This window comes from Phreatobacter sp., assembly GCF_030691135.1.
Lineage (GTDB): Bacteria > Pseudomonadota > Alphaproteobacteria > Rhizobiales > Phreatobacteraceae > Phreatobacter.
In genome coordinates this window covers 1-50,567 of sequence record NZ_JAUYFA010000062.1, presented here as the reverse complement: position 1 = coordinate 50,567, position 50,567 = coordinate 1, and the positions used below count along the sequence as shown (strand labels likewise).

The window sequence follows — 50,567 nt, the reverse complement described above, 5'->3', positions numbered from 1 at the left end:
GCACCAGCGCCAGAATTCCGTCGACGACTTTCTGCCCGATGGGGAGCTGGCGGATGTCGTACTGCGCGGCGATCACGTCGGCGGCACTGAACAAGATTGCCGGTTTTTCTTCGCGCGTGCCGGTTGTCGCCAGCATCATTCTGCGCTCGTCATCGCCTGAAGGATAGCCGATGTCGATTTGCAGCATGAAACGGTCGAGCTGCGCTTCTGGCAGCGGATAGGTGCCTTCCTGCTCCAGCGGGTTCTGGGTGGCGAGGACGTGGAAAGGCCGCGGCAGGTCGTAGGTCTCGCCGGCCACCGTGACGTGATGCTCCTGCATGGACTGGAGCAGGGCCGACTGGGTGCGCGGCGAGGCACGGTTGATCTCGTCGGCCATCAGAAGCTGGGCGAAGACCGGCCCTTTCACGAACCGGAAGGCGCGCTTTCCGCCCGCCGCTTCCTCGAGCACCTCGGAGCCGAGAATGTCGGAGGGCATGAGGTCGGGGGTGAACTGGATGCGTCGGGCGTCGAGGCCGAGGACGGTGCCCATGGTCTCCACGAGCTTGGTCTTGGCGAGGCCCGGAAGGCCGACCAGCAGCGCATGGCCGCCCGAAAGGACCGTGATCAGGGCACGGTCGATGACGGATTGCTGGCCGAAGATGACGGTCGAGATATGGCTACGCGCCGTGCGGATCTGGGCGGCGGTCGTCTCCGCGGCACGAACGATGGCGTCTTCCATGCGTTCAGCGGTCTCGGCGGTCATGGGCACTTCCTTCGAGGCTGCGTTTCATCGCAGTGCATCATGGCCCAAGCGTTGCGGCGGGGATAGTCGAGACTTACGTTCGTCACAGGCTTCGAGCGAGAGTCAGGCCTTTTTGAGAAGTGTTTCACTCAATCGTGAGGTGCCGAGGGTGACCCCAGTGATGCCCCCGCCCGGTGGGCTCGACGCCATCGCCGCGCAGGTTCGAGGCGGCGGCGGCGGCGCGCCGGTGCATCTGTGGAACCCTCCCTATTGCGGTGACCTCGACATCCGGATCGGGGCGGACGGCACCTGGTATTACCTGAAGTCTCCGATCGGCCGCATGCCGCTGGTCAAGCTGTTTTCCTCGGTTTTGAAGCGTGAAGACGGGCGTTTCTTCCTCGTCACACCGGTCGAGAAGATCGGGATCATCGTCGACGACGCGCCCTTCGCGGCGGTCGAGATGCGGGTGGAGGGGGATGGCGCGGACCGGCGCATCGCCTTCCGCACCCAGGTCGACGACTGGATCGAGGTGGGCGAAGCCCATCCGCTGCGCTTCGAGAAGGAGGACGGGACTGAAGGCGTCAAGCCCTATGTCCATGTCCGTGGCGACCTGTGGGCGCGGGTCTCGCGCGCCCTCTTTCACGATCTCGCGAGCCTCGGCGAAGTCGCCTCCCGGGACGGGCGGAACTGGTTCGGAATTTCCATTGCGGGAACCTTTTATCCCATGGTGGATGCGGCCGAGATCGAGGGCCTGACGTGATTCCCCTGTCGTCCGACGCATTCAGCATGGTCGTCACCAGCCGCCTGTCGCTGACCGTGCCCTCGGTCCGCCAGGACCTGTTCGGCCGCCTCGGCAACGGGCCCGATCTCGGCGACCACACGGTCAACGAGGGGCTGCCGGCGAAGCCTGCGGCGGTGCTGATCCCGGTGATCGCCAGGCCCGTTCCCACCATCCTCCTGACCCAGCGCTCCAGCGACATGCCGGACCATTCCGGCCAGATCGCCTTTCCCGGCGGCAAGATCGAGCCGGGCGACGCGACGCCGCTGGACGCGGCCCTGCGCGAGGCCGAGGAGGAGGTGGGGCTGTCGCGGGCCCATGTGCGCCCGCTCGGCTATCTCCTGCCGTTCCTGTCGCGGACGGGGTACCTGATCACGCCGGTGGTCGGGCTCGTCTCGCCGCCTTTCGCGCTGACCTTGAACCCGCGCGAGGTGGCCGACGCCTTCGAGGTGCCGCTCGCCTTCCTGATGGACCCGCGTAACCACCACAGGAAGTCGCGCGACTTCAACGGTCAGACGCGGCATTTTTATGCCATGCCCTTCGAGGACCGCTACATCTGGGGAATTACCGCCGGGATCCTGCGCAATTTGTGGGAGCGCCTGAGCGAGGATGCGGAAGCCGGGGGCGAGACATGAGGATCGTGGTCAATCTGGCGCTCTTCGTCCTGCCCTTCGTGCTCTATTTCATCTGGCTGCACGTCAAGGAGAAGAGCCCCTTCCTGAAGGAGCACTGGGACCGACAGCCGGTGATCTGGCTCGGCCTGTTCGGGATCATGCTCGGGAGCGGCTATTTCCTCTATCACCTCGCCTATCAGGTGCGGGACCCCAACGTGATCTATCGCCCTGCCCGGGTGGAGAACGGCGTCTACCATCCCGCCCGCATGGAGCGGCGGACCGACACGGCGCCGCGATGAGCACCCTGCCGCCCCCACCGGGCTGGCTCGCCGCGGGAGACGTGCCGCGGCTCATCCGGGCCATCGGTGTCGAGGGCGACGCAGTGCGCGTCGTCGGCGGCGCGGTGAGGAACTGGCTGATCGGCCTGCCGCCGGGCGATATCGACCTCGCCACCACGGCCGAGCCGGGCGCCGTCTCGGCGCGGGCGGTCGGGGCGGGTTTCAAGGTGGTGCCGACCGGGATCGCCCACGGCACCGTCACCGTCGTGGTGGACGGAACCGGCTATGAGGTGACGACGCTGCGCCAGGACATCGCCACGGACGGGCGCAGGGCCATCGTGCGTTTCGGCCGCGACTGGGAGGCTGACGCGGCGCGGCGCGACTTCACCATCAACGCCATGAGCCTGTCGGCGGATGGTGACCTCTTCGACTATTTCGGCGGCCGAAGCGATCTCGCCGGCGGCAAGGTGAGGTTCATCGGTGATGCGCTCCAACGCGTGCGCGAGGATAGGCTGCGCATCCTCCGGCTGTTCCGCTTCCACGCCACCTATGCCCGCGGCGAGGTCGACCGGGCGGCCCTCTCCGCCTGCATCGCCGAGCGGGAGGGGCTCGCCGACCTTTCGCGCGAGCGCCTGCGCGCGGAGATCATGAAGCTCGTCGTCGCCCCGCGCGCGGGCGCGACGCTGCAGGCGATGGCCGATTGCGGTCTCCTCGGCCAGGTGCTCGGCGGCGTGCCGCTGGCCGCCGGCGTCGACCGCCTGGCCACCGTCGAGGCGGAGCTGTCGATCGACGCCGATCCCGTGCAACGCCTGGCTTCGCTCGCGGTGCTGATCCGCGAGGACGCGCTGCGGCTGCGCGAGCGTCTCGCCCTGTCCAATGCCGAATTCCGCCGCCTGGACGGCATCGGCCATGGCTGGCGCCGCGATCCCGCGACCGGCCTCACCGCTGCCAAGGAGCTTCTCTATGCGGTCGGCCCGCGCGGTTTTCGCGACCGGGTGCTTATCGGTTTTGCCCGCTCCGCGGCCGATCCCGCCGATCCCGCCTGGCGCGATCTCCTCTCCCTGCCGGAGCGCTGGACGGCGCCTCACTTTCCGGTTTCGGGCGAGGAACTCCAGCGCCGCGGCCTCGCCGCCGGCCCCGATCTCGGCACCGTCCTCAGTGCCATCCGCACGCGCTGGATGGCGGCCGATTTTCCCGTCGCAAAGGACCAGGTCGGTGCGCTCGTGGAAGAGGCTCTCGCCGAATGCGGGCACCTGGGCGCGGGATCCCGCCGAGGCCATGAAAGCGAGTGCTAGCAACCATCTCGCGCCAATTAATTGATAAGCAAGTTTTTTTTGATTGATTTCATCGGCAAGCCGCTCCGATCGGAGCAGGCCCCCGGTGGTCTTTTGTCGATATGGCGTTGGTACAGGACAAGTCATCGAGCGATACGATGCGCGAACTGCCCGTCGAAATTTATGTTTCGATGGTCGACTCGCTCTACGAGGACGTTCGCTCGCTGCTGCTCGGCGTGGTCGCCGCCCTGGCCGGCACCATCTACACGGCACATCTGACCGGTCATCCGCTGCTGATCGCATTTCCCTTTGCGATCGTGCTGATCGGCTTCGTGCGGACCCTGCGGATGGTCGCCTATCGGCGCGTGCGGACCTCTGTCGTGACCTACGAGCAGGCGCTCCGCTGGGAGCGAGAATACACGATCGGCGCCAATATGCTGGTCTTCACCATCGGTTTGTGGTGCTTCGCGACCTTCAACCTGACCCAGTCCATGGCGGCCCACCTGTTCTGCGTGTCGGTGGCGCTGTCCTACATGGTCGGGGTCACCGGTCGGAATTTCGCCAACGGTCCCTTCGTCGACAACCAGATCGCCCTGCTCTGCGCGCCGCTGGTGGTCGGCATGATGATGACCGGCGTGTGGGACTACATGGTGCTCGCCTGTTTCGCGATCCCCTTCTTCGGCAGCGTGCGCAGCATCGCACGCCGGCTCCGCGAGATCCTCCTCAACGCCATCATCGCCAAGCGCGATGTGTCGCTGCTCGCCGATCGCTTCGACACCGCCCTCACCAACATGCCGCATGGCCTCGCCATGTTCGACGCCGAAGGCCGTCTGGTGGTGGTGAACCGGCGCTGGGCACAAATTCTGCCACTCGACCCCGACAGCCTCGCGCAGGGCGCCCGCGCCGAGGCGATCATCGCCGCCTATGTCGATCTCGGCATCCTCGGCGAGCGTGACGCCGGCCGGGTGCTCGACGCGGTGGCACGGCGCGTCCACGGGCTGACGCGCGAGCAGTTCGAACTCCAGGCCAACGGCTGCAACGTCGACCTCACTTTCCAGCCGATGGAAACGGGCGGCCTCGTCGTCGCCATCGAGGACATCACCGAAAAGCGACGCACCGAGGCGCGGATCGCCCATATGGCGCGCCACGACGCGCTCACCGGCCTTCCGAACCGGTCGCTGTTCCAGGAACGGCTGGAAACGGCTCTCGCCATGACCACCGACGAGGACATGCTCGCGGTGCTTTTCGTCGATCTTGATCATTTCCAGCAGGTCAACGACACGCTCGGCCACACGGCCGGCGATGCGCTCCTTGTGGAAGTCGCCGACCGGCTGCGCTTCGCGGTGGGCGAGAACGACGTGGTGGCCCGTTTCGGTGCCGACGAGTTCGTCATCCTCCAGAACGGCGCGCGCAGCGTCAACGACGTCACGACGCTGGCCGCGCGGATCATCGAGACCATCGCCGATATCTCGCAGATCGACGACAAGCCGATCGCCAGTGGCGCGTCGGTCGGTATCGCCCTGGCGCCGCGCGACGGGCGCGAGCCGGATCAGTTGCTGAAGAGTGCCGACATGGCGCTCAGCCGCGCCAAGGCCGGTGGCCGCGGCATCCTGCATTTCTACGAAGAGGAAATGGATCGTCAGGCCCAGGCGCGCCGGGCCATCGAAATGGATCTGCGCAAGGCGATCCAGAACGAGGATCTGGCGGTCTATTTCCAGCCCATGCTCGATCTCAAGTCGCTGACTATCTCGACCTGCGAGGCGCTCGCCCGCTGGCCACATCGCGTCCGCGGCATGATTTCCCCGGCGGAGTTCATCCCGATCGCCGAGGAAACCGGGCTTGTCATCGAACTCGGCCGTCAGGTGCTGCGCAAGGCCTGCCGGGCCTGCGTTGCCTGGCCCGACCGGATCCGCGTCTCGGTCAACCTGTCCTCCGTGCAGTTCGAACGCGACGACGTTGTCGCTCTGGTCGCCGAGACCCTGAGGACGACCGGGCTCGACCCCGACCGCCTCGAACTCGAGATCACCGAGACCCTGCTCCTGCAGGACTCGGAGGGCGTTCTCTCCGTCCTGACGCAGTTGCGCGCGATGGGTGTCAGGCTGGCACTCGACGATTTCGGCACCGGCTATTCCAGCCTGAGCTATCTGCACAAGTTCCCGCTGGACAAGGTCAAGATCGATCGCTCCTTCGTCCGCAACATCACGAGTGACAAGAAGGCCGCCAAGCTGCTGCGCGGTGTGACGCGTCTCGGTTCGGAACTCGGCCTGTCGGTGGTCGTCGAAGGGGTGGAAACGCTGGAGCAGCTGAAGCTGATCGACGCGCCTGGTGTCGTCAGTGAGGTCCAGGGCTTCGTCCTCAGCCCCGCCATCCCCGATGACCAACTGCGGGCCCTGATGGGCCGATCCGGCAAGGATCTTCTGGCGCGCGCCGCCTGACATCCGGAAGCAATACTGACGTTACGTCACCAGTATTCACACGAAAGACTTCCAGCGGGTTGAAGGCCACCCCTCTGCGTCTGCCGGTAGCAGAAGGGCTTTGCGCTGCACTTCTGACCGGATCGACCGCGCCAGCGTGTGACCTCGGGAAAAATTGCGTTTCAGGATCGCGAAATCTCCGCGGAATCGCGAAATTCTTGCTGGGTGATGCCGGCTTCGATCCTGTGAAGGCGAATTTCGATCGCGGAACGCCACCGTGCTGTTGCCGCGGCCATGCCGCGATGCGGCAGAGTAAAGACACGGCGCCGAGGGCGGTATCATCATAACGATCATTGTATTTAATTGCGTTTCTCCGAACGCATTAACGATGATTTAACCAAACGCTTCCCACCGGTTAAAAAAGCATTAACATCGTCCTCACGTTAGCAGCGGGTGTGAACGCTTCTCGTGGGGCATGGCAGATGACGACGGTGAATGCCGAAGGCTCGTTTTCACGGAACGTCGCCGATCTCATCGGCCGGATCGCCTACCGGCGGATCCAGTCGGACGAGGACCGTCGTGCCATCTTTCGCTTGAGATACGAGTGCTACCTGCGCGAGGGGGCGATCGCGCCGAACGAGACGTGCCTTTTCGAGGATGATTTCGACAGCGCCCCCAACGGCTCGATATTTGGGCTCTATATCGACGGCGTCCTGGCGAGTTCCATCCGTGTGCACGTTGCTACCGCGGAGGTGCCCTTCGCCCCCGCCCTGGCCGTTTTCGGTGACATCCTCGGCGCCCGCATCGCTGCGGGCGAGACCATCGTCGACCCGACCCGCTTCGTCGTGGACCATGAGCTCTCCCGGCTCTACCCGGGACTGCCCTATGCGACCGTGCGCATGGGCATGCTTGCCTCCGAACATGCCGAGGCAGACTATGCCCTCGCGACAGTCAGGACCGAGCACAGGGCCTTCTACCGCCGCCTGCTGTTCATGGAACCGGTGGGCGAGCCGCGCCTCTATCCGAACCTGAAAAACCCGATCAACCTGATGGGCGTGTCCTTCCCGCTGATGCGGCAAAGGGTCTACACTCGCTATCCGTTCATGGCGTCGACGCGTGAAGAACAGGATCGGCTGTTCGGCTCACGTCGCTTCCGCGCCCCCCGGCGCGACCATGGCGCGGCGCCGGTGACGGGAGAAGCTGCCGCTGCCTGAACCGTCGGGAGGCCAGGGCGATGAGATCCGGCAGCCGCAGGCCCTTTGATGCATTTCGCCGCGCGCCGGGATCGGGAAACCGGGCCTCGGACGGCTGGAAACGCGAGTCATTCGTGCTGCCGCGGGACGCGGCCCGCATCAAGGCGCGGGAAATTCTGGATCGCTTTCCCCGCGCCGCCTATCTGACAGAGGTCGAGTTCTGGCGCGAACTCGATGACGGCCGCATCGAGTTCACGATGCGCCGCCTTCCGACTTCGGACTGAGGCCGAATCAGGCCGCTGCTTCTTCTTCTTCCTCGTCCTTTTCGGCTTCGTCTTCCTCGTCTTCCTCTTCTTCCTCGTCCTCAGGGTCGATGGCCTGGAGCGCGACGAGAGGAATGGCTTCGCGGAAGAGATCGCCCTCTTCGCCGAGCCAGATGCAGGAAGCCTCATCGTTGTCGATCGCGGTGATCGTCAGCGCCTGGCCGCCGGATTTGAGGATAACGATGTCGCCGGGTGAAAAAGTCATGGTTGCCTCCGTTGGGTGCAAGGCGACCGTAGCTGCACTCCGTGACGGCGCTATCACACGGGGGTGGGCGGGGCGCCTCGGCTCCCGGCCGTCCGACCCCCGCCGTCCGGTTCAGGCGCGCCGCCTGGAGAGGCTCCCCATCAAGGCCCGGATCCCCTCGGTCCAGGGCGGGCAATCGGTGGTCAGACGGACGCGGTTGGTCAGGCTGCCGAGGCTGTCGCTGGCGATTGTGACGATATCGCCGAGCTTGTGGGTGAAGCCCTTGCCCGCCTCGCCACGGTCCTTGATCGGCGCGAAAAGCGTTCCGCAATAAAGCACGAGGCCGTCGGGATATTGGTGGTGCGGGCCGATGGCCTGGGCCGCCAGGTCCTCGACGTCACGGGAGATCGCCGCCATGTCGCTGCGGCCGTCGAGGACGAAGCCGTCGTCGCCGGTCACGGTGAGCGCGACCTTCATGGTCCTGACGTCTTGTATGCCAAAGGTCCGATCGAACAGGCGCACGAAGGGGCCGAGGGCCGCCGAGGCATTGTTGTCCTTGGCCTTGCCGAGGAGCAGCGCCGAGCGTCCTTCCACGTCGCGCAGGTTGACGTCGTTGCCGAGGGTGGCGCCGACGATGCGGCCGGCGGACGAGATGACCAGCACCACTTCCGGCTCGGGATTGTTCCAGGTGGAGATCGGATGGATGCCGACATCGGCGCCCGTCCCGACCGAGGCGAGCACCGGTGCCTTGGTGAAGATCTCGGCGTCCGGGCCGATGCCGACCTCGAGATATTGCGACCAGAGGCCGCGCTGCTGCAGGTGCGCCTTGAGGGCCGCGGCCTCCGGCGAGCCGGGCCTGAGGCCCTTGAGCTCACCGCCGATGATGGCGCCAATCTCGTCGCGGATGGCGGCGGCGCGCTCCGGCACGCCCTTGGCCTGTTCCTCGATGACGCGTTCCACCATGGAGATGGCGAAGGTGACGCCGGCCGCCTTCACTGCCTGCAGGTCGATGGGGGAGAGCAGGAAGGGCGACGCAGAGTCGCGGCCCCCGGGCACGGTGTTGGCGAGGATGGCGTCGAGATCGCCGATCCGCTCGCCGGTGACGCCCGCGATGGCCTCGGCGGGATCGGCCGTGTCGAAGAGGTCGGCCGTGGTCGGGAAGCTGCTCGTGACGTCGAAGACGCCGCCGGCACGCATCGCGACCACCGAGGGGCCATAGCCCGGCCTGAAGATGCGGCCGACGAGCGTGCCCGCCGTGCCGTCGGCGGGAAGGGTGGTGGCGGCGGAGAGGACGAGGGCGCTCATATGCAGCGTCCGCCGTCGACTTCCAGCACCACGCCGGTGAGGAAATTGCCTGGGTCAGCCGCGAGGAACAAGGCGGCATCGGCGATGTCCTTCGGCGTCGACAGGCGCCCCATGGGGATCGATGCGATAAACTTCTTCCGCATCTCCGGCGTGTCCTCGCCCATGAAGGTGCCCAGCAGCGGCGTGTCGCCCGCCACCGGGGCCAGCGCGCAGACGCGGATCTTGTCGGGGGCGAGTTCCACCGCCATCGATTTGGTGAGGAGGTTCACCGCGCCCTTCGAGGCGTTGTACCAGGCGAGGCCCGGGCGGGGCCGGATGCCGGCGGTGGAGCCGACATTGATGATGGCGCCGCCGCCCTTCTCGCGCATGGCCGGCACGACGGCATGGGCGAAGTGGAAGATCGACTTCACGTTGACGTCGAAGACACGGTCAAAGGTCTCCTCGTCGACCTCGAGCATCGGCCGGTTGCGGTGCGAGGTGCCGGCATTGTTGACGAGCACGTCGATCTGGCCGAAGCGTTCGAGCGTCTTCGCCACGGCGCGCTGGACGTCCTTCGCCTTGGAGACGTCGCACTTCATGCCGAAGGCCTTGCGGCCATAGGGCTTGGCGGCCGCCTTGGCGCCCTCCTCATTGAGATCGAGGACGACGACCCGCGCGCCCTCCCTGGCGAAAGTCTCGACGATGCCGAGACCGAAGCCCTGGGCGCCTCCGGTGACGATGGCGACCTTGTCCTTGAGACGCATGCGTTTCTCCTTAAGGCGATGCTTGTTGATTGGCCGGACTGCTCAACCGTGGTTGATGACGACGGTCTTGGAAGCCGAGAACTCATAGAGAGCCTCGAAGCCCTTCTCGCGGCCGTGGCCGGATTTCTTGACGCCGCCGAAGGGCAGTTCGATTCCGCCGCCGGCGCCATAGCCGTTGACGAAGACCTGGCCGCAGCGCATGGCGCGGGCAACCCGCATGGAGCGCTTCGCATCGCGGCTCCAGACGCCGGCGACGAGGCCGAAATCGGTGCCGTTGGCGAGGCGGACGGCATCCTCCTCGTCGTCGAAAGGAATGGCCGAGAGGACGGGCCCGAAGACCTCGTCGCAGGCGAGGCGGTTCGACCGCGGCACCGGGCCGAACAGGGTGGGCGCGACGTAGTAGCCGTTCGGCGGCAGGTTAGGCGCGAACTGGCCCTCGGCGAGAACCGGAATGCCGTCGGCGCGGGCGCGGGCGAGGAAATCCTCGACGCGCTGCTTCTGGCCGGGGGTGATCATCGGGCCGCAGTCGAGGTCCATGTCCCAGGCCCCGACGCGCACCGTGCTGAACCGCTCGGCGACGCGCGCCACCAGTTCGTCATAGGCGGCGCGCTCGACCAGCATGCGCGAGCCGGCCGAGCAGGTCTGGCCGGCATTCTGGATGATGGCGTTGACGAGGCTCGGCACGGCCGCGTCGAAATCGGCGTCCTTGAACACCACCTGGGGCGACTTGCCGCCGAGCTCGAGCGTGCAGCCGATATGGTTCTTCGCCGCCGCCGCCTGGATCAGCGTGCCGACCTCCGGCGAGCCGGTGAAGGAGATGAAATCGATGCCGCGGTGGGAGGAGAGGGCCGCGCCGGCCTCCTCGCCGAGGCCGGTGACGAGGTTGAGGACGCCCGGCGGGAAGCCGACCTCGAGGGCGAGCTCGCTGATGCGGATCAGCGAGAGGCAGGCATCCTCGGCCGGCTTCACCACGCAGGTATTGCCGCAGGCGAGCGAGGCTGCCACCGACCGGCCGAAGATCTGCGCGGGGTAGTTCCACGGCACGATATGGCCGGTGACGCCGTGCGGATCGCGGACCACGGCCACCGTGTAGCCGTTGAGGAAGGGAATGGTCTCGCCATGCACCTTGTCGGCGGCGGTGCCGTAGAACTCGAAGTAGCGCGCAGCCGCTGTGATGTCGGCCTTGCCCTGTCGGGCGGGCTTGCCGGTGTCGACGCTCTCGAGGAACGAGAGTTCGTCGTGGTGGGCGAGGATGGCCTCGCCGAGCTTGCAGAGCAGCCGGCCGCGCTCTGTGGCGGTCATGCGGCCCCAGGGGCCCTCCTCGAAGGCCTTGCGGGCCGCTGCGACGGCACGGTCGACGTCCGCGGCGCCGCTGCGCGGCATATGGGTCAGGACCGCGCCGTCCGACGGGCCGATCACGTCCAGGGTGGCCCCGCCGAGCGCCGCGACCGACCGGCCGTCGACGATGTTGAGGAAGCTCGGCGGCATGGCGCGGGCGGCGGGGCTGGTCTGGGTGGTCATGCTCTTCCTTGTCGGGCGGTGATCGGCCTCGGGCCGCTGCAAATCGGGCAGGCACGCTAGCCCTCAGCCCTTTTTTCCGAAAGAGGGGCGCCGCATGGGAGCCCTTCCGCGCCGCACCGCGGGCTCCGGTCAGAAGCGCGCGGCGATCTGGGCGAGGCCGAGGACGCCGCCGATGCCTACACCGATGCCGAGCAGGAACAGCACGAAGGCGCCCAGCCCCGAGAATCGTACGCCCTGCCGGGTTGTCGGCGCCGGCGCAGCGGCGGGCGGCGGTGACGCTTCCGTTGTCGCGGCGGCCGTGACGGCCACCTTCTGTGCGGCCACCGGCGTCGCGATGCCCTGCGATGCCACGGCAAAGACCGGAGGGAGGTCGGCCGGGGGCAGGGCAGGGACGGGGTCCACCGAGGCCGGCGGCAGGGCCAGCAGCCGCTCGCGCTCGATGAGCCGGCGGGCGATATAGGCGGTGACGCGATCGGCTACCGCCGCCACATCGGCGCTCTCGATCATCACGCGGCGGCCCTCGCGCGTGTCCTGCAGGAAGCGGTAGCTGCGCTTGTCACGGGCGATCTCGACGAAGGCGATCATGTCGATCCACAGACGCGGCGTCATGCCGGGCGTGACGGCGACATCGAACAGGTCGATGCCGCGGGGCACGTCCGCCAGCACCGGCTTCAGCCGGTCGTGCAGGATGTCGAGCCGGGCGATGTCGGCTTCACGCAGCGCGACGACGACGCCGGTCCGTTCGGCCTCGTCGATGCGGATGGCGCGGATCGCTTCCGTCAGGGCGGCGGCAGGCTTTGGGTCCATCGGAACCTCGCGGATGAGATGCCGGGCGGTGCCGGCATAGTTAACTGCATTTAAGCACGCCCGCCCTGCCGGCCCAAATCGGCGGCGTGAGAACGCCGCGGCCAGGGGGCGGCTCCGTGACGCCGTGCGGGCCGCGCCAAAGCCGAGTTCGGCCATGATGCCGCCCGAGGCCGCCCGTGCGCGCCCGCGGTACCCCTGTCTTTGGCCAGTCGAATGGGAGATGACGAAATGTAATTGTCTTTGACGCGACAGGTCCTGCACGAGTTTTGAGCGTAACCGCCACCATCATACCGCCTGTCTGCACCATATTACCGAACTCTGAATCCAGCGGGTTGCACCGCCGCATCTGTCGTGTCACCCCGGAATTGTTTCGTGCATCCGGGAACCGCTTTGAGGGGAGAGGGGTTCTGAACTCTGGTAGCCGGGGTCTTCGTCCCCGGGCTCTTCAAGGGACGACACATATGAAAAAGCTGCTCCTTGCCGGCGTCGCCGCTGCGGCGCTCTCCACGTCCGCCATCTTCTCCGCAACCCTCGCCGCCGATCTCCGGTCACCGCGCATCGCGGTCTCTGAAACGGTCGTCGTCCCGGCCTCCTTCACCTGGACCGGCTTCTACGGCGGCGTCCATATCGGCTATGGTTGGGGCCGCTCCAACTGGAACTTCCAGCCGGCCGGCACCTTCACCTCGCCCTCGACCAACGGCGTCTTCGGCGGCGGTCAGATCGGCTTCAACTACCAGGTCAACAACATCGTGCTCGGCATCGAGGGCGATGCCTCGGCGGCCGATCTCAGCGGCTGGCGGACCTGCCCCAACCCGGCCTTCACCTGCGCCTCGCGGGCGAATTTTCTCGGCTCGATCCGCGGCCGTGTCGGCTACGCCTGGGACCGGACGCTGATCTATGCCACGGGCGGCGTCGCCTTCGGCTCGTTCCGCCATCGCACCTATGACGCAGCAACGGTCACGCAGGTCGGGTCCTTCAGCAATTCGCGTGTCGGCTACGCGCTGGGCGCAGGCCTCGAATATGCCTGGACCCCGAACGTGACGACGAAGCTGGAGTACATGTACTATGACTTCGGCTCCTCGACGCAGCAGCCGGGCCTGGGTTCGCTCGACCCGACCGGCTTCGCCAGCACGCGCATCCGCAATGACGTCCACACCGTCAAGATCGGCCTGAACTATCTGTTCTCGACCGGTCCGGGCGCTGTCACGTCGCGATACTGATCGCGGGCTTCGCGCCCGATGTGCGAAAGGGTCGCCTCCGGGCGGCCCTTTTCCGGCTCAGGGCATCGGGAAGGCGGCGAGTTGCCTGAGCGCTTCACCCGTCACCATGGCGGTGGCGACCGCGACATTGAGCGAGCGCAGACCGGGACGCATGGGAACGAGGATGCGGGCATCGGCAACCGCATGGACGGTTTCCGGAACGCCGGCCGATTCGCGGCCTGCCATCAGCACGTCGCCGGGCTGGAAGGCGAAATCGGCATAGGGCAGGGCGCCTTGCGTGGTCATCAGCACGAGCCGCCGCCCGTCTTCGCGGCGCCACGAGTCGAAGGCTGCCATGTCATCATGGCGTCTCCATACGACATGATCGAGGTAATCCATCCCCGATCGACGGAACGACTTGTCGGAGACCGGAAACCCTGCGGGTTCGATGATATCGACAGCGAGGCCGAGGCATGCCGCCAGCCTGAGAATGGTTCCGGTGTTCTGGGCGATGTCGGGCTGGTAGAGCGCGATGCGGATCATGCGCAAACATTGACCAACAGTTACTCTTTACGGAAGAGCCTGCGACCCGGTCCACCGATCAGACGAAGGTACCGTGCGGCGCAATGCCATGTTCACAACCGCACACTGGACATCACCTTATAACGGTGCGAATAAGCGGCGCCGATCATGGTTCCCGCGCGGATTCCACCAAGCCCTCGGGCTCATTCGGCGTGGCGGCGCCGCCCCTGAAGGCTGCCGCGCGTCGAATCAGGTGGCGCGGGTGCGCCCCTCGCGCGGTCGGCGCGATCTGGTCCCCATGACGGGCGGACGAGCGAAAGGACGAAGAGAAGTGGCAAGCGTTCAACATTCCGAGGGTGATCGCCGCGATTTCCTCTACCTGGCGACCGGGGCGACCGCTGCCATCGGCGTCGGTGCGGCGATCTGGCCGTTCATCAGCCAATTGGCCCCCGATGCGGGGACGATCGCAGCCGGCGCACCGGTCGAGATCGATCTCGCCGCCATTCCCGACGGCGGGCAGATCAAGATCCTCTGGCGCGGCAAGCCCTATTTCGTCCGCAACCGGACCGAAGCCGAGATCAAGGCGGCGGTCGACGTCGACGTCGCCACGCTGCGCGATCCGCAGCCCGACTCGGCGCGTGTCCTGCAGGGCCGCGCCAAATGGCTGATCATCGCGGCCAACTGCACCCATCTCGGCTGCGTGCCGCTCGGCAACCAGGGTGACTACGGCGGCTGGTTCTGCCCGTGCCACGGCTCCCACTTCGACACGTCGGGCCGTATCCGCAAGGGTCCCGCCCCGACCAACCTTCCCGTTCCGCAGTACACATTCGTCAACGACACGCGCATCCGCATCACGGGTGCGGCGGCAGCCGTCTGACGCCCGGATCCAGAGGTAACTCGACCATGCAGGGTCATTCGCACTACGTACCGACGTCGGGCATTGGCAAGTGGATGGACTCCCGTCTGCCCGTGCCGCGGCTGGTCTATGACAGCTTCATTGCCTATCCGGTGCCGAAGAACCTCAACTACTTCTACACGTTCGGCGCCATCCTCTCCTTCATGCTCATCGCCCAGATCATCACCGGCGTCGTGCTGGCGATGCACTACACGGCGCATGTCGACCTCGCGTTCAACTCCATCGAAAAGATGATGCGCGACGTCAATTATGGCTGGATGCTGCGTTATCTGCACGCCAATGGCGCTTCGATGTTCTTCGTCGCCGTCTATGTGCACATGTTCCGCGGGCTCTATTACGGGTCCTACAAGGCGCCGCGCGAGGTCCTGTGGATCCTCGGCGTCATCATCTATCTCCTGATGATGGCCACCGCCTTCCTCGGCTACGTGCTGCCCTGGGGTCAGATGTCGCTGTGGGGCGCCGTCGTCATCACCAACCTGTTCTCGGCGATCCCGCTGGTCGGGCCGACCGTGGTCGAGTTCCTGTGGGGCGGTTATTCCGTCGACAATCCGACGCTGAACCGCTTCTTCTCGCTGCATTACCTGCTGCCGTTCATGATCGCCGGCGTCGTCGTCCTGCACGTCTGGGCGCTGCACGTTACCGGCCAGAACAACCCGACCGGCGTCGAGGTGAAGGACGTGAAGAAGGACACCGTGCCGTTCACGCCCTATGCGACGATCAAGGATGCGGTCGGTCTGATCTTCTTCCTCATCCTGTTCATGTGGTTCGTCTTCTTCCAGCCGACCTATCTCGGCCACGCGGTCAACTTCGTGCCCGCCGACCCGCTGGTGACGCCGCCGCATATCGTTCCGGAATGGTACTTCCTGCCGTTCTACGCGATCCTCCGCGCCATCACCTTCGACATCAACCTGATCATCTTCACCATCCCGTCGAAGCTCGGCGGCGTGCTGGCCATGTTCGCGGCCATCGCGGTGCTGGCCTTCCTGCCCTGGCTCGACACCTCGAAGGTCAAGTCCACGGCCTACCGGCCGATGCACAAGCAGTTCTTCTGGGCCTTCGTCGTGGTCTGCTTGATCCTCGGCTGGCTCGGTTCCAAGCCTGCCGAATACCCCTACACGGTGTTGTCGCTGATCTTTACCGGTCTGTACTTCGCCTATTTCCTCGTCGTGTTGCCGCTTCTGGGCCTGTTCGAGACACCCCGGAAGCTTCCCGCCTCCATCGCGGACGCGGTATTGGCGAAGGTGCGCAAGGGCGGTGCCCCGGTCACGGCAGGGGCTGCGGCTGCGCCGCAGACCAAGGGTTGAGGCGAGAGAGAGCTCAAGGATCCACGATGATGAAGCGTTTCTCTCTCCGCATGGCGACGGCCGGGCTCGCGGGCCTGGTCCTGGCCTCCGTCGGCCCGGTACAGGCCGCCGAGCAGCTCGCCCCGCCGCGCTTTACCTGGTCGTCCTCCGGTGTCTTCGGGACGTTCGACCGGGCGCAGCTCCAGCGCGGCTTCCAGGTCTTCAAGGAGGCCTGTTCCGCCTGCCACGGCATCGACCAGATGTCGTTCCGCAACCTCGCCCAGCCGGGTGGGCCGGAATTCTCGACCGCGCAGGCGGCCGCCATTGCGGCCGACTGGATGCACAAGGTGCGCGAGATCGGCGACGACGGTCAGCCCGCCGAGCGCACGCCGCGCCTGGCTGACCGGATTCCCGGTCCTTTCGCCAACAAGAAGGCGGCCGAGGCCGCCCATGGCGGCAAGGCGCCGCCGGACCTCAGCCTGATGCCGCGGGCGCGCTCCTACGAGCGCGGTTTCCCCTGGTTCCTGACGGACATCTTCACGCTCTACCAGGAGCACGGCGCCGACTATGTGAAGGCCTTCCTGACGGGCTACGAGGAAGGCAAGCAGACCCCTCCGGGAACGCATTACAACAAGTATTATCCCGGCAATTTCGTCGGCATGCCGAACATCCTCCAGGATGGGCTTGTGACCTACACGGACGGCTCACCGCAGACGGCAAAGCAATATGCCGCCGACGTCACCGCCTTCCTGATGTGGACGGCGGAGCCGCACCTGGAACAGCGCAAGCGCATCGGCTTCCAGGTTCTCCTGTTCCTGCTGGTTCTCGGCGGTCTGACCTACTTCACCAAGAAGAAGGTCTGGAAGAACGTCGAAGGGCATTCCTGAGCCGCGCCGTTTCGCCGGCAGACTTGACGAGGGGCCGCGTGAGCGGCCCTTTTTCGTGGGGCAAGCCCCGTAACGTCATGCAGCCTTCGCACGAATCCGGTGCGTGCGGGGCGAGACCGGAAGCCGGACAGGGAGACGCAGGATGACCAGAGCCGTACTCGGCGTGATCGGAGGCTCCGGCATCTATGACCTGCCGGGTCTTGAGGGGCTCGAGGAGATCGCCGTGTCGTCGCCCTGGGGCGAAGCCTCCGACGTCCTGCGCCGCGGGCGGATCGGCGCCACCGAGATCGTCTTCCTGCCGCGTCATGGGCGGGGGCATCGCTACAGCCCCTCCGACATCAACTACCGCGCCAATATCGACGTGCTGAAGCGCGCCGGGGTCACCGACCTCGTGTCGCTGTCGGCGGTGGGCTCGTTCAAGGGCGATCTCCCGCCCGGCCATTTCGTGCTGGCGGACCAGTTCGTCGACCGGACCTATCTCCGCCCGTCGAGCTTCTTCGGCAAGGGCTGCGTTGCCCATGTGGCCTTCTCGCACCCGGTCGCGCCGCTGCTGCAGAGGCGGCTGGCGGCGGCGGCCGAGGCCGAGGGCATCGCCCACCAGATCGGCGGAACGGCGGTCTGTATGGAGGGGCCGGCCTTCTCGACGATGGCCGAGAGCCTTTTTCACAAGGGTCAGGGCTGGGACCTGATCGGCATGACGTCAATGCCCGAGGCGAAGCTCGCCCGTGAGGCCGAGATCTCCTACGCCTTCGTCGGCATGGTGACGGATTTCGACGCCTGGCACGAGGAGGTGGGCCCGGTGGACGTGTCGCAGGTGATCCATCACCTGCATTCGAACGCCGACAAGGGCCGCCGTCTCGTGGCGCGGCTCGCCCGCGACTTTCCCGCCGCACACGAGCCTTGCCCGATCCATTCCGACCGGGCGCTCGAGCACGCGATCATCACCGCCGCCGAGCACCGCGACCCCGACCTCGTCGCCAAACTCGACGCCGTGGCCGGCCGCGTGCTGGCGCGCTGAGACGTCACAGCCAGCCGAACGGGCCGCCGAAATAGCCGTGTCGCCAGGCGCCGAATCCCCAGAAGAACAGGGCGCCGACGAGGTTGAGGATGAGTGCCACCGCGATGAAGGCGGGAATAGCCGCCAGCGCCGCCTTGAAGAAGAAGGCGACCAGCCTCGTGAAGGGGACGTCGATGGCGGTGACGGTGATCGGTGTCGGCTGGTAGGGGGCCGGTCCGGCCGGTGCCTGTGGCATGGTCATGGTGTCTCTCCATCGTCTTGGTTCGGCATTCCCACGCCATGGTCCGGCGGGTTTCCGTATGCGCTAGAGTTAGAAGCGGCGCAGACGCGGCGCCAATGAATTCGCGGTAAGGTTTCGCCGCCGACGGAGAGGGACAACATGGCCGAGGACGAGGATCTCAAGGCGACGGTGCGGACGATCCCGGACTATCCCAAGCCGGGCATCATGTTCCGCGACATCACCACGCTGCTTGGCGATGCCCGCGCCTTCCGCCGCGCCGTCGACCTGCTGGTGCAGCCCTATGCCGGCGGCAAGATCGACCAGGTGGCCGGCATCGAGGCGCGCGGCTTCATCCTCGGCGGTGCAGTGGCCCATCAGCTCTCCGCCGGCTTCGTGCCGATCCGCAAGAAGGGCAAGCTGCCGCACCAGACGGTGCGCATGGCCTATGCGCTGGAATATGGCACCGACGAGATGGAGATCCATGTCGACGCCATCCGCCCCGGCGAGAAGGTCATCCTCATCGACGACCTCATCGCCACGGGCGGCACGGCGGAGGGCGCGGTGAAGCTGCTACGCCAGATCGGCGCCGAGGTGGTGGCCGCCTGTTTCATCATCGACCTGCCGGATCTCGGCGGGGCGGACAAACTCCGGGCCATGGGCGTGCCGGTGCGGACGCTGATGGCCTTCGGCGGGCATTGAGGGGCGCATCACCAAATGGGGCGGATGGTCCCGCTTGCCACTGAAGGTCTCGGACGGAGCCCGCGGCGCTGACGGCTGCTCCGCCACGTGGGCCCCTGGTCTGTTGCCGGAGGCTCATAGCCGCCAGGGGCTGTCGCTGAACCTGGCGCTGACGAAGTCGAGGAAGGCGCGCACCTTGGGGAGCCTCTGGCGTCCCGGGGGAAAGACGAGGTGCATGGGAACCGGATCATCGACATGGGTGTCTGCGAGAAGCCGGACCAGGCGCCCCTCGCGGATTGCCGGGGCGGCCAGCATGTCGCCGACGCGCGCGATGCCCAGATCAGCGAGGGATAGGGCCAAGGCTCCTTCTGCCGTGCCGATGCCGACCGGTCCCTGCACGGTGATCTGGCTGAGCTGGCCGTCCTCCCGGAAGGGCCAGCGCGCCATGTCCGGTGTGGTGGTGATGGCAAGGCAGGCGTGACGGGCAAGGTCCGCCGGCCTTTTCGGAACGCCGTGGCGCTCAAGATAGGCGGGGGACGCGACAATGACGCGGCGGACCTCGGCGAAGCGACGGGCGGCCAGGCGCTCGTCGGTCACCGGCCCGGTGCGGATGGCAACGTCCAGTTCCTCGCCGACGACGTCGCATATGCGGTCCTCGACCGTCAGATCGAGACGGATATCCGGGTAGGCGGCGCCGAAGGCGACGAGGGCAGGGGCGAGCTGGCGCATGGCGAAGCTGATGCCGGAATTGACGCGGAGCCGGCCCTGGGGCCGCCCGCCGCCCTCCATCGCCGTGGCCTCCGCATCGTCGATCGCGCCGATGATGCGGCGGGCGGAATCGAGATAGTCCTGTCCGGCCGGAGTCGGGACGATGCGCCGGGTTGTGCGTTCGAGCAGGCGGACACCGAGCCGCTCCTCCAGTCGCCTGATGGCCTTGGAGACGGCCGATGGCGTCACGCCGAGATGCGCTGCGGCGGCGGTGAAACCGCCGCGGTCGACTGCGGCGACCAGAATCTCCATCGCTTCGGCACGGTCCATTAGTGCCCCCAGTTCCAGAATGAGTGGAACAATAGCCTGATTATCGATCGTGCGGAACAGGCCTAGCCTTCCTCTGTCACCATGATGGTGGCGCAGGAGACTTCGCGATGGACCCTCTGAGCAATCACCGGGACGTCTTCAACTATGGGGAAGCGCGCCGCCGGGCCCAGCGCGAGCGTGCGCTCGCCTGGCGTTCCGGGTGGCGATGGCTTTGGCAACAGTTCAGGCGCCCGCCGCGCCCTCACAGCGGCACGAAGACCGATCCGTCGAACGAAAACACCAGTTCGCCCCGCTGGTTCTCGCCGGTGTTGAGGGAGAAGACGATCCCCCAGCCCGGGCGCGAGGCCAGCGGCCGCTTGGACACATATTCGGTGAAATAGGTCACCGTGTCGCCGGCACGGACCGGCCGCGGCCATTTCAGGTTCTTGAATCCGCCGGAAGGGCCGTTCCATTGCGGTGGCAGGCCCTTGGCCGCGCGGTCGGCGGCGATGCGCTGGGACTGCTCGACGCGCATGCGCATCCAGACGCTGCCGGTGTGCCAGCCGGAGGCCACCAGGCCGCCGAAATGGGTGGCGGCGCCGCCTTCCTCCGACAGGTGGAAGGGCTGGGGATCGTAGAGCCGCGCGAAGGCGATGATGGCCTCGGGCGTGAAGGTGTAGGCGCCGAGACACTCCCGTTCGCCGAGGACGATGTCGTCATACATGTCAGGCTGCGTCCTGGCCGCGCCGGGCAAAGAAGATCGGGTTGGTCTGTTCCATGACCACCTCGCCCTTCTGGTTCATCAGTTCGAAGCGGAAGCGCACCACGCCGCGGTCGGGCCTGGAGGCGGAGGGGCGGGCCTCAAGGATCTCCCGCCGGACCGACAGGACGTCGCCGGGAAAGACCGGTCGCAGCCACTTCACCTCGTCGATACCGGGCGACCCTATTGACGACGAGCCATCCATGAAGTGGTCGAACATCAGTCGCATCATGATCGAGCAGGTGTGCCAGCCGGAGGCGGCGAGGCCGCCGAGCATGGAGGCGCGGCCGGCCTCCTCGTCGAGGTGGAACGGCTGCGGATCGAATTGCCGCGCGAAATCGATCACCTCCTCCTTCGTCACCGCATAGGCGCCGAAGGTCGTGATCTCGCCGGGGACGAAATCCTCGAAGGCGGGATAGGGCGTGGCTGTCATCGGGGCATCCGGCGCGGTGGCTGTCCGCCTTATGCCGGAAACGGAAGGGTTCGTCCCGCTGGACCTTCGGCAGGGTGGGGGGCGAGATGCGCCCATCCGGTTCCGCGGGAACCACATCGTCACGCCCGGGCTTGTCCCGGGCATCCACGAATTTTCGACGGGCGGTGGTCAAGTCGTGGATGCCCGGGACAAGCCCGGGCATGACGACGAATGACAATGCGGCGAACTGGGACGGGGCCCCGCGGCTCAGTTGGCGAAGCGGAAATGCAGCACGTCGCCGTCGGCGACGACATATTCCTTGCCTTCGAGGCGCAGCTTGCCGGCGTCGCGGGCGCCCGCCTCACCGCCGAGCGCCGTGTAATCGGCGAAGGCGATGGTCTCGGCGCGGATGAAACCCTTCTCGAAATCGGTGTGGATGACGCCGGCCGCTCCCGGGGCCTTCGTCCCCCTGGTGATGGTCCAGGCACGCGCCTCCTTCGGACCCACGGTGAAATAGGTGACCAGCGTGAGGAGCTCGTAGCCGGCGCGGATGACCCGGTTGAGGCCGGGCTCGGCGAGGCCGACCGCCTCCAGGAAGTCCTTCTGATCCTCGGCCGCCATGACCGCGATCTCGCTCTCGATCTTGGCCGAGACGACGACGGCCCTGGCGCCCTCGGCCTCGGCGCGCGCGAAGACCTTGGCCGAGAAGCCGTTACCCTGATCGGCGGAGGCCTCCTCGACGTTGCAAACGTAGAGGACCGGTTTGGAGGTCAGCAGGTTCAGCATCTCGAAGGTCTTGGCCTCCTCCGGCTTCACCTCGGTCATGCGGGCGGGGCGGCCGTCGCGCAGGTGGACGAGGGCGCGGTTGACGAGTTCGACCTGCTCCTTGGCCTCCTTGTCGCCGCCCTTGGCCTTCTTCTCGAGGCTGACGACGCGCTTCTCGAGGCTCTCGAGGTCGGCGAGCATCAGCTCGGTCTCGATGGTCTCGATATCGGCGATCGGGTCGACCTTGCCCTCGACATGGGTGATGTCGCCGTCCTCGAAGCAGCGGACGACATGGGCGATGGCGTCGACCTCACGGATATTGGCGAGGAACTGGTTGCCGAGACCCTCGCCCTTCGAGGCGCCGCGGACGATGCCGGCGATGTCGACGAAGGTGATGCGGGTCGGGATGATCTGCTGCGACTTGCCGATGGCCGCGAGCTGGTCGAGGCGCGGGTCGGGCACCGCGACATCACCGACATTCGGCTCGATGGTGCAGAACGGATAATTCGCCGCCTGCGCTGCCGCGGTCTGCGTCAGGGCGTTGAAGAGGGTCGACTTGCCGACGTTCGGCAGGCCGACGATGCCGCATTTGAAGCCCATGGAAGGTCCGATCTGAAGCTGTGGCGCCTTGTCGAATGCAAGGCGAGGGGTGTCAAGGGCAGGGTCAGGCTTTCGGTGCGTCCTTCGCCTCTCCGGGACGCTTCACCTCACCCCAGCCGCGACCCTCCATGGCGAGGTGGATGCGGTTCTGGAACGCGGCGTCCTCGCCGGCGGCGAGCATCTCGGCCTGGTCGGCGCAGGCGTCGCACAGGTCCTCCACCCAGGGCATCTCGGCCTTGGCGAAGTCGTTGAGCACATAGGCGTGGACGAGGGCCTTGTCGCCGGGATGGCCGATGCCCATCCGCACGCGGCGATAGTCGTTGCCGCACTGGGCGGTGATGGAGCGCAGGCCGTTATGGCCGGCATTGCCGCCGCCGGTTTTCACGCGCAGCTTGGCGGGCGAAAGGTCCAGCTCGTCGTGGAAGACGACGACCCCGGCGAGGTCGATCTTGAAGAAGCGCATGGCCTCGCCGACGGCCCGGCCGCTCTCGTTCATGAAGGTGCCGGGCATCAGCAGCAGCACCTTGTGCAGGCCGACGACGCCTTCCGCACACAGGCCCTGGAAGCGCTGCCGCCAGGGGCCGAAGCGATGCCGGCGATGGATCGCCACGGCCGCCATGAAGCCGATATTGTGCCGGTTGTTCTGGTATTTCGCCCCGGGATTGCCGAGGCCCGCCATGAGGATCATCGGACCGTGTCCGTCACTTGCCGAGGGCCTTGCCTCAAACGAAAGGGGCGCCCCGCTTGAGGGCGCCCCGATGCTGGAATCGTGCGGGGCACAGGCCCCGACGGATCACTTCTTGGCGGCGGGGGCCGCAGCAGCCGCCGGGGCGGCGGGCTCTGCCTCGGCCTCGGCCGGCGCCATGATCGAGAGGATCGTGACGTTTTCCTTGGTCGCCGGGCGGGTGCCGGTCGGCAGCTTGATGTCGGCGATGTGGAGCGTATCGCCGATCCCCATTTCGGAGATGTCGATCTCGACGCCGTCCGGGATGTGGTCGGCGTTGCACAGCAGCGACAGCGAGTGGAGAACGAGGTTCACCGAACCGCCGAGCTTCACGCCGGGCGAGGTCTCGGCACCGTTGAGGTGGATCGGGATGTCGACGCTGATCTCGGCACCGGCGCCGAGGCGCAGGAAGTCGACGTGGACCGGCGTGTCCTTGACGGGATCGAGCTGGTAGTCACGCGGAATGACGCGGTGCTGTTCGCCTTCGACCTCGAGGGTGAAGACGGTCGACTTGAAGTGACCGGCGTAGATCCGCAGGTGAAGGGTCTTGTAGTCGAGCGAAATCAGCACGGGGGGCTTCTTGTCCCCGTAGATGACGCCGGGCACGCGGCCCAGACGACGTTCGGCGCGTGCGGCCCCCTTGCCGCCCTTCGCGCGGACCGTCGCCGACAACGTTTCGTTGGCAGCCATGGTCGTGTTCTCCAAATGAAAGACCCGTGGCGGGAGCCTCCAGGGGTGCGGAGAATGCCACGGGACGCCGGCCTATAGCGGAAATGGGGTGGACGGGCAAGCGGCGGAGGCGGTTTCCCCCGCCCGACCTCATCCTGCCGGCAGTACCTGATACATGTCGGCGAAGATCTGCCAGCCGGCGGGTGTTTTCTTGACGTGGACCATGGAGCGCACCCTGCGGCGCACGGGCTCGCGTCCCGGCTGGCCGATCTCGACATTCCAGACCCACAGCATCACCGCCGTGTCCTCGCCGCCGTCGATCCGCGCCTGGGCGAGCGTCATCTTCGTATCGGCGGAGGCGAAATTGCGCGCATAGACCGCCCGGATCTGATCCCGTCCGGCGGCGACCGGTCCCTCCGGCATCATCAGGACAGCCCGTTCAGCGTAGAGGCCGGCGATCCTGTCGGCATTACGCTCGGCCATGGCCGCTGTGAACTGGCGCACGAGGTCTTCGGGACCGGCCGGACCCTGCTGGGCCGAAGCGTGCGGCGACGCGAGCATCGTCATGCCCGCCACCGCGGCTGCCAGGCTGGCACACCAGCCACGCCGGGACATCTTTCTTCCTTCCGGCATGTTCCCTCCTTCTGCAACAATGGGGACGACCGACGGAACCGGTTCGACACAACAAGCTGCGATGGTCGAACCGGAGCCAGGGCGGGCCTCCCCCGAAACCGGGTCGAAACTGCCCGTCCGATGTTTCCATCCGGCGCCGGGCGCGCCGGACGGGTGTAATGAAGGAGAACAGACATGCGGATTGCGCTGATCCTCGGTATGATGCTTGCGGCGTCGGGTGTCGCGGAGGCGGGGCCTGTCTTCGACCGTCTGACGGGATCGTCCTCGCGCTCCGACCCCTGTTTCGCCCGCGCCTATGACGGCGAGCACCTGCGGCGAAATCCCCAGCAGCGGGTGGTGCGGATCCATCTCTCGCGTGCGCGCGTGGAGGTGGCGGACGAGAACCGCCCGCAGCGCTTCACGGTCCGCGTCGGCTTCCGCCTGCGCAATGATCGCGACGTCTACGAGACCAACGCCATCTGCACGGGCGGAGGCATGGTGGCCGATTGCTCCGGCGAGGGCGATACCGGTGCCTTCCGTCTGATCCTCGCCGCCGAGGCGCTGCGCGTCGAGGTGGAGCGGCTCGAGGTCGAGGGCGGACGCGGGTCCAGTCCCGACCTCGCCCGCAGCGACGATCGGGTGTTCCTGCTGCGCCCTGCCGCGGCAGCCGCCTGCGCCGCCGGCTGAGCGGTCAGCCGTCGCGGCCGAGCACGCCGTCGAGGGCCGATTTCAGGTTTTCCAGCGACAGCGGCCGGTAGGTGAAGATGACGCGGCTGGCACCAGCCGGCACCTCGACGCCGCGGAACAGGATATCGGAGCGCAGCAGCGGCTTGCGCTCGCCGTTCACCTCGACCTCCCAGCCGGGATACCAGGGCTCGTGCAGGCTCAGGACCGTCGAGACGCGGGCGTCGACGGCGATCTCGACGCGATCGGGGCGCCAGGCCGTGATCTCCGCCTTGCCGGGCGAGCGGATGAGCGCCTGGACCGCGGCTGAAAGCATAGCGGCCGATCGCCCGTCGCGCCCCGCCGTCGTTGCCGATTGGGCGCTTGCGGCAGCGGCGGCCACTGCCGCGGTGCGCGCCGGGCTCAGATCGTCGTCGTCGTCGATCATCACCTCCGACGTGCCGTTGCTCGGCGGAAACTGTCCGGCATCGACGAAGGCGTCGGCATCGGCGACCCGAACCACACTGGCGAGCGCGACGCGCGGGGCGGCGTCGGGCAGGCGGTAGATCCAGGCGGTCGGCCCGGCCATGATCGTCTCGACCGACGACCATTGCGCGAGATGCGGCATGAGCTCGATCGGCCGGTCGAGAACGATGTACTCGATGCCGAGGAGCTTGCCGAGATCGCAGCTATAGCCCGGGAACGAGGTCGGGAAGCGCCGGTGGAAGACCGTGTAGGGGCTCTCGCCCGGCGCGACGAGCCGGTCATAGGCACCGATGCGCAGCGGGTTGTAGCCGTTGGTTGCCTCAAGGCCATAGACCATCGCCGCGTTCTGCCACGGGCCACCGAGGCCGACGATCTCCACGCGCGGGCGTGTCGCGGCGGAGCTGTGGCGCTTCATTTCGCGGGTCAGGGTCGCAATGATCTGCGCATCTCGCCCCGCGGGTTTCTCCAGGAAGGCGTAGTTGGCGCGCGGCTCGGCATTCATGGAAGAGGCGGCGTTCCGCAGCACGAGTTCGCCCGCGGTGAAGGCTACGGCGAGGCTTGCGGCCGCAAGGCGCAGACGCGGGGTCTTCGGCCAGGCCAGAAGGACGGCGAGGGCGACATAGATCGGCGCCACCTTGGCGATGGCAAGCGCGGAGTCCCAGCCCTTGCCGGAGAAGCTGGAGAAATGCACCGCCCACGCGAGGACCGTGACCACCACGAGAGCGAGGGGCACCGCGACGAGCCGGTTCAGCCGGGGCAGGCCGTTGCGCACATAGTCGGCGACGAGGAAGCCCGAGAGATAGGCGAGCGCCAGGACGACGAGGAAGAGACCGCCGACCGGTCGCCGGAACTGCGAGACGCCGGGGGCATACTGGAACAGCAGCGGAAAGAGCGGCGTATAGCGCCCGAGCGCATAGCAGAGCCCGATGAGGGCGATGGCGGCGAAGACCCGGCGCCCCGACGCCACCAGCCTGCCACCGGCGAGGCCGTGCCAGAGCACCAGCAGCGCGGTGAGCGAACCGGCAAAGAGATAGTTGAACGCCCGGTCGGTGCTGTCGATCCCCGGGCGGGTTCCGTGGCTCGGCCCCCAGTCGCCCGTCGCGCTGGGTTGCAGCGAGCCGAGCACATCAGGAGCGATGAAATTGGCGAAGTTGACCGGGTACCAGGAGGAGGTCAGCGCATAGGCGAGGTCGATGCCGGGCCGGTTCGAGAAGGCGGCGAACTGGGCGGTGAGCAGCAGCGGCACGGCCATCAGCGCCGCGCCGAGGATGGCCATCAGGACGAAGAGATGCAGCCGTCCGAGGAAAAAACGCCAGGGATCGGGCTGCGTGACCACCTGCCGGATCGCCATGACGGCCAGGAGCACGCAGAGCAGCATGGGCGTCTGCGTCCTGCCGAGCGCGATGACGACCGCGACGACGGTGAAGCCGATCGCAGCGAGGATCGAGCGACGGCCGAGGGCGATGTCGAGCAGCAGCAGCGCCAGCGGGAACAGGCCGAAGGCGGTGATGATCCCGACATGGTTCATCCGCCCCGACACGACGCCGCCGAGCATGAAGATCGTGGCCGCGAGAACCGAGCCCGCCGCCGGCCAGCCGAGCCGGTGGCCATGGACGACGAGGGCGAGCCCGCCGACGAGCAGGTGCGCATAGACGATGAAATCGAAGGCGAACATGGTCGGTTCGGCATCGAACCAGGCCCAGATCAGGAAGGGCGGCTGGAAGATCAGCGACTGCGGGTCGGCAATGCTTGGGTGGCCGGCATAGTGATAGGCGTTCCAGAACGGGGTGGCGCCGGAATGGAGCGAGGAGGCGAGGAAACGGAAGAAGGCGTAGAACTGGTTCTTGGAATCCCAGGGCACGACCAGATCGTTCAGCCACCATTGCATCCAGGCGGCGGTCCAGATCGCGGAGACGGCCGCGAGAGCGACAAAGAGACCGGCACGGGGCGAGCCCGACAGCCGTGACATCCATGATTTCGGGGGCATGGCATGCGGTATGTGCGCGCCGCGACCGGCGGCACCAACCCGTACTTGCAAAGACACTTCAGCCCCCCGGGACCGGATGATGGCCCGCGGCAGTCACTGAAACGTGATCGATTGTGTTTTTCAAGTGATTTGTCCGCGGTTGCACGCCAGTCACCACACCGCAGATTTACCGCACGTGAACAGCGCCGCGGGTTGCAGCGGAGTGCCCGGACAGCGATAAGCTTCTCCCATGTCCACCGCAGAGCGCGCCCGATCCACGCATGGCGGCCTCAGAGGCCTGATCTCCAACCTGGCCATACGGCTCCGCGTCCTGGCCGAGACGGCGGGGAAGCGCTTCAACGACCTGATGCCGAAAGGGCTCTATGCCCGTTCGCTGATCATCGTCATCGCCCCGATCGTCATCCTCCAGTCGGTGGTCGCCTATGTCTTCATGGAGCGGCACTGGCAACTGGTGACCCACCGCCTGTCGGCCGCGGTCACCCAGGACATCGCGGCGCTTATCGAGGTGCAGCGCACCTATCCTCAGGATCGCGATTACGCGACGCTCAGGCGCCTCGCGCGCGAGCGGCTGAGCCTGCTGCTGGAGATCCTGCCGCCCGAACCGCTGCCGCTGCCGGGACCGCGGCCCTTCTTTGACGTGCTGGACGCCGCCCTGTCCCGCGAACTGGCGCTGCAGGTCGGCCGGCCCTTCTGGGTCGATACGGTGGGCAATTCGGCGCTGATCGAGATCCGCATCCAGCTCGAGGACGGCAAGATCATGAAGGTCTTCGCCCGCCGCGGCATGGCCTATGCCTCCAACAGCCACATCTTCCTCGTGTGGATGGTCATCGCCTCGCTGGTGCTGATCGGCATCGCGATCCTCTTCCTGCGCAACCAGATCCGCCCCATCCAGGCGCTGGCCTCGGCTGCCGAGGATTTCGGCAAGGGGCGCGACGTGGCGGGGTTCCGGCCGCGCGGGGCGAGCGAGGTGCGTCAGGCGGCGCTCGCCTTCATCGAGATGCGGCGCAGGATCGAGCGGCAGATCGACCAGCGCACGACGATGTTGGCCGGCGTCAGCCACGACCTGCGCACCATTCTGACCCGCTTCAAGCTGGAACTGGCGCTGCTGCCGGAGGGCCCGGAGACCGAGGCGCTGCGCCGCGACGTCGACGAGATGGGGCGGATGGTGGAGGGCTATCTGTCGTTCGCGCGCGGCGATGCCGGGGAAGCGCCGGCATCGACGGATATCGAGGCCTCGCTCCGGGAAATCGGCAACGATGCCGAGCGCTCCGGTGCCAAGACCACGGTCACCTTCCACGGCATGTCGACGGTGAAGGTCCGGCCGGACGCCTTCCGCCGCTGCATCTCGAACCTGGTGGTCAATGCCGCCCGCCACGGCGACACAATCGCCATTTCCGGCCATCGCGATCACCGCTGGCTGACCGTCACGGTCGACGACGACGGGCCCGGAATCCGGGCCGACCGGCGCGAGGACGTGTTCAAGCCGTTCATGCGGCTCGACGACGCCCGCAACGTGGACGACGGCGGGTCGGGGCTCGGCCTCGCCATCGCCCGGGACATCGCCCGCTCCCATGGTGGGGAGATCACGCTGGGCGACAGCCCGCTCGGTGGATTGCGAGCGAACGTGCGCGTCCCCGTCTAGGGGGAAACGGACTTGGTCAGGCGGCGGCCGACAGGTCCTCGCCGCTCCACCGGCGCCGTGCCGCCAGAACCACGTCATGGGCGAAGAGCGACAGGTGGCCGGCGGTGATCGCCGCCGACAACGCCATGCCGAAGAGCCAGTAGCCGGGCATGGACGAGAGCGCGTTGGAGGGCGAGGGGATGCGCGAGGCCTGGTCGAGCAGCGGCTGTGCCACAACCGACAGGACGACGAGGCCGGCGACGCCCGCCATCACCACGGCGGTGGAGCGGATATTGGCGAGGGGCGCGCTCGGCCCCATCAGCGGGCGCAGGGCGCCGACCAGGACGAGGGTCAGGACGACGGCCCAGGAGACCGCATGCATGCCGGCATAGACCTGCGCCTCGAAGACGCGGTTGGCCGCCAGCAGCCCGTCCACCCGGGCGACCAGCGTGTCGGGCGACATCCAGAAGATGGCGAGGCGATAGCCGGGCACGGGATCGATCAGGCCCCAGCCCGTCGTCAGGGCGGCGAAGCCTGCCGCTGCGAGATAGATCCCGCAGAACGTGATGACGAGGCGTCGCATGCCATTCTCCCGCATTCTCCGCCGGGACCCTAGGAGCGGCAGCGGGTGCCGGCAACGATAAGGTTAAGAATTGGTTAACGCCGACGCCCGTATCGGGCTTTCGGGGGATTGCCGCGGCGGCTGACGGGCCTAGCCTGGGGCCGAAAGAACGGGAGAGCGCTCCATGTCCGCCGCCGATGCGATGCCTGCCGCCATCCGCCACTGGCATGCCGTCGCCGCGGCGCGCGACGTCGCCGGCCTGGAGGCCCTGCTGGCCGCGGACGCCGTTTTCGAGAGTCCGGTGGTGCATACGCCGCAGGTGGGCCGGGCCATCGTCATGCGCTATCTCGCCGCGGCCTTCCAGGTCCTCAACAACGAGGGATTCCACTATCCCAACCAATGGTTCGGTGCGCGCTCGGCGGTGCTGGAATTCGCCACCGAGATCGACGGCATCGCCGTCAACGGCATCGACATGATCACCTGGGACGAGGCCGACCGGATCATCCATTTCAAGGTGATGATCCGGCCTTTGAAGGCGATCAACCTCGTCTACGAGAAGATGCGCGAGACGCTGACGGCGATGGGTCCGCGGCCCGCCTGAGTTTCCGCGTCAGCGGTTGCAGACGGTGGGAGCGGAGACCGGCTGGCCCGCCGGGCGGAACTTGAAGACCTGGGAGCCACCGAGCAGCTGGCCGTTCGGGACCCAGTCGCCGGCGGTCGTCATGGCGGGCGGGACGGCGGTGCAGAGGCAGGCGCCGCAATAGGTGATGGCACGGGTTCCCATGGACTGTGCCGGCGATTGTCCGGGGCCGGAGGCCTGGGCAGAGGCAGCGAAGCCTGCGGCGAGGACGAGAGCGGCGGTGGTGGCGCGGATGAGGGACATGGTCTGTCTCCGGGTCGGCGGCGCTGGATCGGGATGGCCGCGTGACGATGAACTTGACCATGGGTCGCGGGGAGACCGCGAAAGGTTCACGAGTTCGGAGAAAGAATATTCGGCTCAGCCGCGCGGCGCCGACCGGCAGGCGGAAGCGGTCCGGGCGGGGTCGCGGGGATGGTAGCGCAGGGTGACGCGGTCGCCCATGCGACCGCTCGGTCGCCAGTCGCCGGGAACGGCCATGTCCGGCCGGTCCTCGTCGCAGAGGCAGCCGGTGCAATAGAGGAAGGCCGTCGTCTGATGACGCGGTGCGTCGCCGGACAGGCCCATGGCCCCGGCGAGCGCGAAGCCTGCCGCAGCAAGCGAGGAGAGATGCGAGGCGGGCATCGGAACGACCTTCCGGTGCAATGACCGCCATCAGAACAGCGCGGGAAGGGTAAAGGATCCCTTAAGATCCGCGTTCGCTGTTGGACATCCCGGCGAGAGGCGCCGTGTCGCCTGGGATCGTCTCGAAGAGAGGCCCTGAAGCCACCCACTTGACCATGGGTCGCGGCGGGGCGGTGGAAGGTTCAACAAAAAACCCGCCCCGGAGCGGGGGCGGGCTTCTCGGCCGTCATGGATGCGGCGGAAGGCTCAGCGCAGCTCGGCGCAGAACTTCTGGATCTTCTCGCAGGCCGAGGTCAGCACCTCGGTGGATTCGGCATAGGAGAGGCGGAAGGCGGGGCCAAGGCCGAAGGCGGAGCCGTGGACGATGGCGACGCCCTCACTCTCGACGAGCTCCATGGCGAAGTCCTCGTCGGTGGCGATGGTCTTGCCGGAGGCGGTCTTCTTGCCGATCACGCTCTTCAGCGAGGGATAGACGTAGAAGGCGCCCTCGGGCGTCGGGCAGGACAGGCCGCTGGCCTGGTTGAGCATCGAGACGACGAGGTCACGGCGCTGCTCGAAGGCCTTGCGGCGGACGGGGATGTAATCCTGCGTGCCGTTCAGCGCCTCGACGCCCGCCCACTGGGCGATGGAGTTGGCGCCGGAGGTCTGCTGGCCCTGGACGAGGTCCATCGCCTTGATGAGGTGCTCGGGACCGGCGGCATAGCCGATGCGCCAGCCGGTCATCGAATAGGCCTTGGACAGTCCGTTCATGGTCAGCGTGCGCTCGTAGAGTGCGGGCTCGACCTGGGCCGGCGTGGTGAAGGTGAACTCGCCATAGACGAGGTGTTCGTACATGTCGTCGGTGAGGATCCAGACATGGGGATGCTTCATCAGCACGTCGGTCAGCGCCTTCAGCTCGTCGCGGGTATAGGCCGCGCCGGTCGGGTTCGACGGCGAGTTGAAGAGGAACCACTTGGTCTTCGGCGTGATCGCCCGGTCGAGCGCCTCGGCGGTCAGCTTGTAATTGGATTCAGGCCCGGCCGAGACGAAGGTCGGCGTGCCGCCGCAGAGCGCGACCATCTCGGGATAGCTGACCCAGTAGGGTGCCGGGATCAGAACCTCGTCGCCGGCGTTCAGCGTCGCCATGAAGGCGTTGAAGAGAACCTGCTTGCCGCCGGTGCAGACGATGGCCTGCTGCCACTTGTAGTCCAGGCCGTTCTCGCGCTTGAACTTGGCGACGATGGCCTGGCGCAGTTCGGTGATGCCGGAGACCGCCGTGTACTTGGTCTTGCCGTCGGCGATCGCCTTGATCGCCGCCATCTTGATGTTGTCCGGCGTGTCGAAGTCGGGCTCGCCGGCGGAGAGCGAGATGACCTTCTTGCCCTGCGCATTCAGGTCACGGGCCTTCTGCGCCATGGCGATGGTGGCAGAGGGCTTCACGCGCTTCAGGGCGTCGGCAAGAAAGGCCATCGGTCGACTCCGTCGAGTTTGAAAATCCCGGAAGGCGCGTTATGACCACGGCAATCAATCCCGCGGCGCCTCGGCATTCCGGCGGGACGTTTAGTCGCGCCGGAAGGTGCGAACAAGCGAAAAACAATCATAGAAGCCATCATCCTGGAGGGACCCCCATGAGCATCAGCATCAAGACGTCGCGCCGCAGCGCCATCTTCGCTCTCGGCGCGCTCGCTGCCGCCCCCGCCTTGATCCGCAGCGCCTCGGCCCAGGCCTGGGCGCCGTCGCGCCCGGTCAAGCTGGTCGTCGCCTATCCGGCCGGCGGCCCGACCGACGGCATCGCCCGCATCGTGGCGCAGGATCTGTCGACGACGCTCGGCCAGCAGGTGGTGGTCGAGAATGTCGGCGGCGCCTCCGGCTCGATCGGTACCCGCCAGGTCGCCAAGGCCGATCCGGACGGCCACACGATCACCTTCGGCAACAACCAGACGCACGGCAACAACATGTTCCTGCTGAAGGAGCCGGGCTACGACGCGGTGAAGGATTTTGCCCCGCTGGCCGGCGCCGGCGCCTTCGAGCACATCTTCGTCGTCAAGAACGACCTGCCGGTGAAGACCATTCCCGAGCTGGTCGCGCTCGCCAAGTCGAAGCCCGGCGAGCTCAACTATGGCTCGACCGGTGTCGGTTCCGGTTCGCACCTGTCCACCGAGCTGTTCATGGTGCGCACGGGCATCAAGATGACGCATGTGCCCTATCGCGGCGCCGCGCCGCTGGTGCAGGACATCGTCGGCAACCGTATCGACGTCGCCAATTCCACCATGGCCAGCGTCTTCACGCAGATCCAGGCCGGTACGCTGCGCGGCATCGCCATCGGTTCGCCGAAGCGCAATGCGCAGTTGCCGAATGTCGCGACGCTGCGCGAGCAGGGCGTAATCAATGCCGATGCCGAGAGCTGGACGGGCTTCTTCGCGCCGGCGGCGACCCCGCAGCCCGCCCTCGAGCGGCTGTCGCGGGAAATCCTCGCCGCCCTCGCCAAGCCGACCGTGGTGGAGGCCATCACCAAGCTCGGCTTCACCATCACGGCGCGCGACCCGGCCGCCTTCCGGCCCTATCACGCGCAGGAGATGCAGACCTGGGCGGAGATCATCCGCGCCGCGAACATCCAGCCGGCTGGGTAAGCCGCCCGTTTCCGAAATCTTCAGGCGGCCATGTCTTCATGCGGACGCGTCCTGATCGCGACCGCATGAAGACCCCCGCGCCGTTCAAGAGGTTTCGGTGAGCACCACGCCCGCGCCTGCATTTGCCGTCGCCCTCCGCGCCGCCCGCACCGACTGGCGCGCTTTTCCCCACGCTCTCGGGAGGCCGGCACTCGCCATCTGGGCGACGGTGGCGACCCTCGCCCTGCTGGTCGCGGTCACCTTTCCGCTGGCCGGCCTGACGCTGTCGCTGCGTGACATCGCGCTCAATGCAGCCCTGTCTACGGTGCTGCTGGCGGGTGCGGCCTTCTATACGTGGGTCCGGCCCGACGAGAGGATCGCCCGGCTTCTGCACGCTGCGCCGCAATTCGTGCTGATGACCTTCCTCGGCGGGGCCCTGTCCTATTCGGCGATGGCGACGAACCTGCCGCTCTGGGATGCGACGTTCGACGCGATGGACAAGGCGCTCGGCTTCGACTGGCCGGCGCTGCTCGCCCTGACCGGTCGCCATCCCGAAGCGGCGCTGGCGCTGAAGATCGCCTATTACTCGATGCTGCCGCAGATGGCCGTCGTCATCGTCGCGCTGGTCACCGTGCGGGCTTTTGGCGAGCTCGACCGTTTCATTCTGGCCTTCGGCCTCGCGGCGCTGATGACGATGGCCATCTGCACCGTGACGCCGTCGCTCTGCGCCGGCCATTTTTACCGCGACGCGGTTGCGGCTCAGCCGCATCTCGGGCTGACCTGGAACTCCGTCGTCCACGTGCTGGCGCTCCGGTCGGGCGAGATGACCTTCGTCTCGATGGCGACGGCGGAAGGCATCGTCACCATGCCGAGCTTCCATACGGTGAGCGCGATCCTCTTCATCATCGCCTTCTGGCACGTGGCCTGGCTCCGCTGGGCGGGCTTTGCCCTCAACGTGGCGATGCTGGCGGCGACGCCGATCGTCGGCGGCCACTATCTCGTCGACCTCATCGCCGGCCTCGCGGTCGCCGTGGCGGCCCGCTGGCTGGCGGTGCGGCTCATACCTGCCTCCGGTCCCGCCGCCGCCATGCGCGACGTTCGCTCCGCCGGCTGACTCCCGCTCAATCGTTCGCTATAACGAACGGCATGAGCCTCGTCCTTCACGCGATGCAACGTTCGGCCAATTGCTACAAGGTGCGCCTGCTGCTGGCGCATCTCGGGCTGCCTTTCGTGCTGAAGGATGTCGATTTTCTGCGCGGCGATACCCGCACGCCAACGTTTCTGGCGATGAACCCTCTCGGCCGCGTGCCGGTCGTCCAGCTCGAAGACACGACCGTTCTGGTCGAATCCGACGCCATCCTCACCTATCTCGGAGAGGGCACCGATTTCGTGCCGCAGGACAAGGTCGAGCGCGCCATCATGATGCAATGGCTGTTCTTCGAGCAGAACGCCCATCACCCGTCGATCGGCGAAGCGCGGTTCTGGATGTCGCTGGTTCCCGGCGGCCGCGAACTGAAGCGCGATCTTATCGACGACTGGATGGAGCGAGCCGAGCAGGCGCTCTCGCGTATGGAGACGCAACTGGAGGCAACCACCTATATCGCCGGCCACCGCCTCACGCTCGCCGATTTGGCGCTCTATGCGAATACCCATCTCGCCCACGAGGCCGATCTCGACCTCGCCCTGTTTCCCGCGGTGCGCGACTGGGTGGCGCGGATTGCGGCGCTTCCGGGCCATGTGGGCATGGACTGGCGCCCGGCGCCGCTCGAACAGGCGAGGGCGCCATGACGGTCAGGGTGCAGCGCGAGGATTTCGATCTCGGCGCCGAGGTCAAGAGGCTCACCGCCGGTCGTGTCGAGGTCGGGGCGGTTGCGACCTTCACCGGCCTGTGCCGCGGCCAGACCGGGGCGACGACGGTCGGTGCCATGACCCTGGAGACCTATGAGGCGATGGCCCTCGCCGAGTTGCAGCGGATCGAGGACGATGCGCGCAGCCGCTGGCCGCTGACCGACGTGCTGGTCGTTCATCGTTTCGGGCGGATGGAGCCCGGCGACAACATCGTCCTGGTCGTGACGCTGTCGGAACATCGGCAGGCCGCCTTCGCCGCCGCCGAATTCATCATGGATTTTCTGAAGACGCGGGCGCCGTTCTGGAAATTCGAAGAGACGGACGAGGTCGGGGGCTGGGTCGCGGCGAAGGATGGCGACGACGCGGCGGCCGACCGGTGGGCGCAGTCCTGACCTTCAGGGTCGGCCGCAGTCGAAGCGGGTGCTGCGCGTTTCACGATCGGTCAAACGAGATGTGGGCAAGTCTCTGCCTCGGCCTTAACCCGGCGCAAATGATGAAAGCGGTTTCTCGTCCTGGCGCCGCTTGTTTTAGTCAAAATTGGCAGAGCTTGCAGGTATGGCAGTTCCATTCGGACGAGGGGCGTCCGTCCGGACGAGCTCGGCGATCGCGATCATGGACACGGCGGAAAGCGTTACTGCCTATGGTCGGGGCTTGAACAGCATCCCCGTCCGGTTCGCGCTGATGAGCTTCGTCCTCGCCAGCCTTTGCAGCGGTGCCCTCATCCAGATCCTCGCGACCCTCTGGGACCATCCGGTGCCGTGGTATGCCGTCGCGGGCATCGCCTTCAGCATCGGCGTCATGCCGGCCTCGATCACCTTCCTGGCCGCTTCGCAACTGAGCGGGTCCATCACGGCGCTGCGCCGTTCGACGGAGGCCATCGCCGACGGCGACATGAACGAGCCCGTCAAGATTGACTGCGCCTGCGAAGTCGGCGGGCTCGCCGACAGCTTCCGCAAGATGGTGGCCCGGCTGAATGCCAACATCTTCCGCATGAATGTCCTGGCCCATACGGACTTGATCACCGGCCTGCCGAACCGTGTGGTCATCAACCACATCATGGCGCTGCCCTCCATGACAGGCTCGGGGGACTGCCACGGCGCCCTGTTCTTCATCGATCTCGACGGCTTCAAGGCGGTCAACGATACCTATGGCCATAGGGCCGGGGACGAATTGCTGCGACAGGTCAGCCAGCGCATCGTGGTCGAAGGGTTTGGCCGCACCCTCGACCAGATCGAGAGCTGCACGACGGCCTTCGGTGAGCTCTGCGAGACGTTCCCGAAGCAACTGGTCTTCGCGCGTTTCGCAGGGGACGAATTCGTGGCTTTCCTGCCGGGCGATGCCTCGATCGACACCTTGCGTCTCCACGCCGACGCCATCGTCGCCGCCATGCGCCGACCCTTCAAGGTCTTCGGCAACGACATCCAGGTGGGGGCGAGCATCGGCATCGCCCGCGCGCCGATCGACACGGTGCATGGCGCCGAGCTGCTCTGCCTCGCCGATTTCGCCATGTATGTCGCCAAGGAGAAAGGCAAGAACAATGCCGTTCTCTTCGACCAGGAACTGCGGGCGCTGGCGCGTGACAAGGCCGAACTGGAGGCCGACCTCCGGCGGGCGATCGCCGATCAGTCGCTGCACGTGCATTTCCAGCCGAAGGTCAGCGCCGACGGCCTGTCCATCATCGGGGTCGAGGCCCTGCTGCGCTGGAACCATCCGACCCGCGGCGCGGTGTCGCCAGTCGTCTTCGTCGCCCTGGCCGAAAAGGCGGGGCTGATGCCGGCGCTCGGCACGTTCGTCTTCGAGGCCGCCGTGCGCCAGCATCGCGTCTGGGCGAGCGAGGGGCTGGTCATCGGCATGGCGATCAACGTTTCGCCGAGCCAGTTCGAAGATCCGCAATTCGTCCCTGGCGTTCTCGGCGTCATCGCCGCGAGCGGCGTCGCCTCCGAACTGATCGAGGTCGAGATCACCGAGACGGTCCTGACCAACGATTTTGCCGCGACGGCCGAGAAGGTGCGCCTTTTGCGCCAAGCGGGCGTGACGGTGTCGATCGACGATTTCGGCGTCGGCTATTCCAACCTGTCCCAACTGGCGCAGTTGTCGGTCAATACGCTGAAGGTCGACCGCTCTCTCACTCTGCGCATCGGCCAGGATTCGAAGGCGGAAGCGATCATCAAGGCGGTCACCGACATGGCCCACGCCCTCGGCCTCAAGGTGGTCGCTGAAGGGATCGAGACGCCCTACCAGGCCTCGTTCCTGCGCAAGGCGGGCTGCGACGCCATGCAGGGCTTCCTGTTCGCCACGCCGATGGATCCGGCGCAACTGGGGCAGTGGGTCGCCGGCCGCAGCTCGAACCTCGTCTCGCGCCTTCAGTCCGAAGTCCGGAACGCCGTCGCCTGACCACCTCGCAGCCTCGCCGCGAGCTCCCGTAGCGATCATTTCCACAGGCTGCTTCGATCGGCGGGGCGGAAAGTGCTATGGCTCGCCCATGCGCTTTCCGCCATCGTTCCTGGACGAGATCCGGCAACGCCTCCCGGTGTCGGAGGTGGTGGGAAAGCGCGTCAAGCTGAAGAAGCAGGGCCGCGAATGGCGCGGCCTGTCGCCCTTCAATGCGGAGAAGACGCCGTCCTTCTACGTCAATGACCAGAAGGGCTTCTACCACTGCTTCTCGTCCGGCAAGCATGGCGACCAGTTTCGCTTCCTGATGGAGACCGAGGGGGTGAGTTTCCCCGAGGCGGTGGAGCGGCTGGCGGGGGACGCCGGCCTTGCCATGCCGAAGGTCTCGGTCGAGGAGGTGCAGCGCGCCGAGAAGGCGAAGACCCTCTATGACGTCATGGAACTGGCAGCGAAGTTCTTTGAGGCCCAGTTGCAGGACCGCGCCGGCGCCAAGGCGCGCGGCTATCTCGCTGGCCGCGAGCTGAGGGCATCGACCCAGGTGAAGTTCCGCATGGGCTATGCACCGGCCGAGCGTTTCGCCCTGAAGGAGCATCTCGGCGCCAAGGGCGTCTCCGTCGCCGACATGATCGCCGCGGGACTGCTTGTCCATGGCGACGACATCCCCGTTCCCTATGACCGGTTCCGCGACCGCGTCATGTTCCCGATCACCGATCTGCGCGGGCGGGTGGTGGCCTTCGGCGGCCGGGCGCTGGAGAAGGACGTCCCGGCCAAGTACCTGAACTCGCCGGAGACCGATCTCTTCCACAAGGGCTCGCTGCTCTACAATGCCCATGCCGCGCGCGAAGCTGCCCACAAGGCGAACCGCGTCATCGCCGTCGAGGGCTATGTCGACGTCATCGCCATGGTGATGGCCGGCTTCGGCGAGACGGTCGCCCCGCTCGGCACGGCGCTGACCGAGGGCCAGCTCGACCTGTTGTGGAAGATGGCGCCGGACCCGGTGCTGCTCTTCGACGGCGACAAGGCCGGGCGGCGCGCCGCCTACCGCGCCGTGGACATCGCCCTGCCGCTCCTCAAGCCGGGCCGCAGCCTCCAGTTCGCCGCGCTACCCGAGGGCCAGGATCCGGACGATCTCATCCGCTCCTCCGGACGCGAGGCGATGGATGCCGTGCTGGCCCAGGCCCAGCCGCTGGCGAGCATGCTGTGGCAGCGCGAGACCGAGGCGGGAGTCTTTGGCACACCGGAGAAGCGCGCCGCCCTGGAAGCCCGCTTCGCCGAGGTGGTGGCGACGATCGGCGACGAGAATGTCCGCCGCCATTACCGCGATGACGTCTTCGGCCGCCTCTCCGACCTGTTCCGGCCGATGCAGCGCGAGCGGCGCGGCGGGCAGGGCGCGCCGAACAGGGGCGGCGGCCGCGGCTTCTCGCCCTTCGCGGTCCCGGACCACCGCCCGTCACCTGCGCTCGCCGCGAGCGCTCTGGTGCGCGGGCCACGCGCCGCCCTGCCGATGCGCGAGGCGCTGATCCTCACCGCGCTCCTCAACCATCCCTGGCTGATCGACGGGCAGGAGGAGGATATCGCCGCCCTCGACCTGCGCCATCCGCAGGCCGAAAATCTGAAGGCCGCGCTTCTCGACGTGCATGCGCAGGGCGTGGCGGGAGAAGAGGGTGCCTATCAGGCGGCGCTGGTGGCCGACGGGCACGGGGTGCTGGTCGACCAGGTCCGGGCCACAGTCTCGGTCAAGGCGGTGTGGGGCGCCATGCCGGAGGCGGCGAAAAGCGACGTGGAAGTGACGTTCGGCCAGCTCTTGGCCTTGCATCGGAAGAAGCAAGCGCTAATTAAGGAAATCCGGGATGCCGAGCGAGCCTTCGGCGACGACCCGACCGAAGCAAACGAGCACTGGCTTCTCGACGCCAAGCGGCGAGAGGCCGAGCTCGTGGGAACCGAGGCCCTCGTCGAGGGGTTCGGTTCGCAATCCGGGCGGGGAGGTCGCAACGCTTGACTTGTGTCGGCAAAACGGACGTGTCACGACCGCACAGGGCAGACGGGGCGGCTTGCCATGGTTCACCATGTCTTAACGACGTGGGCCTTAGGGCGGTGATGTCAGATGTGACGGGGGCGCGCTGAAGAGCGAGCGCAGCCCCTCTTTTTGCGTTGAGGCGGGCCTTGAACCCGTCACTGGCGCGTCATGCGGGCCGCTTGCGGCTCGTGAGGGATGGACGGTCTAGATGGCAACCAAGGCAACCGAGAAACCGGAAGGTGCGGATCAGGAGACCGAGGGTCCCGACGGCCCGCTCCTCGACCTCTCCGATGCCGGCGTCCGGGCGATGATCAAGCGCGCGAAGAAGCGCGGCTATGTGACCATCGACGAGATCAATGCCGTCATGCCGGCCGCCGCGTTCACCTCGGACCAGATCGAGGACATGAACTCGATGCTCTCGGAAATGGGCATCAATGTCGTCGACAACGACGATGCCGCCGAGGACGGTGAGGGCGAGGAGCAGCAGCCGGAGGCCGACGAGCCGGACGGCGAGCTGCAGGAGGCCTCCCCCCGCGCGGTGGTGAAGTCCGAGCGCGCCTCCGAGCCGCTCGACCGCACCGACGATCCCGTGCGTATGTATCTGCGCGAGATGGGCTCGGTGGAGCTCCTGTCCCGCGAGGGTGAGATCGCCATCGCCAAGCGCATCGAGGCCGGCCGCGAGGCGATGATCGCAGGCCTCTGCGAGAGCCCGCTGACCTTCCAGGCCATCATCATCTGGCGCGACGAGCTCAACGAGGGAAAGATCTACCTCCGCGACATCATCGACCTTGAGGCCACCTATGCCGGCCCCGACGCCAAGAACGCGCCGATGGTGACGGAAGGCGAGGCGCCGATCGCACCCCCAGCGGAAGGCGAGGGCGAAGGCCTGCCGCCGGGCGTCACCGAGAGCGATCTCGACGAGGACGACATGGAGAATGCCGTGTCGCTCGCCGCCATGGAGGCGGAGCTGAAGCCGAAGGTGCTCGAAATCTTCGACACCATCGCCGACGAGTACAAGAAGCTGCGGCGGCTGCAGGACCAGAACGTCGAGAACCGGCTGAACGACACCAAGCTGTCGCCGAGCCAGGAGCGCCGTGCCAAGAAGCTGCGCGAGGATCTCGTCGACCACGTCAAGTCGCTGTCGCTCAACACGGCGCGCATCGAGGCGCTGGTCGAGCAGCTCTACGACATCAACAAGCGCCTCGTTGGCTACGAGGGGCGCCTGCTGCGCCTCGCCGAGAGCTATGGCGTCGACCGCATGTCCTTCCTGAAGGAGTATCAGGGCTCCGAGCTCGATCCGAACTGGATCCGGCGCGTGGCGTCGCTCGGCGCGCGCGGCTGGAAGAGCTTCGTGGCGGAAGAGAAGGACACGGTGAAGGAGATCCGCGCCGAGATTCAGGCGCTGGCTACCGAGACGGCGCTGGAGATCGGCGAGTTCCGCAAGATCGTCCAGATGGTGCAGAAGGGCGAGCGCGAGGCCCGTCAGGCCAAGAAGGAAATGGTCGAGGCGAACCTGCGCCTCGTCATCTCCATCGCCAAGAAGTACACGAACCGCGGCCTGCAGTTCCTCGACCTCATCCAGGAGGGGAACATCGGCCTGATGAAGGCGGTCGACAAGTTCGAGTACCGCCGCGGCTACAAGTTCTCGACCTATGCCACCTGGTGGATCCGGCAGGCGATCACCCGTTCGATCGCCGACCAGGCCCGCACCATCCGCATCCCCGTGCACATGATCGAGACGATCAACAAGATCGTGCGCACGTCGCGGCAGATGCTGCACGAGATCGGCCGCGAGCCGACCCCGGAAGAGCTCGCCGAGAAGCTCGGCATGCCGCTGGAGAAGGTCCGCAAGGTCCTCAAGATCGCCAAGGAGCCGATCTCCCTCGAGACGCCGATCGGCGACGAGGAGGATTCACACCTCGGCGACTTCATCGAGGACAAGAACGCCATCCTGCCCATCGACGCGGCGATCCAGAGCAACCTGCGCGAGACGACGACGCGTGTTCTCGCCTCGCTCACGCCGCGCGAGGAGCGCGTGCTGCGCATGCGCTTCGGCATCGGCATGAACACCGACCACACGCTCGAAGAGGTCGGCCAGCAGTTCAGCGTCACCCGCGAGCGCATCCGCCAGATCGAGGCGAAGGCGCTGCGGAAGCTGAAGCATCCGAGTCGGTCGCGGAAGCTCAGGAGCTTCCTGGACAACTGACGGCAAGGTCTCCGTCACGAGGTACAGCGCGATGACGGAGGGCGCGAGGACCAGAGACCAGCACGGCGGCACCGATGGCCGCCGTTCACGCTCCCTTTTCCACGTTCCGAAGGAATCCCCCCCTGTGGGGCCGGCTCGCCCGCTCCATCGCCATCTGGTTCTGCCTGATGCTCGCCGGCCTCACCGTCGGCATGGCCGGCTATTCCGGCTTCGAAGGCATGGGCTGGCGCGATTCCTACCTCAATGCCGCGATGATCCTCTCCGGCATGGGACCGGTCACCGAGCTCAAGACCGACGGGGGCAAGCTCTTTGCCGGCACCTACGCCATCTTTTCCGGGCTGGTGATCGTACTGGCGACGGGCGTGGTGCTCTCGCCCATCGTCCAGCACGTGCTTCACGTGTTCCACGCCGACACGGACGACGACGAGCGGAAGCGGTGAGGGCAACCGGGTCCATCGGTATTCACCCGGAGGTTGCACAAGAACCAGGATACGCGCGAAATGGTTGCGCGTCGTTCACGAGGTTCCCATGGAGCAGCCCGACAGGATTCGTGCGGTCACGGCCGGAGAGTCGACGTTCGACTGTCCGTGTTGTGGGAAGCTGTCCCGCACGATCTGGGGTGAGGTCTATGATCGTGCCGGCAGCATCGTGCCCTACTACTGTCATTGGACCGTTGACCGCCCGGACCATGACGCCAACATTGACCTCCTCCTCGGCGCTTGGGGCGATGGCACCACGGCTGACGACCGCGCGCTGGTCAGCCTGCTGTTCCGGCGCAGCGAAACCATCGGCTTCATGGTGATCGATGCGGAACCGAGGCTGGAGAAGGTGAAGGGCTTCGTCGCCACCGGGCTGTCGCGCGGGGAGGTCATCGGCACATGGATCGCCCAGAGCGCCTTCGTGGTGGTTGACGTCATCTGGTACGACGACCCGCGGATCGCCGATCTCCTCGCGGCACGCTGATCCCTCACATCGCCTTCACCAGCGCCACCAACTGGTCGAGAGCCGTGCCCCAGCCCGCGTGGAAGCCCATCGCCTCGTGCTGCTGCCTGGCTTCCGGGTCCTTGTGCAGGGCGCGGGCGGTGTAGAGCGTACCCCTCGCCGTCGCCTCGATCGCGATCACGCCGGTCATGAAGGCGCTCCCGGTGGGGCGGAAGCCGGGCCCGAGCGCGTCGGTGAAGACGAACAGCCTCTCCGGGATCACGTGGAGTACACAGCCGGCGTTGTCGTGCTTCTCCCCGTTCGGTCCCTCCATCACCGTGCGGAACCCGCCACCTGGGCGCAGGTCGAGCTCGCAGGCGGTGGTGCGCCAGGGCGCGGGCGTGAACCATTTCATCAGCAGCGCCGGCTCGGTCCAGGCGCGCCAGACGAGATGCGGCGGCACGTCCACTTCGCGGCGGAGCTCCAGGTCGAGGGCGGGGTCGAAGACGGAGTAGGGCTCTGTCGTCATGGCGTGTCCTTGTGGGCTGCTTCTCGGGGGGAGGGGTCGGGCGCGTCGCCCGCCTCGTCCTTCATCGTGGCGAGCATGGCGTCGAGACGGTCGAGGCGGCGCGTCCAGAAGCTGCGCTGCTCTTCTAGCCAATGCTCCGCCGCGGCGAAGGGTTCCTGCCTCAGCCGGCAGATGCGGACGCGCCCGGTCTTCTCGGTGGCGACGAGGCCGCACTCCTCGAGCAGCTTCAGGTGCTGGAGGAAGCTCGGCAAGGCCATGGAGAAGGGGCGGGCGAGGTCGCTCACCGAGGCGGGCCCGCGGCCGAGCGCCTCGACCACCGCGCGGCGTGTCGGGTCGGCGAGGGCGCGGAACGTGTCGTCGAGGTGGGCGGGTGCGGCGTTCATGGGGGAAGGCTAAGGCCGGATAAAACTTAGGTCAATGCCTAAGTGTTCGATCTGCAGTGGGGCCGCTTGTCAGGCTCGGATGTCTGAGGTCTGATGTGACCGAGCCTGCGGAGCCTTTCCATGACGCCCGAATTCCTGCTGACCACCCTGATCATCGTGGCGTCGCCCGGCACCGGCGTCATCTACACGCTCGCCGCCGGCCTCTCGCGCGGCAGCCGGGCCAGCGTGCTCGCCGCCTTCGCCTGCACGCTCGGCATCGTGCCGCATCTCCTCGCCGCGATGATGGGCCTCGCTGCGCTGCTGCACACCAGCGCGCTCGCCTACAATCTCGTGAAATATGCCGGCGTCGCCTATCTCCTCTGGATGGCCTGGCAGACCCTGCGCGACGACGGCGCGCTGAAGGTCGAGGAGGGGCCTGACGCACGCTCGTCGTGGCGCGTCATCGTCGATGGCATCGCCATCAACGTGCTGAACCCCAAGCTGTCGATCTTCTTCGTCGCCTTCCTGCCACAGTTCATCGCGGTGGGCGAACCGGCGCCGCTTGCGCGCATGCTGGAGCTCTCGGCGGTGTTCATGGCGATGACCTTCGTGGTCTTCGCCGTCTACGGCCTTTTCGCCGCCGCCATGCGCGACAGGGTCATCTCGCGGCCGGCCGTGATGGCCTGGATGCGGCGGATCTTCGCGGGCGCCTTCGTGGCGCTCGGGGCGCGGCTCGCGCTGCAGGAGAAGTGAGCGCGCTGCCGGATTTCACGACGAACGGCGGGTGCTGGCCCCGCCGTCGTCACGGTTGATTCCGCTTCGGCTCAACTGCGATCGGGACGGGCGCCGGTAAATCCGGGGACCATGCCGGGAGGACGCTGACCGGGCTGGGCCGTCGGAGGACGACCACCGCCGCCGCCCATGCCCGGACCGGGAGGACGACCGCCACCCCCGCCCATGCCGGGGCCGGGACGACCACCGCCGCTCCAGCCGGGACCGGGGCCGGGACGACCACCGCCACCGCCGCTCCAGCCGGGACCAGGACCAGGACGTCCGCCGCCGCCACTCCAGCCGGGACGGCCACCGCCGCCCCAACCCGGGCGCGGACCAAAGCCCGGTCGGTCATAGCGATAGGACGGGCGCCAGCCGGGCCGGTAGGACGGGTAATAGGGCGGATCGACGTAGAAGGGCGGTTCGACATAGACGCGCGGCGCGGCATAGAGCGGCGGCTCGACATAGCGTCGGCGCGGTGCGGCAACGACGCCGTCCTCGTCGAGGAAGCTCCGCGAGACGAAGCCGGTGATGCCGCGATGGACGACGCGGCACCAGCTGCCGGAGCAGCCCGCGATGTCGACGCCGGTGCCGGCGGGCAGGGTGGCCAGGCGCTCGAACTGCGTGCCCGGACCTGCCCGCATGTTGACGTCGCCGGTGGTGACGGCGTCCTGCGCCAGGGCCGCGCCGGCAAAGAAGGTGGAGATGACGAGCGATCCGGCCAGTGGCAGGAACCGTCTCAAGTCGAAAGCCATGGTGGCGGTACCTTTCTCACGCGGCGCTTCGCTGCGGCCATGCGTGGATGAGCTTCAAAACGCTGATGCACCCTGCTCAGGGGGCCATGAACCCGTCATGAACCGGCAGCCCGTGCGAATGTTCCACGATGTCGCGGGGGCCTTGCCTTCACCCTCCGGGCGGGCCGTTTCCCCGCCGCCGCAGACGCGGTATCAAGAGGGGCGGGCGACGAGGCCCAGACACGCGAGATGATCCATGTCCTTTCTCAAGTCACTGTTCGGTTGGGGCAAGACCGACGCCGCGGAAGCCGAAGTCGCGGCGAGCGCGCCCGCCGTCGAGCACAAGGGCTTCTCCATCACGGCCGCCCCGTTCCGCAACGAGGGCCAGTTCCAGACGGCCGGCACCATCACCAAGACGGTCGATGGGGAGGTGAAGGAGCACAAGTTCATCCGCGCCGACCGGCACGCCTCGCTGGACGATGCCGTGACCTTCTCGATCGCCAAGGGCCGGCAGATCGTCGACGAGCGCGGAGAGCGTCTGTTCGGCTGATCCGCCTGCGAGGCACTTGAACGCCGCGAAAACAAAAAAGGGCCCGTGAGGGCCCTTTGTCGTGACAGGTGGTCCGAAGACCCGATGTGTGTCAGCGCGTGCCGGTATCGGCAGCCGGCGGTGCTGCCAGCGGACCCGGGCCGGCGCCGAACTTCGGCTTGCGGTCGGGACGCGGCTTCGGCTTGGGGGCGGCAATGAGGCCGTCGCGCTGGGCCTGCTTGCGGGCGGCCTTGCGGGCACGACGGATGGCCTCGGCCTTCTCGCGGTTCTTCCGCTCCGACGGCTTCTCGAACGATTTCCGCTGCTTCATTTCGCGGAAAATGCCCTCGCGCTGCATCTTCTTCTTCAGCACGCGCAAAGCCTGATCGACATTGTTGTCGCGGACGAGAACCTGCATGTCTTCTCCCGGTCGGGTCGTTGGTTGAAAGGGCTCAGGCCGTCTTGGCCGGAGCATCCTTCTTGCGCCAAAGCTGGAAGCCGAATTCGGCAATGCCGTTCTCGATGGCTTCGCGCTTCAGGCCATGGGGTGGTTTCTGGTCACCGCGGATCACGCCGATGCTGGTCCACGGGGCGAATTTGTCAGGCAGCTTGCCGCCCGTATGGTCGGAAGCGAAGCCGTAGAGCTTCTCGTTGCTCCCCGACCGGAACATGAAGAGCCTCGCGCGTTCGGAATTCATCACTCGTCCTCGATCGCCGCGAAGCCGCTGTAAACACCGGCCAAGAAATGCGAACGGAGCCGCGCGATCCGGGGAACGGTGCGGCTCCGAATTTTCAGGCAGTCAACTGGATCTGCCGGGAGCCATGGCGCCCGCGTGTCGATCCGTGCTCCGAAGCGTCGCCGATACATCCACGGCGACGCGCAGGAGCGATGCGAGAAATCAGTCGACAGCCTTCAGGTTGTCGGCCGACGACTTGCCCGAGCGGCGGTCGGCGACGACTTCGAAGGAAATCTTCTGGCCTTCGTTGAGGCCGTAGAGGCCAGCGCGCTCGACGGCGCTGATGTGGACGAACACGTCAGTGCCGCCACCGTCCGGCTGAATGAAGCCGAAGCCCTTCTGGGAGTTGAACCATTTCACGGTTCCGGTCTGCATGGGGTATCCTTTCGCGAAGCGAGCAGAGATCGACGACTCGCGTCACGCACGAGTAGTTCGGGTCACGTTTTCGAAGAGTTTTTGTCAGCGGTGCGCCGATTTACCGGCGCGGGGCCAAAAAAGAACGGCCGAAACGTCGCCATGAGATACGCCGTTCGGCGGGCAATTGCAACAAGGAACTTTGCCGCAGCCTCCCGGGCAGGCCGCCATTCGATCAGAACAATGGATTTGCTCGGCTTTCCTTTGAGCCGCGCCCCTGGGGTCGCCATGCATCCGGCGGTTGCGCCGATCGGACGCGAGCCTGTTGTGCCACCCGGCGAAGGCTGGCTCAATTGGTTTTTCGCACGCGAGACGGAATCACCCATGCCTCGTCCTATCCGCTCGATCGACGCCGCCCCGCGTGGCCAGATGACGGTGCGCATCAGCGCGATGCCGGCGGACACCAACGCCAATGGCGACATTTTCGGCGGCTGGGTGATGGCGCGGATGGACCAGGCCGGCGGCATCGCCGGCGTCGAGCGCGCGCAGGGGCGCGTGGTGACGATCGCCGTCGAGGCCATGACCTTCATCCGCCCGGTGCGGGTGGGGGACGTGCTGGAAGTCTACACCGAGGTGTTTCATGTCGGCCGGACCTCGATGAAGATCCATGTCGAGGCCTGGGCGCAGCGTTTCCGCACGACGGAGCGGGAGAGGGTGACGGAGGCGACTTTCGCCTTCGTCGCCATCGACGAGGATGGCCGTCCGCGGCCTGTCCCGTCGCCTGAGGCCGACGGCGCTAGCCCCAGCGATGGTTGAAGCTGACCGAGATGCGCTCCTCGGCGCTGCGGTTCACCGGAACCTCGTGGCGCACGAAGCTCTCCCAGAGCAGCACGTCGCCGGGCCCGGTCGCCACCGAGACGAAGGTCTGCAACTCGCGGGGCGCCGCGGCCTTGCGCGGCGGATGGGCCATCATGCGGCCGCTGCGGGGATCCTCGAGCTTCAGCGCCGCGGCGCCCTTCGGCATGGTCACATAAAGCGTGCCGGACAGGACGCTGTGCGGATGGATGTGGGACGCATGCGCCCCGCCTTCCGGCAGGACGTTGACCCAGAGCGAGTCGAGGACGAGCTTCTTCCCGCCGAGATCGAGTGCGAGATCCTTGGCGAAGGCGGCGACGTGCCGGTCGAGCTGGCGCGCCAGCGCCTTGAAGACGGGGAACCGCCAGGGCAGGTCATTCAGGGAGGCGTAGCTGGTATAGCCGGGATAGCCGTTCTTGCGGCACCAGCGGATGCCCGCCGCGTCATCCAACGCCAGCGAGCGGCAGGCCTGTTCGAGCTCGTCCAGAAGGCCGTCGTCGCGGTCGATCTCGCCGCGATAGAGCCGGGTCACGAAGAGGTTCTCGATGGTCGCCATCGGGCTGTCTTCGCACCGAAGACAGGGCCTCGCAAGCTGCCGGTTTCGCTCGCTTGCCGGCTGCCTCGCCACCGGCCGGCGGCCGGCCGGGGCGCTTGCCTTGGTCTTGCCCCCGAAACCTGTTATTCGGCCCGACAAGATCGCTGCGAGTCGCGCGCACCATGAGGCCTTTCCGCCTGTTTTCGACATTCCAGTCCCAGCGCGGCCAGACGCTGAAGCGCCTTGTGGGAGAGAGCCTGCGGGCCTATGCGCCGCGCTATGCGCTGGCCTTCGTCTTCATGGCGATCGTCGCGGCCTGCACGGCGTTCAGCGCCTGGATCATGCGGGACCTGATCAACGGCGTGTTCCAGAACCGCGACTTCACCCTCGCGGTCTGGTTCGGCGTGACGGTCTTCTCGATCTTCCTGGTCAAGGGCCTGGCGTCCTATGCCTCCAACGTCATCCTGTCGCGGATCGGCAATGCCATCGTCGCCGCGCAGCAGACGCGTATCTTCAACCACCTGCTCTCCCAGGGCGTCGACTTCTACCAGCAGCACGCCTCCGCCGATCTCGTCACGCGGGTGACGCACAATGCCCAGGCGGCGCGGGACGTGCTGCAGAACATCGTCACCACGGTCGGCCGCGATCTCCTGACGGTTGCCGGCCTGCTGGTCGTGATGATCATCACAGATCCGCTGATGTTCCTCGTCTCCGGCGCCGTCATGCCGGTGGCGGTCTATGGCGTGAACCGGCTGCGGCGGCGGGTGCGCCGGCTGGCGCAGAGCGAATTCACCTCGCTGTCCTCGATGGTCGGCGTCGTCCAGGAGACGGTCCAGGGCGTGCGCATCGTCAAGTCCTTCGGCATGGAGGACCGCATGCAGGCCCGGATGTACGAGACCATCGAGGCGGTCCGCCATCGCGCCGACAAGATCGCGACGCTCGGCGCGCGCACGGCGCCGCTGATGGAAACGCTCGGCGGCCTCGCCATTTCGGCGGCCATCATCTACGGCGCCTGGCGCGTCATCCACCAGGGTGTCGATGCCGGCGCCTTCTTCGCCTTCGTGACGGCGCTGCTGCTCGCCTATGACCCGGCCAAGCGCCTCGCCCGGCTCGGCGTCGAGGTCGAGAAGGGCCTCGTCGGCGTCCGCCTCATGTACGAGCTGCTCGACACCGAGCCGACGCTCAAGGAAAAGCCGGCGGCCCCTCCGCTCGCCATCGGCGCCGGCACCGTCGCCTTCGACCGCGTCACCTTCGGCTATCACGCGGAAGAGCCGGTGCTGCGCGACCTGTCCTTCGTCGCGATGGGGGGCAAGACGACAGCGCTGGTCGGACCCTCGGGCGGCGGCAAGTCGACCATCATCTCCCTCGTCCAGCGCTTCTTCGACGTCCGCAGCGGCGCCATCTCGGTCGACGGACAGGACGTGCGCGACGTCACCTTCGCCTCGCTGCGCGGGGGCATGGCCTTCGTCAGCCAGGACGTCTTCCTGTTCCAGGGCACGGTGCGCGAGAACATCGCGGTCGGCCGTCCCGGCGCCACCGAGGCGGAGATCCACGCCGCGGCCAAGGCCGCCCACGCCCATGACTTCATCCTCGCCCTGCCGGAGGGCTACCAGACGCTGATCGGCGAGCACGGGCAGGGCCTGTCGGGCGGCCAGCGCCAGCGCGTCGCCATCGCCCGCGCCATCCTCAAGGATGCGCCGATCATGCTGCTGGACGAGGCGACCTCGGCGCTCGATTCGGAGAGCGAGTTCGAGGTGCAGCGGGCGCTCGACCGGCTGCTCAGCGGCCGCACGTCCATCGTCATCGCGCACCGCCTCTCGACCATCATGCGCGCCGACAAGATCCTGGTGATCGAGGCGGGCCGCGTCGCCGAGACCGGCACCCATGCCGAACTCATCGCCCGCAACGGGCTCTACGCCCATTACGTCGCGATCCAGTTCGGCGAGCGCGACGACGCGGCCGAATAGGCCGCGCCACATCCGGCCTCAGTCCACCAGTTCCCACACCACCGCGACGGACAGGCGGAACGTCTGGTCGCCGGTCGCAACCGGCGTCGGCGCGGCGGCCGAGAGCGCACGCGCCGACGTGGCGCGCTCCATCGGCGGCGGCACCGGCCCGCCGCGCTCGGTGATGGAGATCACCTTGCCGAGCCGTGCCCCGGCGGCGGCGGCGA

At 67.0% G+C, this 50,567-nt stretch carries 57 protein-coding genes and 1 pseudogene; 29 read left to right on the top strand and 29 right to left on the bottom strand.

Features of this window, described 5'->3' with window-relative positions:
* A partial coding sequence (locus tag Q8O26_RS11100; RefSeq protein ID WP_305575581.1) for a MoxR family ATPase occupies positions 1–742 on the bottom strand: 742 nt, incomplete at its 3' end.
* 160 nt (positions 743–902) lie between these two features.
* Here Q8O26_RS11100 and Q8O26_RS11095 point away from each other — a divergent pair.
* The 7 genes from Q8O26_RS11095 (at position 903) to Q8O26_RS11065 (ending at position 7,556) form a co-directional block, all read left to right on the top strand.
* The gene (locus Q8O26_RS11095) at positions 903–1,481 is read left to right on the top strand and encodes a DUF1285 domain-containing protein (protein WP_305575580.1); all 579 of its coding nucleotides are present in this window, start codon (positions 903–905) and stop codon (positions 1,479–1,481) included.
* Between the two features lie 26 nt (positions 1,482–1,507).
* The gene (locus Q8O26_RS11090; RefSeq protein WP_305575579.1) at positions 1,508–2,134 is read left to right on the top strand and encodes a CoA pyrophosphatase; all 627 of its coding nucleotides are present in this window, start codon (positions 1,508–1,510) and stop codon (positions 2,132–2,134) included.
* Positions 2,131–2,412, top strand: a complete 282-nt coding sequence (locus tag Q8O26_RS11085; RefSeq protein WP_305575578.1) for a DUF6111 family protein — start codon at positions 2,131–2,133, stop codon at positions 2,410–2,412. The genes Q8O26_RS11090 and Q8O26_RS11085 overlap by 4 nt, the downstream gene beginning before the upstream one ends.
* Positions 2,409–3,686 (top strand): CCA tRNA nucleotidyltransferase, encoded by a 1,278-nt coding sequence (locus Q8O26_RS11080; protein ID WP_305575577.1) that lies wholly within the window; start codon positions 2,409–2,411, stop codon positions 3,684–3,686. The genes Q8O26_RS11085 and Q8O26_RS11080 overlap by 4 nt, the downstream gene beginning before the upstream one ends.
* 137 nt (positions 3,687–3,823) lie before the next feature.
* The gene (locus Q8O26_RS11075) at positions 3,824–6,100 is read left to right on the top strand and encodes a bifunctional diguanylate cyclase/phosphodiesterase (RefSeq protein ID WP_305575576.1); all 2,277 of its coding nucleotides are present in this window, start codon (positions 3,824–3,826) and stop codon (positions 6,098–6,100) included.
* Between the two features lie 461 nt (positions 6,101–6,561).
* Positions 6,562–7,293 (top strand): hypothetical protein, encoded by a 732-nt coding sequence (locus Q8O26_RS11070; protein WP_305575575.1) that lies wholly within the window; start codon positions 6,562–6,564, stop codon positions 7,291–7,293.
* A gap of 20 nt (positions 7,294–7,313) precedes the next feature.
* The gene (locus tag Q8O26_RS11065; protein WP_305575574.1) at positions 7,314–7,556 is read left to right on the top strand and encodes a hypothetical protein; all 243 of its coding nucleotides are present in this window, start codon (positions 7,314–7,316) and stop codon (positions 7,554–7,556) included.
* Between the two features lie 7 nt (positions 7,557–7,563).
* On the opposite strand, the gene Q8O26_RS11060 is transcribed toward Q8O26_RS11065, so the two are convergent.
* The 5 genes from Q8O26_RS11060 to Q8O26_RS11040 all read right to left on the bottom strand — a co-directional run bounded on the left by Q8O26_RS11060 (position 7,564) and on the right by Q8O26_RS11040 (position 12,155).
* Positions 7,564–7,800 carry a YodC family protein gene (locus tag Q8O26_RS11060; protein WP_305575573.1) on the bottom strand — a complete coding sequence of 79 codons (237 nt, stop codon included), beginning with the start codon at positions 7,798–7,800 and terminating at the stop codon, positions 7,564–7,566.
* 111 nt (positions 7,801–7,911) lie between these two features.
* Complete coding sequence (locus tag Q8O26_RS11055) at positions 7,912–9,084, bottom strand: fumarylacetoacetate hydrolase family protein (protein ID WP_305575572.1); 1,173 nt, start codon at positions 9,082–9,084, stop codon at positions 7,912–7,914.
* Complete coding sequence (locus Q8O26_RS11050) at positions 9,081–9,827, bottom strand: glucose 1-dehydrogenase (RefSeq protein WP_305575571.1); 747 nt, start codon at positions 9,825–9,827, stop codon at positions 9,081–9,083. Before Q8O26_RS11050 ends, Q8O26_RS11055 begins: the two co-directional genes overlap by 4 nt.
* A 42-nt stretch (positions 9,828–9,869) precedes the next feature.
* The gene (locus Q8O26_RS11045; protein ID WP_371134529.1) at positions 9,870–11,348 is read right to left on the bottom strand and encodes an aldehyde dehydrogenase family protein; all 1,479 of its coding nucleotides are present in this window, start codon (positions 11,346–11,348) and stop codon (positions 9,870–9,872) included.
* A 129-nt stretch (positions 11,349–11,477) separates the two neighbouring features.
* A complete protein-coding gene (locus tag Q8O26_RS11040) occupies positions 11,478–12,155 on the bottom strand; it encodes a hypothetical protein (RefSeq protein ID WP_305575570.1) in 678 nt (225 codons plus the stop codon).
* Between the two features lie 461 nt (positions 12,156–12,616).
* On the opposite strand from Q8O26_RS11040, the gene Q8O26_RS11035 reads away from it, so the two are divergent.
* Positions 12,617–13,375 carry an outer membrane protein gene (locus Q8O26_RS11035; RefSeq protein WP_305575569.1) on the top strand — a complete coding sequence of 253 codons (759 nt, stop codon included), beginning with the start codon at positions 12,617–12,619 and terminating at the stop codon, positions 13,373–13,375.
* A gap of 57 nt (positions 13,376–13,432) precedes the next feature.
* Here Q8O26_RS11035 and Q8O26_RS11030 read toward each other — a convergent pair whose 3' ends face one another.
* The gene (locus Q8O26_RS11030; RefSeq protein ID WP_305575568.1) at positions 13,433–13,897 is read right to left on the bottom strand and encodes a tRNA (cytidine(34)-2'-O)-methyltransferase; all 465 of its coding nucleotides are present in this window, start codon (positions 13,895–13,897) and stop codon (positions 13,433–13,435) included.
* A 310-nt stretch (positions 13,898–14,207) separates the two neighbouring features.
* Between Q8O26_RS11030 and petA the strand changes: the two genes are divergently transcribed.
* The 4 genes from petA (at position 14,208) to Q8O26_RS11010 (ending at position 17,980) form a co-directional block, all read left to right on the top strand.
* Positions 14,208–14,753 (top strand): ubiquinol-cytochrome c reductase iron-sulfur subunit, encoded by a 546-nt coding sequence (gene petA / locus Q8O26_RS11025; protein ID WP_305575567.1) that lies wholly within the window; start codon positions 14,208–14,210, stop codon positions 14,751–14,753.
* A gap of 26 nt (positions 14,754–14,779) precedes the next feature.
* The gene (locus Q8O26_RS11020) at positions 14,780–16,096 is read left to right on the top strand and encodes a cytochrome b/b6 (protein WP_305575566.1); all 1,317 of its coding nucleotides are present in this window, start codon (positions 14,780–14,782) and stop codon (positions 16,094–16,096) included.
* Between the two features lie 29 nt (positions 16,097–16,125).
* On the top strand, positions 16,126–16,962 hold the full coding sequence (locus Q8O26_RS11015; RefSeq protein ID WP_305575565.1) for a cytochrome c1: 837 nt from the start codon (positions 16,126–16,128) through the stop codon (positions 16,960–16,962).
* Positions 16,963–17,104: 142 nt separating this feature from the next.
* Entirely contained in the window at positions 17,105–17,980 is an 876-nt protein-coding gene (locus tag Q8O26_RS11010) for an S-methyl-5'-thioadenosine phosphorylase (protein WP_305575564.1), read from the top strand.
* A gap of 4 nt (positions 17,981–17,984) precedes the next feature.
* Here the strand turns inward: Q8O26_RS11010 and Q8O26_RS11005 are convergent, their stop codons facing one another.
* Entirely contained in the window at positions 17,985–18,221 is a 237-nt protein-coding gene (locus tag Q8O26_RS11005; protein WP_305575563.1) for a hypothetical protein, read from the bottom strand.
* A 138-nt stretch (positions 18,222–18,359) separates the two neighbouring features.
* Between Q8O26_RS11005 and Q8O26_RS11000 the strand changes: the two genes are divergently transcribed.
* A complete protein-coding gene (locus Q8O26_RS11000) occupies positions 18,360–18,899 on the top strand; it encodes an adenine phosphoribosyltransferase (RefSeq protein WP_305575562.1) in 540 nt (179 codons plus the stop codon).
* 114 nt (positions 18,900–19,013) lie between these two features.
* Here the strand turns inward: Q8O26_RS11000 and Q8O26_RS10995 are convergent, their stop codons facing one another.
* The 7 genes and pseudogenes from Q8O26_RS10995 to Q8O26_RS10965 all read right to left on the bottom strand — a co-directional run bounded on the left by Q8O26_RS10995 (position 19,014) and on the right by Q8O26_RS10965 (position 24,392).
* A complete protein-coding gene (locus Q8O26_RS10995) occupies positions 19,014–19,916 on the bottom strand; it encodes a LysR family transcriptional regulator (RefSeq protein ID WP_305575561.1) in 903 nt (300 codons plus the stop codon).
* A gap of 241 nt (positions 19,917–20,157) precedes the next feature.
* Positions 20,158–20,619, bottom strand: a complete 462-nt coding sequence (locus Q8O26_RS10990; RefSeq protein ID WP_305575560.1) for a MaoC family dehydratase — start codon at positions 20,617–20,619, stop codon at positions 20,158–20,160.
* Between the two features lies 1 nt (position 20,620).
* A complete protein-coding gene (locus Q8O26_RS10985; RefSeq protein WP_305575559.1) occupies positions 20,621–21,088 on the bottom strand; it encodes a MaoC family dehydratase in 468 nt (155 codons plus the stop codon).
* A gap of 246 nt (positions 21,089–21,334) precedes the next feature.
* Entirely contained in the window at positions 21,335–22,432 is a 1,098-nt protein-coding gene (gene ychF, locus Q8O26_RS10980) for a redox-regulated ATPase YchF (RefSeq protein ID WP_305575558.1), read from the bottom strand.
* A 64-nt stretch (positions 22,433–22,496) separates the two neighbouring features.
* A complete protein-coding gene (gene pth, locus Q8O26_RS10975) occupies positions 22,497–23,120 on the bottom strand; it encodes an aminoacyl-tRNA hydrolase (protein WP_305575557.1) in 624 nt (207 codons plus the stop codon).
* Positions 23,121–23,228: 108 nt separating this feature from the next.
* Positions 23,229–23,846 (bottom strand): annotated as a pseudogene (locus Q8O26_RS10970) (50S ribosomal protein L25/general stress protein Ctc); the annotation flags it as partial.
* A gap of 129 nt (positions 23,847–23,975) precedes the next feature.
* The gene (locus Q8O26_RS10965) at positions 23,976–24,392 is read right to left on the bottom strand and encodes a nuclear transport factor 2 family protein (protein ID WP_305575555.1); all 417 of its coding nucleotides are present in this window, start codon (positions 24,390–24,392) and stop codon (positions 23,976–23,978) included.
* A 240-nt stretch (positions 24,393–24,632) separates the two neighbouring features.
* On the opposite strand from Q8O26_RS10965, the gene Q8O26_RS10960 reads away from it, so the two are divergent.
* A complete protein-coding gene (locus Q8O26_RS10960) occupies positions 24,633–25,124 on the top strand; it encodes a hypothetical protein (protein WP_305575554.1) in 492 nt (163 codons plus the stop codon).
* 4 nt (positions 25,125–25,128) lie between these two features.
* On the opposite strand, the gene Q8O26_RS10955 is transcribed toward Q8O26_RS10960, so the two are convergent.
* A complete protein-coding gene (locus Q8O26_RS10955; RefSeq protein WP_305575553.1) occupies positions 25,129–27,555 on the bottom strand; it encodes a hypothetical protein in 2,427 nt (808 codons plus the stop codon).
* A gap of 247 nt (positions 27,556–27,802) precedes the next feature.
* Between Q8O26_RS10955 and Q8O26_RS10950 the strand changes: the two genes are divergently transcribed.
* Positions 27,803–29,215, top strand: a complete 1,413-nt coding sequence (locus tag Q8O26_RS10950; protein ID WP_305575552.1) for an ATP-binding protein — start codon at positions 27,803–27,805, stop codon at positions 29,213–29,215.
* 16 nt (positions 29,216–29,231) lie between these two features.
* On the opposite strand, the gene Q8O26_RS10945 is transcribed toward Q8O26_RS10950, so the two are convergent.
* Entirely contained in the window at positions 29,232–29,777 is a 546-nt protein-coding gene (locus Q8O26_RS10945) for a hypothetical protein (protein WP_305575551.1), read from the bottom strand.
* Between the two features lie 163 nt (positions 29,778–29,940).
* Between Q8O26_RS10945 and Q8O26_RS10940 the strand changes: the two genes are divergently transcribed.
* Positions 29,941–30,357: a nuclear transport factor 2 family protein gene (locus Q8O26_RS10940; protein ID WP_305575550.1), complete on the top strand. Its 417-nt coding sequence runs from the start codon at positions 29,941–29,943 to the stop codon at positions 30,355–30,357.
* A 9-nt stretch (positions 30,358–30,366) separates the two neighbouring features.
* Here Q8O26_RS10940 and Q8O26_RS10935 read toward each other — a convergent pair whose 3' ends face one another.
* The 3 genes from Q8O26_RS10935 to Q8O26_RS10925 form a co-directional block, all read right to left on the bottom strand.
* The gene (locus tag Q8O26_RS10935; RefSeq protein WP_305575549.1) at positions 30,367–30,639 is read right to left on the bottom strand and encodes a hypothetical protein; all 273 of its coding nucleotides are present in this window, start codon (positions 30,637–30,639) and stop codon (positions 30,367–30,369) included.
* Positions 30,640–30,753: 114 nt separating this feature from the next.
* Positions 30,754–31,017, bottom strand: coding sequence for a hypothetical protein (locus tag Q8O26_RS10930; RefSeq protein ID WP_305575548.1), 264 nt, complete (start codon positions 31,015–31,017; stop codon positions 30,754–30,756).
* Between the two features lie 246 nt (positions 31,018–31,263).
* On the bottom strand, positions 31,264–32,466 hold the full coding sequence (locus tag Q8O26_RS10925) for a pyridoxal phosphate-dependent aminotransferase (protein ID WP_305575547.1): 1,203 nt from the start codon (positions 32,464–32,466) through the stop codon (positions 31,264–31,266).
* Between the two features lie 158 nt (positions 32,467–32,624).
* Here Q8O26_RS10925 and Q8O26_RS10920 point away from each other — a divergent pair, with 158 nt between their 5' ends.
* The 9 genes from Q8O26_RS10920 to Q8O26_RS10880 all read left to right on the top strand — a co-directional run bounded on the left by Q8O26_RS10920 (position 32,625) and on the right by Q8O26_RS10880 (position 43,030).
* Positions 32,625–33,626: a tripartite tricarboxylate transporter substrate binding protein gene (locus tag Q8O26_RS10920; RefSeq protein WP_305575546.1), complete on the top strand. Its 1,002-nt coding sequence runs from the start codon at positions 32,625–32,627 to the stop codon at positions 33,624–33,626.
* A gap of 97 nt (positions 33,627–33,723) precedes the next feature.
* Positions 33,724–34,719, top strand: coding sequence for a phosphatase PAP2 family protein (locus tag Q8O26_RS10915; RefSeq protein WP_305575545.1), 996 nt, complete (start codon positions 33,724–33,726; stop codon positions 34,717–34,719).
* A 32-nt stretch (positions 34,720–34,751) separates the two neighbouring features.
* On the top strand, positions 34,752–35,393 hold the full coding sequence (locus Q8O26_RS10910) for a glutathione S-transferase family protein (RefSeq protein WP_305575544.1): 642 nt from the start codon (positions 34,752–34,754) through the stop codon (positions 35,391–35,393).
* Entirely contained in the window at positions 35,390–35,845 is a 456-nt protein-coding gene (locus Q8O26_RS10905; RefSeq protein ID WP_305575543.1) for a molybdenum cofactor biosynthesis protein MoaE, read from the top strand. The genes Q8O26_RS10910 and Q8O26_RS10905 overlap by 4 nt, the downstream gene beginning before the upstream one ends.
* Positions 35,846–36,104: 259 nt before the next feature.
* Entirely contained in the window at positions 36,105–37,847 is a 1,743-nt protein-coding gene (locus Q8O26_RS10900; RefSeq protein ID WP_305575542.1) for an EAL domain-containing protein, read from the top strand.
* Between the two features lie 88 nt (positions 37,848–37,935).
* Positions 37,936–39,843: a DNA primase gene (gene dnaG, locus Q8O26_RS10895; protein ID WP_305575541.1), complete on the top strand. Its 1,908-nt coding sequence runs from the start codon at positions 37,936–37,938 to the stop codon at positions 39,841–39,843.
* Between the two features lie 226 nt (positions 39,844–40,069).
* Positions 40,070–42,067, top strand: a complete 1,998-nt coding sequence (gene rpoD / locus Q8O26_RS10890) for an RNA polymerase sigma factor RpoD (RefSeq protein WP_305575540.1) — start codon at positions 40,070–40,072, stop codon at positions 42,065–42,067.
* A 74-nt stretch (positions 42,068–42,141) separates the two neighbouring features.
* On the top strand, positions 42,142–42,507 hold the full coding sequence (locus Q8O26_RS10885; RefSeq protein WP_305575539.1) for a hypothetical protein: 366 nt from the start codon (positions 42,142–42,144) through the stop codon (positions 42,505–42,507).
* 88 nt (positions 42,508–42,595) lie between these two features.
* On the top strand, positions 42,596–43,030 hold the full coding sequence (locus Q8O26_RS10880) for a hypothetical protein (protein WP_305575538.1): 435 nt from the start codon (positions 42,596–42,598) through the stop codon (positions 43,028–43,030).
* A 4-nt stretch (positions 43,031–43,034) separates the two neighbouring features.
* Here the strand turns inward: Q8O26_RS10880 and Q8O26_RS10875 are convergent, their stop codons facing one another.
* Positions 43,035–43,517 carry an SRPBCC family protein gene (locus tag Q8O26_RS10875; RefSeq protein ID WP_305575537.1) on the bottom strand — a complete coding sequence of 161 codons (483 nt, stop codon included), beginning with the start codon at positions 43,515–43,517 and terminating at the stop codon, positions 43,035–43,037.
* Positions 43,514–43,900, bottom strand: coding sequence for a helix-turn-helix transcriptional regulator (locus Q8O26_RS10870; RefSeq protein WP_305575536.1), 387 nt, complete (start codon positions 43,898–43,900; stop codon positions 43,514–43,516). Before Q8O26_RS10870 ends, Q8O26_RS10875 begins: the two co-directional genes overlap by 4 nt.
* 120 nt (positions 43,901–44,020) lie before the next feature.
* Between Q8O26_RS10870 and Q8O26_RS10865 the strand changes: the two genes are divergently transcribed.
* On the top strand, positions 44,021–44,632 hold the full coding sequence (locus tag Q8O26_RS10865; RefSeq protein WP_305575535.1) for a LysE family translocator: 612 nt from the start codon (positions 44,021–44,023) through the stop codon (positions 44,630–44,632).
* 71 nt (positions 44,633–44,703) lie between these two features.
* Here Q8O26_RS10865 and Q8O26_RS10860 read toward each other — a convergent pair whose 3' ends face one another.
* Positions 44,704–45,405 carry an SH3 domain-containing protein gene (locus tag Q8O26_RS10860; RefSeq protein ID WP_305575534.1) on the bottom strand — a complete coding sequence of 234 codons (702 nt, stop codon included), beginning with the start codon at positions 45,403–45,405 and terminating at the stop codon, positions 44,704–44,706.
* Between the two features lie 235 nt (positions 45,406–45,640).
* On the opposite strand from Q8O26_RS10860, the gene Q8O26_RS10855 reads away from it, so the two are divergent.
* Positions 45,641–45,934 (top strand): HlyU family transcriptional regulator, encoded by a 294-nt coding sequence (locus Q8O26_RS10855; RefSeq protein WP_305575533.1) that lies wholly within the window; start codon positions 45,641–45,643, stop codon positions 45,932–45,934.
* Between the two features lie 91 nt (positions 45,935–46,025).
* Here Q8O26_RS10855 and rpsU read toward each other — a convergent pair whose 3' ends face one another.
* The 4 genes from rpsU to Q8O26_RS10835 form a co-directional block, all read right to left on the bottom strand.
* Entirely contained in the window at positions 46,026–46,331 is a 306-nt protein-coding gene (rpsU, locus tag Q8O26_RS10850) for a 30S ribosomal protein S21 (protein WP_305575532.1), read from the bottom strand.
* 34 nt (positions 46,332–46,365) lie between these two features.
* Positions 46,366–46,611 (bottom strand): hypothetical protein, encoded by a 246-nt coding sequence (locus Q8O26_RS10845; RefSeq protein ID WP_305575531.1) that lies wholly within the window; start codon positions 46,609–46,611, stop codon positions 46,366–46,368.
* 201 nt (positions 46,612–46,812) lie between these two features.
* Positions 46,813–47,025, bottom strand: a complete 213-nt coding sequence (locus tag Q8O26_RS10840; RefSeq protein WP_106748984.1) for a cold-shock protein — start codon at positions 47,023–47,025, stop codon at positions 46,813–46,815.
* 62 nt (positions 47,026–47,087) lie between these two features.
* The gene (locus Q8O26_RS10835) at positions 47,088–47,390 is read right to left on the bottom strand and encodes a hypothetical protein (protein WP_305575530.1); all 303 of its coding nucleotides are present in this window, start codon (positions 47,388–47,390) and stop codon (positions 47,088–47,090) included.
* Here Q8O26_RS10835 and Q8O26_RS10830 point away from each other — a divergent pair.
* On the top strand, positions 47,389–47,820 hold the full coding sequence (locus Q8O26_RS10830) for an acyl-CoA thioesterase (protein ID WP_305575529.1): 432 nt from the start codon (positions 47,389–47,391) through the stop codon (positions 47,818–47,820). The two genes, Q8O26_RS10835 and Q8O26_RS10830, sit on opposite strands and share 2 nt — an antisense overlap.
* Here Q8O26_RS10830 and Q8O26_RS10825 read toward each other — a convergent pair.
* Positions 47,801–48,415 carry a TIGR02466 family protein gene (locus Q8O26_RS10825; RefSeq protein WP_305575528.1) on the bottom strand — a complete coding sequence of 205 codons (615 nt, stop codon included), beginning with the start codon at positions 48,413–48,415 and terminating at the stop codon, positions 47,801–47,803. The two genes, Q8O26_RS10830 and Q8O26_RS10825, sit on opposite strands and share 20 nt — an antisense overlap.
* 161 nt (positions 48,416–48,576) lie before the next feature.
* On the opposite strand from Q8O26_RS10825, the gene Q8O26_RS10820 reads away from it, so the two are divergent.
* The gene (locus Q8O26_RS10820) at positions 48,577–50,361 is read left to right on the top strand and encodes an ABC transporter ATP-binding protein (protein ID WP_305575527.1); all 1,785 of its coding nucleotides are present in this window, start codon (positions 48,577–48,579) and stop codon (positions 50,359–50,361) included.
* A gap of 18 nt (positions 50,362–50,379) precedes the next feature.
* On the opposite strand, the gene Q8O26_RS10815 is transcribed toward Q8O26_RS10820, so the two are convergent.
* Positions 50,380–50,567, bottom strand: a 188-nt coding sequence (locus tag Q8O26_RS10815) for an SIMPL domain-containing protein (protein WP_305575526.1), incomplete at its 5' end; no start/stop codon positions are given.

Coding starts and splice junctions, on each gene's coding strand:
- Q8O26_RS11095 (WP_305575580.1), top strand. CDS start 903: ATGCCCCCGCCCGGTGGGCTCGACGCCATCGCCGCGCAGGTTCGAGGC.
- Q8O26_RS11090 (WP_305575579.1), top strand. CDS start 1,508: ATGGTCGTCACCAGCCGCCTGTCGCTGACCGTGCCCTCGGTCCGCCAG.
- Q8O26_RS11085 (WP_305575578.1), top strand. CDS start 2,131: ATGAGGATCGTGGTCAATCTGGCGCTCTTCGTCCTGCCCTTCGTGCTC.
- Q8O26_RS11080 (WP_305575577.1), top strand. CDS start 2,409: ATGAGCACCCTGCCGCCCCCACCGGGCTGGCTCGCCGCGGGAGACGTG.
- Q8O26_RS11075 (WP_305575576.1), top strand. CDS start 3,824: ATGCGCGAACTGCCCGTCGAAATTTATGTTTCGATGGTCGACTCGCTC.
- Q8O26_RS11070 (WP_305575575.1), top strand. CDS start 6,562: ATGACGACGGTGAATGCCGAAGGCTCGTTTTCACGGAACGTCGCCGAT.
- Q8O26_RS11065 (WP_305575574.1), top strand. CDS start 7,314: ATGAGATCCGGCAGCCGCAGGCCCTTTGATGCATTTCGCCGCGCGCCG.
- Q8O26_RS11060 (WP_305575573.1), bottom strand. CDS start 7,800: ATGACTTTTTCACCCGGCGACATCGTTATCCTCAAATCCGGCGGCCAG.
- Q8O26_RS11055 (WP_305575572.1), bottom strand. CDS start 9,084: ATGAGCGCCCTCGTCCTCTCCGCCGCCACCACCCTTCCCGCCGACGGC.
- Q8O26_RS11050 (WP_305575571.1), bottom strand. CDS start 9,827: ATGCGTCTCAAGGACAAGGTCGCCATCGTCACCGGAGGCGCCCAGGGC.
- Q8O26_RS11045 (WP_371134529.1), bottom strand. CDS start 11,348: ATGACCACCCAGACCAGCCCCGCCGCCCGCGCCATGCCGCCGAGCTTC.
- Q8O26_RS11040 (WP_305575570.1), bottom strand. CDS start 12,155: ATGGACCCAAAGCCTGCCGCCGCCCTGACGGAAGCGATCCGCGCCATC.
- Q8O26_RS11035 (WP_305575569.1), top strand. CDS start 12,617: ATGAAAAAGCTGCTCCTTGCCGGCGTCGCCGCTGCGGCGCTCTCCACG.
- Q8O26_RS11030 (WP_305575568.1), bottom strand. CDS start 13,897: ATGATCCGCATCGCGCTCTACCAGCCCGACATCGCCCAGAACACCGGA.
- Q8O26_RS11020 (WP_305575566.1), top strand. CDS start 14,780: ATGCAGGGTCATTCGCACTACGTACCGACGTCGGGCATTGGCAAGTGG.
- Q8O26_RS11015 (WP_305575565.1), top strand. CDS start 16,126: ATGAAGCGTTTCTCTCTCCGCATGGCGACGGCCGGGCTCGCGGGCCTG.
- Q8O26_RS11010 (WP_305575564.1), top strand. CDS start 17,105: ATGACCAGAGCCGTACTCGGCGTGATCGGAGGCTCCGGCATCTATGAC.
- Q8O26_RS11005 (WP_305575563.1), bottom strand. CDS start 18,221: ATGACCATGCCACAGGCACCGGCCGGACCGGCCCCCTACCAGCCGACA.
- Q8O26_RS11000 (WP_305575562.1), top strand. CDS start 18,360: ATGGCCGAGGACGAGGATCTCAAGGCGACGGTGCGGACGATCCCGGAC.
- Q8O26_RS10995 (WP_305575561.1), bottom strand. CDS start 19,916: ATGGACCGTGCCGAAGCGATGGAGATTCTGGTCGCCGCAGTCGACCGC.
- Q8O26_RS10990 (WP_305575560.1), bottom strand. CDS start 20,619: ATGTATGACGACATCGTCCTCGGCGAACGGGAGTGTCTCGGCGCCTAC.
- Q8O26_RS10985 (WP_305575559.1), bottom strand. CDS start 21,088: ATGACAGCCACGCCCTATCCCGCCTTCGAGGATTTCGTCCCCGGCGAG.
- ychF (WP_305575558.1), bottom strand. CDS start 22,432: ATGGGCTTCAAATGCGGCATCGTCGGCCTGCCGAACGTCGGCAAGTCG.
- pth (WP_305575557.1), bottom strand. CDS start 23,120: ATGATCCTCATGGCGGGCCTCGGCAATCCCGGGGCGAAATACCAGAAC.
- Q8O26_RS10965 (WP_305575555.1), bottom strand. CDS start 24,392: ATGACGATGCTCGCGTCGCCGCACGCTTCGGCCCAGCAGGGTCCGGCC.
- Q8O26_RS10960 (WP_305575554.1), top strand. CDS start 24,633: ATGCGGATTGCGCTGATCCTCGGTATGATGCTTGCGGCGTCGGGTGTC.
- Q8O26_RS10955 (WP_305575553.1), bottom strand. CDS start 27,555: ATGTCACGGCTGTCGGGCTCGCCCCGTGCCGGTCTCTTTGTCGCTCTC.
- Q8O26_RS10950 (WP_305575552.1), top strand. CDS start 27,803: ATGTCCACCGCAGAGCGCGCCCGATCCACGCATGGCGGCCTCAGAGGC.
- Q8O26_RS10945 (WP_305575551.1), bottom strand. CDS start 29,777: ATGCGACGCCTCGTCATCACGTTCTGCGGGATCTATCTCGCAGCGGCA.
- Q8O26_RS10940 (WP_305575550.1), top strand. CDS start 29,941: ATGTCCGCCGCCGATGCGATGCCTGCCGCCATCCGCCACTGGCATGCC.
- Q8O26_RS10935 (WP_305575549.1), bottom strand. CDS start 30,639: ATGTCCCTCATCCGCGCCACCACCGCCGCTCTCGTCCTCGCCGCAGGC.
- Q8O26_RS10930 (WP_305575548.1), bottom strand. CDS start 31,017: ATGCCCGCCTCGCATCTCTCCTCGCTTGCTGCGGCAGGCTTCGCGCTC.
- Q8O26_RS10925 (WP_305575547.1), bottom strand. CDS start 32,466: ATGGCCTTTCTTGCCGACGCCCTGAAGCGCGTGAAGCCCTCTGCCACC.
- Q8O26_RS10920 (WP_305575546.1), top strand. CDS start 32,625: ATGAGCATCAGCATCAAGACGTCGCGCCGCAGCGCCATCTTCGCTCTC.
- Q8O26_RS10910 (WP_305575544.1), top strand. CDS start 34,752: ATGAGCCTCGTCCTTCACGCGATGCAACGTTCGGCCAATTGCTACAAG.
- Q8O26_RS10905 (WP_305575543.1), top strand. CDS start 35,390: ATGACGGTCAGGGTGCAGCGCGAGGATTTCGATCTCGGCGCCGAGGTC.
- dnaG (WP_305575541.1), top strand. CDS start 37,936: ATGCGCTTTCCGCCATCGTTCCTGGACGAGATCCGGCAACGCCTCCCG.
- rpoD (WP_305575540.1), top strand. CDS start 40,070: ATGGCAACCAAGGCAACCGAGAAACCGGAAGGTGCGGATCAGGAGACC.
- Q8O26_RS10885 (WP_305575539.1), top strand. CDS start 42,142: ATGGCCGCCGTTCACGCTCCCTTTTCCACGTTCCGAAGGAATCCCCCC.
- Q8O26_RS10880 (WP_305575538.1), top strand. CDS start 42,596: ATGGAGCAGCCCGACAGGATTCGTGCGGTCACGGCCGGAGAGTCGACG.
- Q8O26_RS10875 (WP_305575537.1), bottom strand. CDS start 43,517: ATGACGACAGAGCCCTACTCCGTCTTCGACCCCGCCCTCGACCTGGAG.
- Q8O26_RS10870 (WP_305575536.1), bottom strand. CDS start 43,900: ATGAACGCCGCACCCGCCCACCTCGACGACACGTTCCGCGCCCTCGCC.
- Q8O26_RS10865 (WP_305575535.1), top strand. CDS start 44,021: ATGACGCCCGAATTCCTGCTGACCACCCTGATCATCGTGGCGTCGCCC.
- Q8O26_RS10860 (WP_305575534.1), bottom strand. CDS start 45,405: ATGGCTTTCGACTTGAGACGGTTCCTGCCACTGGCCGGATCGCTCGTC.
- Q8O26_RS10855 (WP_305575533.1), top strand. CDS start 45,641: ATGTCCTTTCTCAAGTCACTGTTCGGTTGGGGCAAGACCGACGCCGCG.
- rpsU (WP_305575532.1), bottom strand. CDS start 46,331: ATGCAGGTTCTCGTCCGCGACAACAATGTCGATCAGGCTTTGCGCGTG.
- Q8O26_RS10845 (WP_305575531.1), bottom strand. CDS start 46,611: ATGAATTCCGAACGCGCGAGGCTCTTCATGTTCCGGTCGGGGAGCAAC.
- Q8O26_RS10840 (WP_106748984.1), bottom strand. CDS start 47,025: ATGCAGACCGGAACCGTGAAATGGTTCAACTCCCAGAAGGGCTTCGGC.
- Q8O26_RS10830 (WP_305575529.1), top strand. CDS start 47,389: ATGCCTCGTCCTATCCGCTCGATCGACGCCGCCCCGCGTGGCCAGATG.
- Q8O26_RS10835 (WP_305575530.1), bottom strand. CDS start 47,390: ATGGGTGATTCCGTCTCGCGTGCGAAAAACCAATTGAGCCAGCCTTCG.
- Q8O26_RS10825 (WP_305575528.1), bottom strand. CDS start 48,415: ATGGCGACCATCGAGAACCTCTTCGTGACCCGGCTCTATCGCGGCGAG.
- Q8O26_RS10820 (WP_305575527.1), top strand. CDS start 48,577: ATGAGGCCTTTCCGCCTGTTTTCGACATTCCAGTCCCAGCGCGGCCAG.